The 57,671-nt window shown below is 43.0% G+C and carries 42 protein-coding genes and 1 tRNA gene (2 of these 43 cut by a window edge); 26 read left to right on the top strand and 17 right to left on the bottom strand.

Annotated elements, in window-relative coordinates; translation table 11 throughout:
* Window positions 1–1,871, top strand: partial view of an ATP-dependent zinc metalloprotease FtsH gene (gene ftsH / locus BacF7301_RS09880; RefSeq protein ID WP_167962363.1) — the 3' portion only. 265 nt of this gene lie to the left of the window's left edge; 1,871 of the gene's 2,136 nt are visible here — the last part of the coding sequence; the start codon falls outside the window, past its left edge; the stop codon is at window positions 1,869–1,871.
* A 35-nt stretch (window positions 1,872–1,906) separates the two neighbouring features.
* Complete coding sequence (locus tag BacF7301_RS09875) at window positions 1,907–2,752, top strand: phosphatidate cytidylyltransferase (protein ID WP_167962361.1); 846 nt, start codon at window positions 1,907–1,909, stop codon at window positions 2,750–2,752.
* A 90-nt stretch (window positions 2,753–2,842) separates the two neighbouring features.
* On the opposite strand, the gene BacF7301_RS09870 is transcribed toward BacF7301_RS09875, so the two are convergent.
* The 3 genes from BacF7301_RS09870 to surE all read right to left on the bottom strand — a co-directional run bounded on the left by BacF7301_RS09870 (window position 2,843) and on the right by surE (window position 5,683).
* Window positions 2,843–3,616 (bottom strand): NigD1/NigD2 family lipoprotein, encoded by a 774-nt coding sequence (locus BacF7301_RS09870; RefSeq protein ID WP_167962359.1) that lies wholly within the window; start codon window positions 3,614–3,616, stop codon window positions 2,843–2,845.
* A gap of 93 nt (window positions 3,617–3,709) precedes the next feature.
* Window positions 3,710–4,846, bottom strand: coding sequence for a lipid-A-disaccharide synthase (gene lpxB, locus BacF7301_RS09865; RefSeq protein ID WP_167962357.1), 1,137 nt, complete (start codon window positions 4,844–4,846; stop codon window positions 3,710–3,712).
* Between the two features lie 63 nt (window positions 4,847–4,909).
* Window positions 4,910–5,683 (bottom strand): 5'/3'-nucleotidase SurE, encoded by a 774-nt coding sequence (surE, locus tag BacF7301_RS09860; RefSeq protein WP_167962355.1) that lies wholly within the window; start codon window positions 5,681–5,683, stop codon window positions 4,910–4,912.
* A gap of 354 nt (window positions 5,684–6,037) precedes the next feature.
* Here surE and BacF7301_RS09855 point away from each other — a divergent pair, with 354 nt between their 5' ends.
* From BacF7301_RS09855 to BacF7301_RS09835, 5 genes are all read left to right on the top strand, one after another.
* The gene (locus tag BacF7301_RS09855) at window positions 6,038–6,802 is read left to right on the top strand and encodes a ParA family protein (protein WP_022138067.1); all 765 of its coding nucleotides are present in this window, start codon (window positions 6,038–6,040) and stop codon (window positions 6,800–6,802) included.
* 11 nt (window positions 6,803–6,813) lie between these two features.
* On the top strand, window positions 6,814–7,704 hold the full coding sequence (locus tag BacF7301_RS09850) for a ParB/RepB/Spo0J family partition protein (protein WP_167962353.1): 891 nt from the start codon (window positions 6,814–6,816) through the stop codon (window positions 7,702–7,704).
* Window positions 7,705–8,589 carry a DUF5683 domain-containing protein gene (locus tag BacF7301_RS09845; protein WP_167962351.1) on the top strand — a complete coding sequence of 295 codons (885 nt, stop codon included), beginning with the start codon at window positions 7,705–7,707 and terminating at the stop codon, window positions 8,587–8,589.
* A gap of 34 nt (window positions 8,590–8,623) precedes the next feature.
* The gene (locus BacF7301_RS09840; RefSeq protein ID WP_167962349.1) at window positions 8,624–9,919 is read left to right on the top strand and encodes a lytic transglycosylase domain-containing protein; all 1,296 of its coding nucleotides are present in this window, start codon (window positions 8,624–8,626) and stop codon (window positions 9,917–9,919) included.
* A gap of 72 nt (window positions 9,920–9,991) precedes the next feature.
* Window positions 9,992–12,235: a RelA/SpoT family protein gene (locus BacF7301_RS09835; RefSeq protein ID WP_167962347.1), complete on the top strand. Its 2,244-nt coding sequence runs from the start codon at window positions 9,992–9,994 to the stop codon at window positions 12,233–12,235.
* A gap of 98 nt (window positions 12,236–12,333) precedes the next feature.
* Here BacF7301_RS09835 and BacF7301_RS09830 read toward each other — a convergent pair whose 3' ends face one another.
* Both BacF7301_RS09830 and BacF7301_RS09825 read right to left on the bottom strand, forming a co-directional pair.
* Entirely contained in the window at window positions 12,334–12,678 is a 345-nt protein-coding gene (locus tag BacF7301_RS09830; protein WP_167962345.1) for a MerR family transcriptional regulator, read from the bottom strand.
* A 20-nt stretch (window positions 12,679–12,698) separates the two neighbouring features.
* On the bottom strand, window positions 12,699–13,667 hold the full coding sequence (locus BacF7301_RS09825) for a M23 family metallopeptidase (protein WP_167962343.1): 969 nt from the start codon (window positions 13,665–13,667) through the stop codon (window positions 12,699–12,701).
* Window positions 13,668–13,773: 106 nt separating this feature from the next.
* Between BacF7301_RS09825 and alaS the strand changes: the two genes are divergently transcribed.
* The 7 genes from alaS (at window position 13,774) to BacF7301_RS25920 (ending at window position 26,795) form a co-directional block, all read left to right on the top strand.
* Window positions 13,774–16,392, top strand: a complete 2,619-nt coding sequence (alaS, locus tag BacF7301_RS09820; protein ID WP_167962341.1) for an alanine--tRNA ligase — start codon at window positions 13,774–13,776, stop codon at window positions 16,390–16,392.
* Between the two features lie 262 nt (window positions 16,393–16,654).
* Window positions 16,655–18,892: a GH92 family glycosyl hydrolase gene (locus BacF7301_RS09815; RefSeq protein WP_167967159.1), complete on the top strand. Its 2,238-nt coding sequence runs from the start codon at window positions 16,655–16,657 to the stop codon at window positions 18,890–18,892.
* Window positions 18,893–18,919: 27 nt separating this feature from the next.
* The gene (locus tag BacF7301_RS09810; protein ID WP_049701877.1) at window positions 18,920–19,477 is read left to right on the top strand and encodes an RNA polymerase sigma-70 factor; all 558 of its coding nucleotides are present in this window, start codon (window positions 18,920–18,922) and stop codon (window positions 19,475–19,477) included.
* Between the two features lie 34 nt (window positions 19,478–19,511).
* Window positions 19,512–20,519, top strand: coding sequence for a FecR family protein (locus tag BacF7301_RS09805; protein WP_209319518.1), 1,008 nt, complete (start codon window positions 19,512–19,514; stop codon window positions 20,517–20,519).
* A gap of 39 nt (window positions 20,520–20,558) precedes the next feature.
* Window positions 20,559–22,835: a GH92 family glycosyl hydrolase gene (locus tag BacF7301_RS09800; RefSeq protein ID WP_167962339.1), complete on the top strand. Its 2,277-nt coding sequence runs from the start codon at window positions 20,559–20,561 to the stop codon at window positions 22,833–22,835.
* Between the two features lie 18 nt (window positions 22,836–22,853).
* Window positions 22,854–25,142: a GH92 family glycosyl hydrolase gene (locus BacF7301_RS09795; RefSeq protein ID WP_256380262.1), complete on the top strand. Its 2,289-nt coding sequence runs from the start codon at window positions 22,854–22,856 to the stop codon at window positions 25,140–25,142.
* A gap of 864 nt (window positions 25,143–26,006) precedes the next feature.
* Window positions 26,007–26,795: a Fic family protein gene (locus BacF7301_RS25920; protein WP_245208426.1), complete on the top strand. Its 789-nt coding sequence runs from the start codon at window positions 26,007–26,009 to the stop codon at window positions 26,793–26,795.
* A gap of 127 nt (window positions 26,796–26,922) precedes the next feature.
* Here the strand turns inward: BacF7301_RS25920 and BacF7301_RS09785 are convergent, their stop codons facing one another.
* From BacF7301_RS09785 to BacF7301_RS09760, 6 genes are read right to left on the bottom strand one after another with little or no spacing between them, the layout of a single operon-like run.
* Window positions 26,923–28,449 (bottom strand): BACON domain-containing protein, encoded by a 1,527-nt coding sequence (locus tag BacF7301_RS09785; RefSeq protein WP_167962335.1) that lies wholly within the window; start codon window positions 28,447–28,449, stop codon window positions 26,923–26,925.
* 25 nt (window positions 28,450–28,474) lie between these two features.
* Window positions 28,475–29,893, bottom strand: a complete 1,419-nt coding sequence (locus BacF7301_RS09780; RefSeq protein ID WP_167962333.1) for a BT_3987 domain-containing protein — start codon at window positions 29,891–29,893, stop codon at window positions 28,475–28,477.
* A 30-nt stretch (window positions 29,894–29,923) separates the two neighbouring features.
* A complete protein-coding gene (locus BacF7301_RS09775; protein WP_167962331.1) occupies window positions 29,924–31,120 on the bottom strand; it encodes a DUF1735 and LamG domain-containing protein in 1,197 nt (398 codons plus the stop codon).
* A gap of 6 nt (window positions 31,121–31,126) precedes the next feature.
* Window positions 31,127–32,203: a glycoside hydrolase family 18 gene (locus BacF7301_RS09770; RefSeq protein ID WP_167962329.1), complete on the bottom strand. Its 1,077-nt coding sequence runs from the start codon at window positions 32,201–32,203 to the stop codon at window positions 31,127–31,129.
* A 14-nt stretch (window positions 32,204–32,217) separates the two neighbouring features.
* Entirely contained in the window at window positions 32,218–33,792 is a 1,575-nt protein-coding gene (locus BacF7301_RS09765; protein WP_167962327.1) for a SusD/RagB family nutrient-binding outer membrane lipoprotein, read from the bottom strand.
* 11 nt (window positions 33,793–33,803) lie between these two features.
* Window positions 33,804–37,157, bottom strand: a complete 3,354-nt coding sequence (locus tag BacF7301_RS09760) for a SusC/RagA family TonB-linked outer membrane protein (protein ID WP_167962325.1) — start codon at window positions 37,155–37,157, stop codon at window positions 33,804–33,806.
* A 157-nt stretch (window positions 37,158–37,314) separates the two neighbouring features.
* Between BacF7301_RS09760 and BacF7301_RS09755 the strand changes: the two genes are divergently transcribed.
* From BacF7301_RS09755 to BacF7301_RS09745, 3 genes are read left to right on the top strand one after another with little or no spacing between them, the layout of a single operon-like run.
* A complete protein-coding gene (locus BacF7301_RS09755; protein WP_167967156.1) occupies window positions 37,315–38,208 on the top strand; it encodes a glycoside hydrolase family 18 in 894 nt (297 codons plus the stop codon).
* A gap of 9 nt (window positions 38,209–38,217) precedes the next feature.
* Window positions 38,218–39,390, top strand: coding sequence for a DUF1735 and LamG domain-containing protein (locus BacF7301_RS09750; protein ID WP_167962323.1), 1,173 nt, complete (start codon window positions 38,218–38,220; stop codon window positions 39,388–39,390).
* Window positions 39,391–39,422: 32 nt separating this feature from the next.
* Window positions 39,423–41,366 (top strand): BT_3987 domain-containing protein, encoded by a 1,944-nt coding sequence (locus tag BacF7301_RS09745; protein WP_167962321.1) that lies wholly within the window; start codon window positions 39,423–39,425, stop codon window positions 41,364–41,366.
* A gap of 171 nt (window positions 41,367–41,537) precedes the next feature.
* Here the strand turns inward: BacF7301_RS09745 and BacF7301_RS09740 are convergent, their stop codons facing one another.
* A complete protein-coding gene (locus BacF7301_RS09740; RefSeq protein WP_167962319.1) occupies window positions 41,538–42,956 on the bottom strand; it encodes an ATP-dependent DNA helicase in 1,419 nt (472 codons plus the stop codon).
* Between the two features lie 95 nt (window positions 42,957–43,051).
* Between BacF7301_RS09740 and BacF7301_RS09735 the strand changes: the two genes are divergently transcribed.
* The 3 genes from BacF7301_RS09735 to BacF7301_RS09725 are packed head-to-tail and all read left to right on the top strand — an operon-like array spanning window position 43,052 to window position 45,032.
* Entirely contained in the window at window positions 43,052–43,738 is a 687-nt protein-coding gene (locus tag BacF7301_RS09735) for a hypothetical protein (RefSeq protein WP_167962317.1), read from the top strand.
* A complete protein-coding gene (locus BacF7301_RS09730; RefSeq protein WP_167962315.1) occupies window positions 43,738–44,508 on the top strand; it encodes a DUF3822 family protein in 771 nt (256 codons plus the stop codon). The genes BacF7301_RS09735 and BacF7301_RS09730 overlap by 1 nt, the downstream gene beginning before the upstream one ends.
* Entirely contained in the window at window positions 44,499–45,032 is a 534-nt protein-coding gene (locus BacF7301_RS09725) for an RsmD family RNA methyltransferase (RefSeq protein ID WP_167962313.1), read from the top strand. The genes BacF7301_RS09730 and BacF7301_RS09725 overlap by 10 nt, the downstream gene beginning before the upstream one ends.
* 26 nt (window positions 45,033–45,058) lie before the next feature.
* Here BacF7301_RS09725 and cls read toward each other — a convergent pair whose 3' ends face one another.
* From cls to BacF7301_RS09710, 3 genes are all read right to left on the bottom strand, one after another.
* On the bottom strand, window positions 45,059–46,498 hold the full coding sequence (gene cls / locus BacF7301_RS09720; protein WP_167962311.1) for a cardiolipin synthase: 1,440 nt from the start codon (window positions 46,496–46,498) through the stop codon (window positions 45,059–45,061).
* 128 nt (window positions 46,499–46,626) lie between these two features.
* Window positions 46,627–49,548: a TonB-dependent receptor gene (locus tag BacF7301_RS09715; RefSeq protein ID WP_167962309.1), complete on the bottom strand. Its 2,922-nt coding sequence runs from the start codon at window positions 49,546–49,548 to the stop codon at window positions 46,627–46,629.
* An 83-nt stretch (window positions 49,549–49,631) separates the two neighbouring features.
* Complete coding sequence (locus tag BacF7301_RS09710) at window positions 49,632–50,036, bottom strand: hypothetical protein (protein ID WP_167962307.1); 405 nt, start codon at window positions 50,034–50,036, stop codon at window positions 49,632–49,634.
* Between the two features lie 89 nt (window positions 50,037–50,125).
* On the opposite strand from BacF7301_RS09710, the gene aroB reads away from it, so the two are divergent.
* Window positions 50,126–51,187, top strand: a complete 1,062-nt coding sequence (gene aroB, locus BacF7301_RS09705) for a 3-dehydroquinate synthase (RefSeq protein ID WP_167962305.1) — start codon at window positions 50,126–50,128, stop codon at window positions 51,185–51,187.
* Window positions 51,188–51,225: 38 nt separating this feature from the next.
* Here the strand turns inward: aroB and BacF7301_RS09700 are convergent, their stop codons facing one another.
* Window positions 51,226–52,092, bottom strand: coding sequence for a helix-turn-helix domain-containing protein (locus BacF7301_RS09700; protein WP_167962303.1), 867 nt, complete (start codon window positions 52,090–52,092; stop codon window positions 51,226–51,228).
* Between the two features lie 409 nt (window positions 52,093–52,501).
* On the opposite strand from BacF7301_RS09700, the gene BacF7301_RS09695 reads away from it, so the two are divergent.
* The 3 genes from BacF7301_RS09695 to BacF7301_RS09685 all read left to right on the top strand — a co-directional run bounded on the left by BacF7301_RS09695 (window position 52,502) and on the right by BacF7301_RS09685 (window position 54,483).
* Window positions 52,502–52,575 (top strand) — tRNA-Pro (locus BacF7301_RS09695).
* Window positions 52,576–52,673: 98 nt separating this feature from the next.
* Entirely contained in the window at window positions 52,674–53,894 is a 1,221-nt protein-coding gene (locus BacF7301_RS09690) for an S-adenosylmethionine:tRNA ribosyltransferase-isomerase (protein WP_167962301.1), read from the top strand.
* Window positions 53,895–53,964: 70 nt separating this feature from the next.
* The gene (locus tag BacF7301_RS09685; RefSeq protein WP_167967155.1) at window positions 53,965–54,483 is read left to right on the top strand and encodes an NUDIX hydrolase; all 519 of its coding nucleotides are present in this window, start codon (window positions 53,965–53,967) and stop codon (window positions 54,481–54,483) included.
* Here BacF7301_RS09685 and BacF7301_RS09680 read toward each other — a convergent pair.
* Window positions 54,461–55,003 carry a glutathione peroxidase gene (locus BacF7301_RS09680; RefSeq protein WP_167962299.1) on the bottom strand — a complete coding sequence of 181 codons (543 nt, stop codon included), beginning with the start codon at window positions 55,001–55,003 and terminating at the stop codon, window positions 54,461–54,463. The two genes, BacF7301_RS09685 and BacF7301_RS09680, sit on opposite strands and share 23 nt — an antisense overlap.
* Before the next feature lie 251 nt (window positions 55,004–55,254).
* Here BacF7301_RS09680 and BacF7301_RS09675 point away from each other — a divergent pair, with 251 nt between their 5' ends.
* Window positions 55,255–55,941 carry a hypothetical protein gene (locus tag BacF7301_RS09675; RefSeq protein ID WP_167962297.1) on the top strand — a complete coding sequence of 229 codons (687 nt, stop codon included), beginning with the start codon at window positions 55,255–55,257 and terminating at the stop codon, window positions 55,939–55,941.
* A 140-nt stretch (window positions 55,942–56,081) separates the two neighbouring features.
* Window positions 56,082–57,671, top strand: partial view of a CusA/CzcA family heavy metal efflux RND transporter gene (locus BacF7301_RS09670; protein WP_167962295.1) — the beginning only. The gene runs 2,736 nt beyond the window's last position; the window shows 1,590 of its 4,326 coding nt (coding positions 1–1,590); it begins with the start codon at window positions 56,082–56,084; the stop codon falls past the right edge of the window.

Here is a 57,671-nt window from a genome sequence, read left to right as displayed (position 1 = left end):
CAGTGTTTGGCGCAGACTCTACGAAGGTAGGACGCAACCCCATCATTACGAGTAGGGCGCCATCTACCGATAAGCTGGAAGAATTCTTGCAGGCAGAAAAAGAAGCCGGACACTTTGACGGTACATCGGATTATCCGCCCAAATCGGATATATTCCCTGCTATCCTGATTCAGATACTTCCTCTTGTATTGCTGGTTGCCTTATGGATATTCTTCATGCGCCGCATGAGCGGTGGCGGCAGCGGTGGCCCCGGCGGTGTGTTCAACGTAGGAAAATCAAAAGCACAACTTTTTGAAAAAGGTGGTTCTATCAAAATCACATTCAAGGATGTGGCAGGTTTGGCAGAAGCCAAGCAGGAAGTGGAAGAAATTGTAGAGTTCCTGAAAGAACCGCAGAAATATACAGACCTGGGTGGTAAAATTCCTAAGGGCGCATTGCTGGTAGGCCCTCCGGGAACCGGTAAGACGTTGCTTGCCAAAGCTGTTGCCGGCGAAGCGAATGTGCCTTTCTTCTCTTTGGCGGGTTCTGACTTCGTGGAAATGTTCGTGGGTGTAGGTGCATCCCGTGTCCGCGACTTGTTCAAGCAGGCAAAGGAAAAGGCTCCCTGTATCGTCTTTATTGATGAGATTGATGCCGTGGGACGTGCACGTGGAAAGAATCCTGCAATGGGTGGAAATGACGAACGTGAGAACACGTTGAACCAGTTGCTGACAGAGATGGACGGTTTCGGTTCCAACAGTGGTGTTATCATTCTGGCAGCGACCAACCGTGTAGACGTATTGGATAAGGCGTTGCTTCGTGCCGGACGTTTCGACCGTCAGATACATGTAGACCTGCCCGACCTGAACGAACGTAAAGAAGTATTTGGCGTACATTTGCGCCCGATTAAGATAGATGATACAGTGGACGTAGATTTACTGTCACGCCAAACTCCGGGATTCTCCGGTGCGGATATTGCCAATGTCTGCAACGAAGCGGCATTGATTGCAGCCCGCCACGGTAAGAAGTTCGTAGGTAAGCAGGATTTCCTTGACGCTGTCGACCGTATCATCGGTGGTCTGGAAAAGAAAACTAAGATTACGACGGAAGCCGAAAGACGTTCTATTGCCCTGCATGAAGCTGGCCACGCTTCTATCTCCTGGTTGTTGGAATATGCCAATCCGCTGATTAAGGTAACGATCGTTCCTCGCGGACGTGCGCTGGGCGCTGCCTGGTATCTGCCGGAAGAGCGTCAGATTACAACTAAGGAACAGATGCTTGACGAGATGTGCGCGACTCTTGGCGGACGTGCGGCTGAAGATTTATTTATGGGCCGTATCTCTACGGGTGCCATGAACGACTTGGAGAGAGTGACGAAACAGGCATATGGCATGATTGCTTATTTAGGTATGAGCGACAAGTTGCCGAACCTGTGTTATTATAATAATGAAGAATATTCTTTCAACCGTCCATATAGCGAAAAGACCGCCGAACTCATTGACGAAGAAGTCAAGAAGATGGTGAACGAGCAGTATGAACGTGCCAAGCAAATTTTGTCCGAACATAAGGAAGGTCACAGCGAACTGACACAGTTACTGATTGACAAAGAAGTTATTTTTGCGGAAGACGTTGAACGTATCTTCGGAAAACGCCCGTGGGCATCGCGTTCGGAAGAAATCATGGCTGCGAAAGAAAGCCAGGATGCTGCTAAGGCCGAAAGGGAGTTAGCTGAAAAGCTGAAGGGAGAAGAAAAAGAAATCAAAGAAGAGGAAGCTGAAAATACCGCAGAAGAAAAAGCTGCTGCTACGGGAACGAAAGTAACCGCAGAAGGAACAAAAGTGACTGTAGAGAGACATTCATCTACGGAAACAGAAACGAATGAGGAAAAATAAGCTGCCAAAATCCAACTAATTAAAACACGCTGATTTTGATTAACAATTTTATAAAACGAGCTATTACGGGTGTACTCTTCGTTGCCATCCTGGTGGGGTGCATCCTTTACGATTCATTCAGCTTTGGTATTCTGTTCACTATCATCAGTGCACTGACTATATATGAGTTCGGGCAGTTGGTTAATATGAGGGTAGAAGGAGTCAAGATAAACAAGACAATCACAATGCTAGGCGGAGCCTATTTATTCCTTGCAATAATGGGATTCTGCATCGACGCAGCCGATTCGAAAATTTTCATTCCGTATGTACTTTTACTACTCTATATGATGATTAGTGAATTGTATCTGAAGAAAGAAAATCCGGTACTCAACTGGGCTTATTCCATGCTTAGCCAATTGTATATCGGCCTGCCTTTTGCCATGTTGAATATATTAGCATTCAATTACAACAAGGAATATAATAGTGTAAGCTATGTTTCGATTTTACCATTATCCGTCTTTATATTCATTTGGCTGAATGATACAGGTGCATATTGCATCGGTTCGCTTATCGGCAAACACAGACTCTTTGAACGTATCTCACCAAAGAAATCCTGGGAAGGCTCTATCGGTGGCGGAGTGGTAGCTATCGGTGTTTCTTTTCTACTGGCTCACTACTTCCCGTTCATGTCCATGTGGGAATGGGCAGGATTGGCATTGGTGGTTGTCATATTCGGTACATGGGGTGACCTGACGGAATCATTGCTTAAACGCCAATTACACGTTAAGGATTCGGGAACAATTCTTCCGGGACACGGCGGAATGCTTGACCGGTTTGACAGTGCCTTGATGGCTATCCCTGCGGCAGTCGTCTATATGTATTTTATCCAGTCTCTCTCTTAAAGGAATAGAATTGCAATAAAATAGTAAAGGTCGGGAACTTCTTTGGAAGCATCCCGACCTTTTTCACACACAGTAAATCATAGTTAGAGGTTATCGGATTGAAGAAGTAGAATGTACATCCTTCGCTTTTTCCGGTACACCCACCGGATGCTCGAAGTCGAGTACGATAACTTTTCCTTCTCCATTTTCTTTTGAGTTTATTGTAACCTTAAAGCCTTTCATCGGTATTGTTTCGCCCTCTTTCGCTGTCGGATAGAATTCCTCCAAATTATAGGAAACTCGTCCCCATCCCCAATAACCGGTCTTATCATCATAGGTATTATAGCGCAGTTCCAAGTGTACATAGCCATCTTCTGCCACTTTTAGAGGCGTCGGTTCTTCCACACCAATCAGGTTCTGTACCAGACTGATACGATGTTTTTCAGAATGGGGAATATTCTGGCGGAAGATAATGTTCAAGAACTTTCCTCCCAACCACATATCACCCTGATAAATCACGATAGGGTCATTCCCGAACTCTTTGGAGTCTTCTTCAGTTTTCATCTCTTCCACTTCTTTGGTCAACACATCCTGAACGCCTTCCATCTTTACCTGTACACCACCTTCTACATCAACCAAAGGATTAAAGAACGCAACTACACGCTCACCGTCCACAGGTTTATACCAAGGAATGGAAGTGCTGACCGGGTCAATTGTTCCCCAACGGTCACCTTCCAAATAATATCCGCCACCACCAGTTGTATGAACTGTCGCCCAGTCCCAACTGAAATCTCCTATCGAATAACCGTCATAATCATCACATGACTGCAACATCGGCACTAATGCCAGCAATAAAATACCTAAAAGCCACTTAAATTTTTTCATATCGTTTTTCCTTTCTTTTTTAACCTTCTGTACTATAAATAAAAAAGCCGTGCAAATATTGCATCGGCTTTACGTTTATTCAGAAAAAGAAAGTTATTTTTTCAACAAGGCCAGCATTTCACGTGCTGCATGACGGGGAGCACCGGCAGGTCCCAACCGCTCTGCCATATACTCATATTCTTTAAGCATCAGCTTTCTATACTTCTCATTTTCAAGTATATTCTTTAATTCCTGCTGCATATTCTTCACGGTCATCGTATCCGCCACCAGTTCTTTCACCACTTCGCGGTCGGCAATCAGATTGACCAATGAAATAAATCTCACCGTCAGAATATGACGCCGCAAGAAAGAAATGACTTTCCCGATGGGAGTATGATAACAAACGACCTGGGGAACGCGAAACAAAGCTGTCTCAAGAGTAGCTGTACCCGAAGTGACCAAAGCCGCATCTGCGTGCTGCAAAAGCCTATATGTCTGGTCAAAAATGATTTTCACTTTCGCATCGCCCACGTATTGCTTATAGTATTCGGGAGCAATGGCAGGAGCTCCAGCCAAAACAAGTTGATAATCAGGAAAAGCGGAAGCCGCCTTCAGCATATCCGGCAGATTATCCTTTATCTCCTGCTTCCGGCTTCCCGCCAAAAGCGCGATTATCGGTTTATCCTCCAGTTGATTCGCTGCCACAAATGCTTCAAAGTCTTTCGGATGTGTTTCCTGATACGCAGTAACTTCATCTACCGTAGGATTGCCTACGTAATGAATGGGGTACTGGTGCTTTCCTTCGAAAAATTCCACTTCGAAAGGAAGGATAGAGAAAAGCTCGTCCACATCACGCTTTATATTCTTGATACGGTACTCTTTCCATGCCCATATCTTCGGAGAAATATAATAGTAAACCGGAATCTGCGTCTTGGCATGCACGAATTTGGCAATATCGAGGTTGAATCCCGGATAGTCCACCAAGATTACTACATCAGGATTCCAGGAAACAATATCTTCCTTGCAACGTTTCATGTTTGCAAAGATGGTGCGCAGGTGGAGCAACACAGGAATAAAGCCCATATAGGCCAATTCCTTATAATGCTTTACCATCGTTCCGCCGACAGCAGCCATCAGGTCGCCCCCGAAAAAACGAAAATCAGCCTGCGGGTCTTCCGCTTTCAGGGCAGCCATCAGATGGGATGCGTGCAAGTCGCCGGATGCTTCGCCGACAATCAGATAATACTTCATATTTAATAGATTACTGATTATGAAGAATGAGGAATGAAGAAAAGAATGTCATTCATTCCCTTCTTATTTATCCATTATCCATTTGTTCAATTCGTCGATAAAGTCATAAGCCGTCACATCAACGGTAGTTGGAGTGATAGCCACATAGCCATTTGCCAGTGCCCAGTGGTCGTTCTTCTCATTTTCGGGTTCGTGGTCGGTAAATTCACCGGCCAGCCAAAAATAATTTGGGTCGGTGAGACGGGGACAAGCAGCCCATTCGTTGGTCCAGCGCCCTTTTGCCTGTTCACAGATCTTTATTCCTTTTATATCAGTTGTATTCGGGAAGTTCACATTAAGACAAGTCAGAGGGGGAAGTCCTTTTTCCAATATCATCGCGGCGATACTACGAATATAAGGTCCGGCAGCTTCAAATTCAGCATCAGGTTCATGATTGCATAAAGAGAAGCCGATAGAAGGAATTCCATTCACACAACCTTCAATCACCCCCCCCATCGTACCGGAATAATGCACATTTGTAGCCGAATTATCCCCATGATTAATACCGCCGACCACCAAATCCGGTGTCCGGTCGAGCACCGTATTACGTGCCAATTTGATACAGTCGGTCGGTGTACCCGTACATTTATAGACTGTCAGTCCAACCTCCTTCCTGACCAGTTGATAATGAACAGGCTGAGTCACCGTCAGCGCACAACCGCTGCCCGAACGCGGGGAATCAGGCGCCATTACTACTATTTCCCCCAAAGGGCGAAGAAACTTCACCAGTTCATTAATGCCTTTAGCCATCACGCCATCGTCATTCGATACGAGTATCAACGGCTTTTCATTTTCCATATATTCAATCCTTTCCTTTTTAATATTCGCACAAAAGTAGCAAAAAGAAGCCGTACCACCAAACCCTCTTTCCTTCAGATGAAAAGTATCTTCCATCCCCCACTCTCACCCGTTTACAAATCTTAATCTTCTGCAAGCGAGCAAAAAAAGAAATAAATATCCAATATAAATATGTATATTTGCAAGCTCACAAAGAGAAAGGTAGATGGAGAACCTGTCTTGGTTTTGTAACCGTTTCGTCCGACAGTTATTAACAAAACAGGCGACTTATCAACAGAAATTGCAAAGTTTCTCTTTTTTCGTAGGCGCTCTAAGGATTTATCACTTATTTCGCTGCCAATAAATTTAGAGAATATGGGAAAAATTATTGCTTTGGCCAATCAAAAAGGCGGTGTAGGAAAGACTACGACTACGATTAACCTCGCAGCCTCACTTGCTACACTCGAAAAGAAGGTACTCGTGATAGATGCCGACCCGCAAGCTAATGCCTCTTCCGGACTGGGAGTAGACATCAAGCAGTCGGAATGCACTATCTATGAATGCATTATTGACAGAGCCAACGTACAGGACGCTATCCTCGACACAGAAATTGATTCTTTAAAAGTAATCTCTTCGCACATCAATCTTGTAGGAGCAGAGATTGAAATGCTGAACCTCCCAAACCGCGAAAAGATTCTGAAAGAAGTGCTTACACCTTTGAAGAAAGAATATGACTATATTCTGATAGACTGTTCGCCTTCATTAGGTCTTATTACGATTAATGCCCTTACAGCGGCGGACTCGGTGATTATCCCCGTGCAAGCCGAATATTTCGCTCTCGAGGGTATCAGCAAACTGCTGAACACCATCAAAATCATCAAATCAAAACTGAATCCGGCTCTTGAAATCGAAGGGTTCCTGCTCACGATGTACGACTCACGTCTGCGCCAGGCCAACCAAATCTACGATGAAGTAAAACGACACTTCCAGGAACTGGTATTCAACACAGTCGTTCAACGAAATGTCAAATTGAGCGAGGCTCCCAGCTACGGTATCCCGACCATCCTTTACGATGCGGACTCTACCGGCGCCAAGAACCACCTGGCTCTTGCTAAAGAGATTATCAACCGAAATAAATAAAAGAAGAAGATATGGCAACACCAAAAAGAAATGCATTAGGACGCGGACTTGACGCCTTGCTCTCAATGGATGACGTGAAAACCGAAGGTTCTTCTTCCATTAATGAAATAGAGTTAGCGAAGATTGCCGTCAATCCCAACCAGCCGCGCCGTGAGTTTGACGAAACGGCTTTGCAGGAACTGGCTGACTCGATTGCCGAAATCGGTATTATCCAACCTATTACCTTGCGTAAAGTCTCGGACGATGAATATCAAATTATCGCCGGAGAACGCCGTTATCGTGCTTCGCAAAAAGCAGGGCTAAAAACAATCCCCGCTTACATCCGCACCGCCGACGACGAGAACATGATGGAAATGGCGCTGATTGAAAATATACAGCGTGAAGACCTGAATGCCGTAGAAATCGCACTTGCCTACCAGCATCTGCTCGACCAGTACGAACTGACACAGGAGCGCTTGAGCGAACGTATCGGCAAGAACCGTACGACAATCGCCAACTACCTGCGCCTGCTGAAACTGCCGGCTCCCATACAGATGGCATTGCAAAACAAACAGTTGGACATGGGGCATGCACGTGCGCTCATTTCACTGGGCGACCCTAAACTACAAGTTAAAATATTCGAAGAGATACAAGAGCACGGATATTCCGTCCGTAAAGTAGAAGAAATTGTTAAATCATTAAGCGAAGGAGAAGCTGTGAAAAGCGGTACGCGGAAAATAACCCCGAAACGTGCCAAACTTCCGGAAGAATTCAACTTACTGAAGCAACAGCTCACAGGCTTTTTCAATACCAAGGTACAACTCACTTGCTCCGAAAAGGGGAAAGGAAAAATCAGTATTCCTTTCGGCAACGAAGAGGAACTGGAACGTATCATGGAAATCTTCGATACGTTAAAGAAGTAAATGACTAGAATAAGTAAGAAATATCAGTTACCCGTCATCGCCCTGCTTCTCTGTTTTCTACAGGTGGCAGGGATTGATGTGTATGCACAATCCACTGTCACTCCGGTGCAGAAAGACACAACTATCATACAGCGGGAAGCGCCGAAAGCCCGTGCCAGAAGGCATCGTGAACCGACGGTACAGGATTCGCTGAAGAAAGATTCCATCCGGATTATACCGTCCAAGGAACTTCCTTCTGTCGATAGCCTGTCGGCTGCCAAGATACAAATAGCAGACAGTCTGGACGCAGTGAACAAGAAGGAGTTGAAAAAGATAGAGCAGCCGGCGTCTATCGTTGTCAAGACAGACAGTGTTCCACCTGCACAGGATATTAACAAGAAGATATTTATCCCGAATCCGACCAAAGCGACCTGGCTTGCTGTCGTATTCCCCGGCGGCGGACAGATTTACAACCGTAAATATTGGAAACTACCTATTATATACGGTGGATTTGCTGGTTGTGCGTATGCATTGAGCTGGAACGGCAAGATGTACAAAGACTACTCACAAGCCTACCTGGACATCATGGACAGCAACCCGAACACCAAAAGTTACGAAGACTTGCTGCCCCCCAACGCTACTTACAACGAGGAGCAGTTGAAAAATACATTAAAACGAAGAAAAGATATGTTCCGGCGTTACCGGGATCTTAGTATATTTGCATTTATCGGAGTTTATCTTATCTCTATCATCGACGCGTATGTGGATGCAGAGTTGTCCAATTTCGATATAACTCCCGACCTGAGCATGAAAGTAGAACCGGCTGTTATCGACAATAACAATCAGTTCCGCTCGAATAGTTTTAAGAACAAGTCGGTTGGCTTGCAATGCGTATTACGATTTTAAAAAACACAATTTAGATTGATCTTATTATTGAAGCATGAAGAAATTAGTAAACTATTGTTCGATTATTTTCCTTTTACTGGTAGCAACGTCTCAAGTAAAGGCGCAAAGTGTAGATGTAGTGATTCGTGAAAATGGAACTGAACGCAAAGAAAGCATCGACCTGCCTAAAAGTATGACATATCCTCTTGACAGTCTGTTGAATGACTGGAAAGCTAAAAACTATATTGATTTAGGCAAAGATTGCAGCACAGCGGATATCAATCCTCTGTTCAGCGACTCTGTGTACATCGACCGTTTGTCACGCATCCCGGCTGTCATGGAAATGCCTTACAATGATATTATTCGCAAATTCATTGATATGTATGCAGGGCGTCTGCGCAATCAGGTTTCGTTCATGTTGAGTGCCTGCAACTTCTATATGCCTATTTTTGAAGAAGCGTTGGACGCATACGGGCTTCCGTTGGAGCTGAGATACCTTCCTATTATCGAGTCTGCGCTGAATCCTTCGGCCGTATCCCGTGCGGGAGCTTCAGGCTTATGGCAGTTTATGATTGGTACAGGAAAAATCTACGGTCTGGAATCCAACAGCCTGGTTGATGACCGCCGCGACCCAATCAAGGCGACTTGGGCTGCTGCCCGTTACCTCAAGGAGATGTATGCCATTTACGGAGACTGGAATCTTGTGATTGCTGCTTACAACTGCGGCCCCGGTACTATCAACAAAGCTATCCGCCGTGCCAATGGTGAAACAGATTATTGGAAAATCTACAATTACCTGCCTAAAGAGACACGTGGATACGTACCTGCCTTTATCGCAGCCAACTACGTGATGACTTACTACTGCGACCATAACATCTGCCCGATGGAAACAAACATCCCGGCAAGTACGGATACTGTGCAAATCAACAAGAACCTGCACTTCGAACAGATTGCCGACCTTTGCAATGTTCCGCTGGATCAGGTTAAGAGTTTGAATCCGCAATATAAAAAGTCTATAATTCCGGGTGACAGCAAGCCTTACACACTCCGTCTGCCTATCGAAGCAATCAGCACTTTCATCGACAGACAAGATACGATTTATGCGCATCGTGCCGACGAGTTGTTCCGCAACCGTAAGACTGTGGCTGTGAAAGACATTACGCCTGCAACACGCAAAGCGACAACAGCCGTTGCCGGTAAAGGCAAACTGACCTATCATACAATAAAAAGTGGTGACACTTTGTCATCTATTGCGGGAAGATACGGTGTCAGTGTCAAAGATATACAGCGGTGGAACGGAATGTCTAATACAAAGATTGCAGCAGGAAAACGATTGAAAATATACAAATAACCGGCATCCCGCTTGCACCGTTCGGAAATTTGCTTATTTTTGCAAAACTAAGCAAGTGAAAGGATAACAATTATGGATAATCTGACCCCCAAAGAAATAGCTGACGAAGAGATGATCAATCAGGCGTTCCACGAACTACTGAATGATTATCTCAGCACAAAACATCGCAAGAAAGTCGAAATCATAACGAAGGCTTTCAACTTCGCCAATCAAGCGCATAAAGGTATCAAACGCCGTTCCGGCGAACCTTATATTATGCATCCGATTGCCGTCGCGAGTATCGTATGCAATGAAATCGGTCTTGGTTCCACCTCTATCTGTGCAGCTTTACTGCATGATGTAGTGGAAGATACTGACTATACGGTAGAAGACATCGAGAATATCTTTGGACCGAAGATTGCCCAAATTGTAGACGGGTTGACTAAAATATCCGGTGGTATCTTCGGCGACCGTGCTTCGGCACAGGCAGAGAACTTCAAGAAGTTACTGCTCACGATGTCCAACGACATCCGGGTAATCCTTATCAAGATAGCCGACCGCTTGCACAACATGCGTACCCTCGGTTCCATGTTGCCCAACAAGCAATATAAGATTGCAGGAGAAACTCTTTATATCTATGCTCCATTGGCCAACCGCCTGGGACTCTACAAAATCAAGACTGAACTTGAGAACCTGAGTTTCAAGTATGAACATCCCGAAGAATATGCGGAAATAGAAGAGAAACTGAACGCCACAGCCGCCGAGCGCGACAAGGTTTTCAATGACTTCACAGCTCCTATCCGTACACAGCTTGATAAGATGGGATTGAAATACCGGATACTTGCCCGTGTTAAATCAATCTACTCTATCTGGAATAAGATGCAGACCAAGCATGTTCCTTTCGAAGAGATCTATGACTTGCTGGCTGTCCGAATCATCTTCGAACCACGCAACGATGAAGAAGAGCTCAACGATTGTTTCGATATTTACGTTTCTATCTCCAAGATATACAAGCCGCATCCCGACCGTCTGCGCGACTGGGTAAGTCATCCCAAAGCAAATGGTTATCAAGCTTTACACGTCACTTTGATGGGTAATAACGGTCAGTGGATTGAAGTCCAGATTCGTAGTGAACGAATGAATGACGTTGCCGAACAAGGTTTTGCCGCACATTGGAAATACAAAGAAGGGGGCGGCAGCGAAGATGAAGGCGAATTGGAGAAATGGTTGAAAACCATCAAGGAAATATTAGATGACCCGCAACCGGATGCCATCGACTTCCTGGATACCATCAAGCTGAATTTATTTGCTTCCGAAATATTTGTATTCACACCAAAAGGGGAACTGAAGACCATGCCGCAGAACTCAACGGCACTCGACTTTGCTTTTTCCCTGCACACAGATATCGGCAGCCATTGTATCGGTGCCAAAGTGAATCATAAATTAGTGCCGCTAAGCCACAAGTTACAAAGTGGCGACCAAGTAGAAATCCTTACATCCAAATCGCAGCGTGTGCAACCGCAATGGGAAGTATTCGCAACTACTGCCCGCGCCCGTGCCAAGATAGCGGCGATTCTCCGCAAAGAGCGGAAGGCTAATCAGAAAATCGGAGAAGAGATTCTTAGCGAATTCTTGAAGAAAGAAGAAATCCGCCCGGAAGAAACCGTTACCGAAAAGCTCCGTAAGCTACACAATGCCAAGAATGAAGAAGAATTACTGGCTGCTATCGGCAGTAAAGCTATCATCTTGGGAGAAGCGGACAAAAATGAACTGAAAGAAAAACAAACCAGTAACTGGAAGAAATACCTTACGTTCTCTTTCGGCAACAGCAAAGAGAAACAACAGGAAGAAAAAGAGCCGCAGGAAAAAGAAAAAATCAATCCGAAACAGGTACTCAAACTAACGGAAGAAAGCCTGCAAAAGAAATATATCATGGCAGAATGCTGCCACCCCATTCCGGGTGACGACGTGCTAGGTTACGTGGACGAGAACGACCGGATTATTATTCATAAACGCCAGTGCCCTGTTGCTGCCAAACTGAAGAGCAGTTACGGTAACCGTATATTGGCTACGGAGTGGGATACGCATAAAGAGCTTTCTTTCCTTGTCTATATATATATAAAAGGTATAGACAGTATGGGACTTCTGAACGAAGTGACTCAAGTCATCTCTAGACAGCTCAATGTAAATATCCGCAAGTTGACCATCGAAACTGAGGATGGCATCTTTGAAGGTAAAATACAGCTATGGGTGCATGATGTGGAAGACGTGAAAACAATCTGCAACAACTTGAAGAAGATTCAAAATATCAAGCAGGTGAGTCGTGTAGAAGAATAAAACAACAGGCACGGATTACACGGATTTCACGGTTTTAAGAGCTTGATTAGCTGAAACCGTGTATTCCGTGTAATCCGTGCCTGAAAAATCATAGAACTCTACTCACGTCCGTCCAACTCCCGTTTGATAGCCAAAAGTTCGTCTTTTATCGCTTTCAGTTTATTCACGATTTCATAATTACGAATCGTAGCTTCCTTATTATCTTTCAGACGTTGCCGGGCTCCCGGAAGAGTCATACCTTTCTCTTTCACCAAATGATAAATAAGCCCGATTGTCTCCACGTCCTCTTTGCGGTACTGGCGTATTCCTCTTCCTATTGTCCTGGGCGAGATTTGCGGAAACTCCTTTTCCCAAAAACGAAGCAGGGATTGATTGACACCGAACATATCTGCCACCTCTCCTATTGAATAATATAACTTCAGTTCTTTATCCGTATTAAGCATAACATTCCTTTTTTAGAAGATTAATCGAACACCTTACCGTGGTTGGCAGCCAACTGAATCATCTTCTCGTAATCTTCCGCACTCAAATCCATGAAATAGTAATTCACCGGATTCACAACCTGCCCTTTCACATGCACTTCATAATGAAGATGCGGGCCAGTACTCTTTCCCGTACTGCCTACCTTTCCGATAATCTCACCACGCACCACCTTCTTTCCTACTTTCGTATTAAATCCCTGCAAGTGTGCATAACGGGTCATATAACCAAAGCCGTGGTCGATTTCAATCGTGTTGCCATATCCGGTTTCCCATCCGACTTTCACCACCGTTCCGTTACCGGTAGCATACACATCCGTCCCCGGATGAGCGGAGAAGTCCATCCCCGCATGGAACTTCGTCGTACCATAAATCGGGTCGATACGCGTGCCGTAACCGGAAGCCGTCTGCCGAAGGTCTTTATTTGAAATAGGCTGAATGGCAGGAACACATTTCAACATCTCATCGTGATTCTTGCACATATCTATCACGTCGTCAAAAGACTTGGATTGGATATACAACCGTTTGGAGAGCACATCCAGTTTCTGAGTCGTATTCACGACCAACTTGGAGTTCGCCAAATCCATCAGTTCCTCGTAACGGTTCGTGCCACCGTAACCCGCCTGACGGATAGCCGGAGAAACCGGGTCTGCCTGAAGGATAACCCGATAGAGGTTGTCGTCACGTTGCTGAATATCCTGAAGCACTCCCATTGCATCGTCCAGACGACGGGAAAGCACATTATACTGTGCCAGAAGGCGGCTGTTTTCGATTCTTAATTCCTTCTCCGACGGAGAGCCGAAGATAAGGAGCAACACGATGAAACACCCCGCTCCCAGTCCCATTCCATAGAAAAGCCGGCGCAAAATGCTGAGTGCACGCTGCCGCACGGTAGGGTAGATTCGGTCGTAAGTCTGGGTCTGTGGATTATAGATGTAATATACTTTGCGCATCTTTTTGGAAATATTTCGCTTGTTAATACGGCAAAAGTAATAAAAACAAGCTATCTTTGCACAGTTTTTTGAGAATATTAACCTCAACGATAGATATATAGAAGATATGTTGACTGCAAAAGAAATCAGAGATTCATTCAAGAATTTCTTTGAGTCGAAAGGACACCACATCGTTCCGTCGGCTCCCATGGTGATAAAAGACGACCCTACCCTGATGTTTACCAACGCGGGTATGAACCAGTTTAAAGATATTATTTTGGGTAACCACCCGGCGAAATACCAAAGAGTCGCGGACTCTCAGAAATGCTTGCGCGTAAGCGGAAAGCACAATGACCTGGAAGAAGTAGGACACGACACATACCACCACACCATGTTCGAGATGCTCGGCAACTGGTCGTTCGGTGACTACTTCAAGAAAGAAGCCATCAACTGGGCATGGGAGTATCTGGTAGACGTACTGAAACTGAATCCGGAACATCTCTACGCCACCGTATTCGAAGGAAGCCCCGAAGAAGGACTGAGCCGCGACGACGAAGCCGCTTCTTACTGGGAACAATTCCTGCCGAAAGACCATATCATCAACGGTAACAAGCACGACAATTTCTGGGAAATGGGTGATACAGGACCTTGCGGACCCTGTTCCGAAATCCATATCGACCTTCGTCCGGCAGAAGAACGTGCCAAAATCTCCGGTCGCGACCTCGTCAACCACGACCATCCGCAAGTGATTGAAATCTGGAACCTCGTGTTCATGCAATATAACCGCAAAGCAGACGGCAGTCTCGAACCGCTTCCGGCTAAAGTTATCGACACCGGTATGGGATTCGAACGCTTGTGCATGGCTTTGCAAGGCAAGATTTCCAATTACGATACAGACGTATTCCAGCCGATGTTGAAAGCCATCGCAGCCATGTCCAACACAGAATACGGAAAAGACAAGCAGCAGGACATCGCCATGCGCGTGATTGCCGACCATATCCGTACGATTGCTTTCTCCATCACAGACGGCCAGTTGCCGTCCAACGCCAAAGCAGGTTACGTAATCCGTCGTATCCTCCGTCGTGCTGTCCGTTACGGATACACATTCCTCGGACAGAAGCAGGCATTCATGTACAAACTGCTGCCCGTGCTTATCGACAACATGGGAGACGCTTATCCCGAACTGATTGCACAAAAGACACTGATTGAAAAAGTAATCAAGGAAGAAGAAGAATCATTCCTGCGCACACTGGAGACAGGTATCCGCTTGCTCGACAAGACCATGGAAGATACGAAAGCAGCAGGAAAAACAGAAATCAGCGGTAAAGACGCCTTTACCTTATATGATACGTTCGGTTTCCCGCTCGACCTGACAGAACTGATTCTCCGCGAAAACGGAATGACTGTCAATATCGAAGAGTTCAACGAAGAGATGCAGCAGCAGAAACAGCGTGCCCGCAACGCCGCCGCCATCGAAACCGGTGACTGGATTACGCTGAAAGAGGGAACGACTGAATTTGTAGGTTACGACTATACCGAATACGAAGCATCTATCCTTCGCTATCGTCAAATCAAACAGAAGAACCAGACATTGTATCAGATTGTGCTTGACCGTACCCCGTTCTATGCAGAAAGCGGTGGTCAGGTAGGCGATACCGGTGTATTGGTAAGCGAGTTCGAGACGATTGAAGTGGTAGACACCAAGAAAGAAAACAACCTTCCGATACATATTACCAAAAAGTTGCCCGAACATCCGGAAGCTCCGATGATGGCTTGTGTAGACACTGACAAACGTGCTGCCTGTGCAGCCAACCACTCGGCTACCCACTTGCTGGACGCTGCCCTGCGCGAAGTTTTGGGCGAGCATATCGAACAGAAAGGTTCGCTGGTGACTCCGGACTCATTGCGTTTCGACTTCTCACACTTCCAGAAAGTGACCGACGAAGAAATCCGCAAAGTGGAACACATCGTCAATGAAAGAATCCGTGCCAACATACCTTTGAAGGAATACCGCAATATTCCTATCGAAGAAGCTAAGGAATTGGGAGCTATCGCCCTCTTCGGTGAAAAGTATGGTGACAAAGTACGTGTTATCCAGTTCGGTTCTTCTATCGAATTCTGTGGCGGTACGCACGTAGCCGCAACCGGAAACATCGGTATGGTGAAAATCATGTCGGAAAGTTCTGTCGCTGCCGGCGTTCGTCGTATCGAAGCATATACCGGAGCACGCGTAGAGGAATTGCTGGACACTATTCAGGATACCCTCAGCGATTTGAAGGCACTCTTCAACAATGCTCCCGACTTGAGCATCGCTATCCGCAAATATATTGACGAAAACGCAGGACTGAAGAAACAGGTGGAAGACTTCATGAAAGAAAAAGAAGCCAGCCTGAAAGAAAGACTGTTGAAGAACATACAGGAAGTTCACGGTGTCAAAGTTATCAAGTTCTGTTCTCCGCTACCGGCAGAAGTAGTGAAGAATATCGCTTTCCAACTTCGTGGCGAGATTACAGAGAACTTGTTCTTCGTAGCCGGAAGCACGGACAACGGCAAACCGATGCTGACAGTGATGCTGAGCGACAATCTGGTAGCAACAGGTCTGAAAGCAGGTAATCTAGTGAAAGAAGCTGCCAAACTGATTCAAGGCGGCGGCGGCGGTCAGCCTCACTTCGCAACTGCCGGCGGTAAGAATACCGACGGATTGAATGCGGCAGTCGAAAAGGTACTGGAACTCGCAGGAATCTAAGAGTAAGATAAAAATAAATAAAGATAGGAGCTGTTTCTCTCAACAGCTCCTATTTTTTTAGGCACGGATTCCGCCACCGGGGAACACACCGTCCGGCACCGGGGAACAAGAACACAACAACAGCACCCATCTCCCTCATTAAAAAAATATTAAGTCCATACAGTAGGCTTGTTACAGTTTTTTTCTACCTTTGCAAACAGATTAATTATTTTTCTTATCCTTCAAATAAATAAAATAAGTAATCACTAATACCTGAAGAATGATGAGAATACCGACTTATCTATGCCTGCTGTTAACCTGCATGCTCATTTCTTGTACCCCTACGCAAGAAAAACACGAAACAGATTACACATCTTATGTAAATCCATTTATCGGAACCGACTTTACCGGAAACACCTACCCGGGTGCGCAAGCCCCTTTCGGCATGGTGCAACTCAGCCCCGACAACGGACTCCCCGGATGGGACCGCATCTCCGGCTATTTCTATCCGGACAGCACAATCGCCGGATTCAGCCACACGCACCTCTCCGGCACCGGAGCAGGAGATTTGTACGACATCTCCTTCATGCCCGTCACTCTGCCTTATAAAGAAGCCGAAGCTCCGCTAGGCATCCACTCCAAATTCTCCCATGAAGACGAGAGTGCCTACGCCGGCTACTACCAAGTGCGCCTGAAAGACTACAATATCAATGTCGAACTGACCGCAACCGAACGCTGCGGCATCCAGCGCTACACCTTTCCCGAAGCCCAATCCGCCATCTTCCTAAACTTGAAGAAAGCCATGAACTGGGATTTCACCAACGACTCACATATCGAAGTAGTAGACTCCGTCACCATCCAAGGCTACCGCTTCTCCGACGGTTGGGCACGCGACCAGCATATCTACTTCCGCACCCGCTTCTCCCGTCCTTTTGAGAAAATGGAGTTGGACACGACAGCCATCATCAAGGAAAACAAGCGCATCGGCACAGCCGTCATCGCCCGTTTCGACTTCAACACCAAGGAAGGCGAACAGATTCTCGTAAACACAGCCATTTCCGGCACAAGCATGGAAGGCGCAGCCAAGAACCTGCAAGCCGAAGTGCCCGAAAACGACTTCGACAAATACCTCGCCGAAATGAAAGCAAACTGGAACCGGCAACTCGGAAAGATTGAAATAAAAGGCGACAACGAGAACGACAAAGTCAATTTCTACACCGCCCTCTATCATTCAATGATTGCCCCCACCATTTACAGCGACGTAGACGGAGCCTACTACGGCCCCGACAAAAAAGTACACCAATCCGACGGCTGGGTGAATTATAGCACCTTCTCCCTGTGGGATACCTACCGTGCCGCCCATCCGCTCTTCACCTACACCGAACCGGAACGTGTCAACGACATGGTGAAATCCTTCATCGCCTTCTACGAACAGAACGGACGCCTGCCCGTATGGAACTTCTACGGAAGCGAGACAGACATGATGATTGGCTACCACGCCGTCCCTGTCATCGTAGACGCCTACTTGAAAGGCATCGGCGACTTTGACGCGGAAAAAGCATTGAACGCCTGTGTAGCAACCGCCAACCTTGACAACTACCGCGGCATCGGACTCTACAAGGAACTGGGATACATCCCCTACAACGTGACCGACCACTACAACGCCGAAAACTGGTCGTTATCCAAGACACTGGAATATGCCTTCGACGATTACTGCATCGCCGAAATGGCAAAGAAGATGGGCAAGCAGGACATCGCCGACACGTTCTACAAACGTTCGCAGAACTACAAGAACGTCTACAACCCCGCCACCTCTTTCATGCAGCCACGTGACGACAAGGGAGCCTTTATCAAGGACTTCAAAGCCGACGACTACACCCCGCACATCTGCGAAAGCAACGGATGGCAATATTTCTGGTCGGTACAACACGACGTTGACGGACTGATAGACCTTGTAGGCGGTAAAAACAGATTTGCCGAGAAACTGGACAGCATGTTCACCTACCATCCGGCAGCGGATGCCGAACTTCCGCTTTTCAGCACGGGAATGATAGGCCAGTACGCGCACGGCAACGAACCGAGCCATCACGTCATCTACCTGTTCAACTCGATAGGCTTTAGCGACCGGACTCAATATTACGTAGCAAAAGTAATGAACGAGCTTTATAAAAACGAGCCTGCCGGACTTTGCGGCAACGAAGACTGCGGACAGATGTCGGCATGGTACGTATTCAGCGCCATGGGATTCTACCCCGTAAACCCCGTCAGCGGAAAGTATGAAATAGGTACTCCCCTCTTCCCGGAAATGCAGTTGCACCTGGCGAACGGCAAGACTTTCACCGTACTTGCCCCCAACGTAAACAAAAAGAATATCTATATTCAGTCCATCAAAGTGAACGGACACCCCTACGACAAGACCTACCTCACCCATGAGCAAATCATGAGCGGAGCTACCGTCGAGTTCGAAATGGGTGAGACTCCCAAGGCAATAGGAGTCATCTTTGAAGAAAAGAATCCATAAATAAAACCGAACTAAACTATCGAGAGAATGAATGAAAACTTCGATGTAACCTACCAAACGTTATTCCGCAGGTACTACCCCAGCCTCATCTTCTATGCCACCCGCCTGGTGGGCGAGGAAGATGCGGAAGATGTGGTACAGGATGTGTTTGTGGAGCTATGGAGACGGAAAGACAGCATAGAAATAGGCGACCAGATTCAAGCCTTTCTCTATCGTGCCGTCTATACCCGTGCCCTCAACGTTCTGAAACACCGGAACGTGGAAGACGGTTACTGTGCCGCCATGGAAGAAATCAACCAGAGGCGTGCAGAGTTCTATCAACCGGACAACAACGAAGTGATTCAGCGGATTGAAGACAGGGAGCTTCGCAAAGAAATCTACGACGCGATTAACGAACTGCCGGACAAATGCAAGGAAGTTTTCAAACTCAGCTATCTTCACGACATGAAAAACAAGGAGATAGCCGACGCTCTCGGAGTTTCACTCCGCACGGTAGAAGCACATATGTACAAGGCTTTGAAGTACTTGCGCAGTCGTCTCAATCCACTTTGGATTATTCTTTTCTTATTTTTATGGCAAGATTGATAAGTGTTTTTGTGTTCTGAATTGTATTATTAATATGAAGGAGAAGAAAATGAGTAATCTGAGTGAAGATATAATCAACAAATATCTGACAGGACAATGCACTGAAGAGGAACTCGTCGAAGTAAATACTTGGATGAAAGAATCGGAAGAAAATGCCCGGCAGTTATTCCGCATGGAAGAGGTTTATCATTTGGGTAAATTCAATCAATATGCCGACGGGCAACGGATGGCACGTGCGGAAAAACAGCTCTACAAGAAGCTGGACGAAGAAAAAGGAAAACAGAACAAAATACTGCGTATGCATCGCTGGATGAGATACGCGGCTGCCATTGCTGCCATATTGGTCATCGGTGGCGGAGCCGGATACTGGTTCTATCAGAGCGGAACCGACCAGCAAATGATGGTTGCCGTCGCCAACGAAGGCATCGTGAAGGAAGTTGTCCTGCCGGACGGTACCAAAGTCTGGTTGAACAACTCGGCAATATTAAAATACCCGCGCGAGTTTTCCGAGAAAGAGCGCAACGTGCATCTGGAAGGAGAAGCCTATTTCGAAGTAACCAAGAACCGTCACAAGCCGTTCACCATACAGAGCGACGCCATGCGTGTACGTGTACTGGGGACAAGGTTCAACTTCAAATGCGACAAACGTTGCCGGATAGCGGAAGCGACACTGATTGAAGGTGAAATTGAAGTGAAAGGCAACAAGGAAGAAGGACAAATCATCCTCGCCCCCGGACAGCGTGCGGAACTGAACAAGAACAACGGACGGCTGACTGTGAAGCAAGTGGATGCCAAGATGGACGCCGTATGGCACGACAACCTGATTCCGTTCCAGAAAGCCGATATCTTCACCATCACCAAGGCTTTGGAACGTTTCTATGACGTGAAGATTATCTTGTCTCCCGACATTCAGTCGAACAAGACCTACTCCGGTGTACTGAAACGGAAAGCGGATATCGAATCTGTATTGAAATCATTGCAGAACTCTATCCCTATTGATTATAAAATTGTCGGAAGCAACATCTTTATTTCTCCCAAATAAGAGAGAAGGGTCCGACGGAACTAAAAAGCTATTAACACCATGAAATTGAGAACATTCCTAATAGTAGGATGTTTAGGAGGAATATTCACACTTAGCTCCTGCACAGCCCCCACTAGCGTAAAAGACTATAGTGCTTATGTCAACCCTTTCATCGGGACAGGCGGACATGGACACACTTTCCCCGGAGCAGTAGTTCCACACGGCATGATTCAGCCCAGTCCGGACACACGGATTGATGGTTGGGATGCCTGTTCGGGATATTATCATGCGGACTCCACCATCAATGGTTTCTCTCATACGCACGTCAGCGGTACAGGCTGTTGCGACTACGGAGACGTACTGCTCATGCCCACCGTCGGCAAACAGCAATATCTGACTACCGACCCTCAAAGCCAGACACTAGCCTATGCCTCTGCCTTCTCGCACGAGAATGAAACGGCAGAACCGGGCTATTATTCCGTATTTCTGGATACTTATCAGGTAAAAGCTGAAATATCAGCCACCAGCCGCGGCGCTATCCACCGCTACACTTTCCCCGAAAGCACCGAATCCGGTTTTATCATCGACCTCGATTACAGCCTGCAACGCCAGACGAACTCGGAAATGGAAATCGAAGTGATTAGCGACACGGAAATCTGCGGACACAAGAAAACTACTTATTGGGCGTTCGACCAGTACATTAACTTTTACGCCAAGTTCTCCAAACCGTTCTCTTACACGCTCGTCACCGATTCTGTCACTATGGACGACGGCAAGCGGCTTCCCGTCTGCAAAGCGTTACTGCATTTCAACACGAAGAAAGATGAACAGGTGCTTGTGAAAGTCGGTGTTTCTGCTGTCGATATAGCAGGGGCACGCAAGAATGTGGAATCGGAAATCCCCGCATGGGACTTCGATAAGGTACGCAAAGACGCACGCACTGCCTGGAATCAATATTTGTCGAAAATTGACATCACTACTTCCGACAAGGAAGATAAAACCATCTTCTACTCCGCCCTCTACCACACGGGCATCAGTCCGAACCTGTTCACCGATGTAGACGGACGTTATTTAGGGATGGATCTCGAAGTGCATCAGGGAGATACAGTCAACCCTATATATACTGTATTCTCATTGTGGGACACCTTCCGCGCACTGCACCCGTTAATGACAATCATCGACCCCGATTTGAACAATCAATTCATCAACTCGCTGATAAAGAAACATCAGGAAGGCGGAATATACCCGATGTGGGATTTGGCTTCCAACTATACCGGTACGATGATCGGTTACCATGCCGTCCCCGTCATCGTGGATGCGTATATGAAAGGCTACCGCAATTTTGACGCGAAAGAGGCGTACAAAGCCTGCCTGCGTGCAGCCGAATATGATACTACCGGCATCAAATGTCCGGATTTGGTATTGCCGCATCTCATGCCGAAAGCCAAGTATTACAAGAACGCCATCGGCTATATCCCCTGCGACCGCGAAAACGAATCGGTAGCCAAAGCGCTGGAATATGCGTACGACGACTGGTGCATCTCTATCTTCGCGGAAGCTATGAACGATTTTGAATCCAAGGCCAAATACGAACGTTTTGCCAAAGCATACGAATTCTACTTCGACAAGTCAACCCGCTTCATGCGCGGACTCGACTCGAAAGGTGAATGGCGCACACCGTTCAACCCGCGTGCTTCGACCCACCGCAACGATGATTATTGCGAAGGAACAGCGTGGCAGTGGACTTGGTTTGTGCCGCATGATGTAGAGGGATTAGTCAATCTGATGGGTGGCGAGGACGCGTTTGTACAGAAACTCGATTCTCTGTTCACTGTTGATTCATCGCTCGAAGGCGAAACGACCTCATCGGACATCAGCGGTCTTATCGGACAATATGCGCATGGCAACGAGCCGAGCCATCATGTTATCCACTTGTATAACTACGTAAACCGCCCGTGGAGAACTCAGGAGTTGGTAGACAGCGTATACCGGAGCCAGTATGCCAACAGCATAGACGGGTTGTCGGGCAATGAAGACTGCGGTCAGATGTCTGCATGGTACGTTCTTAACTCTATGGGATTCTATCAGGTATGTCCGGGCAAACCGGTATATTCCATCGGTCGCCCTGCTTTCGATAAAGCGGTAGTCAATCTGCCCGACGGAAAGAAATTCAGCATTGTAGTTAAGAACAATACGAAAAAGAATAAATACATCGAAAGCGTAACGCTGAACGGCAAACCGCTGGATACTCCATTCTTCAACCATCAGGACATCGTGAGCGGTGGAACGATAGAAATCAAGATGACCGCCCAGCCCACAGAATGGGGAGTAAAATAATACGTTTGATTGCTAACTATTAAAACACATTATGCCATGAAAAGACTATTACTAATAGCTTGTGTACTCAGTTGCACAGTCTTTGCCAAAGCCAAAGACTGGACACAGTATGTCAACCCGTTGATGGGTTCCCAATCTACTTTCGAGTTATCAACAGGGAATACGTATCCCGCCATCGCCCGCCCCTGGGGAATGAACTTCTGGACTCCGCAGACCGGAAAAATGGGAGACGGATGGCAATATACCTATACCGCCAATAAGATTCGCGGATTCAAGCAGACCCATCAGCCCAGTCCGTGGATTAACGATTACGGGCAATTTTCTATCATGCCGATAGTAGGCAAGCCTGTGTTTGACGAGGAAAAGCGTGCCAGTTGGTTTGCGCATAAGGGCGAGACTGCCACTCCTTATTATTATAAAGTATATCTTGCCGAGCATGATGTAGTGACAGAAATGGTTCCGACGGAACGTGCCGTTCTTTTCCGCTTCACTTTCCCCGAAAACGACCATTCTTATGTCGTGGTGGATGCTTTCGACAAGGGTTCTTATATTAAAGTAATCCCGGAAGAGAACAAGATTATCGGCTACACTACACGCAACAGCGGCGGAGTTCCCGAAAACTTCAAGAATTACTTCATCATTGAATTCGACAAGCCTTTCACTTACAAAGCTACGGTAGCCAACGGCAATCTGCAAGAAAACGTTGCCGAACAGACAACCGACCATGCGGGAGCTATCATCGGCTTCCGGACACACAAAGGCGAACAGGTACATGCCCGAATCGCTTCTTCTTTCATCAGCTTCGAGCAAGCGGCTGTCAACATGAAGGAGCTGGGCAAAGATAATATCGAGCAACTGGCCAAGAAAGGAAAAGAAGCCTGGAATCAGGAATTAGGCAAGATAGAAGTAGAGGGTGGCAATCTCGACCAATACCGTACATTCTATTCCTGTCTGTATCGTTCGCTGCTTTTTCCACGCAAGTTCTACGAACTGGATGCTGCCGGACAACCGGTTCACTACAGCCCGTACAACGGTCAGGTTCTGCCGGGATATATGTACACCGACACTGGTTTCTGGGATACTTTCCGTTGCTTGTTCCCGTTGTTGAATCTGATGTATCCGTCGGTCAACAAGGAAATGCAGGAAGGGCTTATCAACACGTATAAAGAAAGCGGATTCTTCCCCGAATGGGCAAGTCCGGGTCACAGAGGTTGCATGGTCGGTAATAATTCCGCCTCAATTCTAGTAGACGCTTATATGAAAGGCGTGAAAGTTGACGACATAAAGACATTGTACGAAGGATTGATTCACGGAACGGAAAGCGTGCATCCCGAAGTCTCTTCCACAGGACGCTTGGGATATGAGTACTACAACAAACTGGGTTATGTCCCTTACGATGTGAAAATCAACGAGAACGCTGCCCGTACACTGGAATATGCATACAACGACTGGTGTATCTACAAACTCGCCAAAGAACTGAAACGTCCGAAGAAAGAGATTAACCTCTTCGCCAAACGTGCCATGAATTACAAGAATCTTTTCGACAAAGAATCCAAACTGATGCGCGGACGCAACGAAGACGGTACATTCCAGTCTCCATTCTCTCCGCTGAAATGGGGGGATGCTTTCACGGAAGGAAATAGCTGGCACTACACTTGGTCTGTATTCCACGACCCTCAGGGACTTATCGACCTGATGGGTGGAAAGGATATGTTTATCACAATGATGGACTCCGTATTTGCCGTACCGCCTGTCTTTGACGACAGCTACTACGGACAGGTGATTCACGAAATACGTGAAATGACTGTTATGAACATGGGGAACTATGCACATGGCAACCAGCCTATCCAGCACATGATTTACTTGTATGACTATGCCGGTCAGCCATGGAAAGCCCAATACTGGCTGCGTCAGGTTATGGACAGAATGTACACTCCGGGGCCGGACGGTTATTGCGGAGACGAAGACAACGGGCAGACTTCCGCCTGGTATGTATTTTCGGCACTGGGATTCTACCCTGTTTGCCCGGGAACGGACGAGTATATTATAGGTGCTCCGTTATTCAAGAAAGCTACGCTCCATTTTGAAAACGGCAACAGTTTAGTGATTGACGCTCCGAACAACAGCAAAAAGAATTTCTATGTCAACTCACTGAATGTTAATGGTACTGATTACACCAAGAATTATCTCCGTCACGAAGACTTATTCAAAGGTGGCACTATCAAAGTGGATATGGGTAACCAACCGAATAAGAAAAGAGGAACGAAAGAAGAGGATATGCCTTATTCTTTCTCTAAAGAGCAATAATCCTTTCTCTATAAAATTGTCGCCATCCCGGTTTCAACCTTCAGCTTCTTTCTGAAAGTAGCTAATCATCGGGATTCCGGCTGAAAGCAATAGCCTGAAAGCAAAGAAGTCTGCTTTCAGGCTATTGTTTTTGATTACTTTCCACTACTTTTTGAGATCAAGTACCATAAATGCCACTATAAGACCATTGCTATTCATCGATTTCACCAGATTCTCGAAATGCCTATGAATAAGGAGATAGCGGGTGAAAGCAAGTGGCAAATTCCGGTAAAACAGAACATTATCGGTTTCACCTTGTTTTTTCAAAAATATCCCTTGAGCTAAAAACAATATCATTATAGCTAATCCGGATATGATTATAGCTAATAAGAATATGCTTATAGCAAATCCGCTGTTAGGTATTAATAGATAATCCATCAGGTATTAACAGCCTGAACACAAGGTATTAACACCTTAGTTTTCAGCCACTAATACTTGAGTTGATGTATCTATATATTCAGCATATTGTATCTATATACTTACCATATTGAATCTATATATTCAGTACGGTGGCTCTATATGCCCAGCAACCGGTATAAATAAATTTGAAAGGTGAAAGCAATAACGGGAGATTTCACCTTGATTTCTTCTACGCTTTCACCCGCTATCTCCTTATTCATCGATGTTTCAGAGATAAGGTGAAACTGGTGGAATTTATGAGTTAAAAGTTCATGTTATACTTATGAGAATCAGTAATTGAAAACAAATTCTCATTCATTTCCGTGCAGAATGAAATCATTTTTGTTGTAGTTATCCTGATATCCCCCTGTCAGCATCTTTTTCCTCAATAATTTGTTTATATTTGCAGTGCTAATCTATAACAATATGTCCATACAACCATTACTAGAGCAATTTTATGAATTGAAACTGAAAGATGCTGTGAATTTCGAGCTAATGAATGAAATCTTCATTTCCCATCACTCCACAGCAATAGAAGGCTCTTCACTCACCGAAGAAGAATGCCGCCTGTTGATTGTAGACGGTATCACCGCCAAGGGAAAACCGCTATATGATCATAATATGGTAAAGGATCATTTCGAAACTTTGCGTTTTATAGTGGAAGAGGCTAGAAAGAAACGTGAAATTACTCCTGTTTTTATACAGGAAATTTCAGCTCACGTAATGCGTACTACGGGAAGTATAATCCATTCCAGTGCAGGAGATTATGATTCTTCCAAAGGAGATTGGCGCAAATCTTCCGTGCATGTAGGTGACCGTTATTTCGTAAACTATCAGAAAATAGAACGTGAAGTAACCCGTCTATGCGAAATACTAAATCAGCGTATCAAACAAGTTCAGACGCCCGACTCTATCTATCAGTTAGCTTTCGACGCCCATTTTTATTTAGTCAGCATCCATCCGTTTGCCGATGGAAACGGGAGAACTTCACGCTTATTGATGAACTATATTCTCTCTTATCATCAACTCCCCCTAGCCACTATATTCAAAGAGGATAAACTGGAATATTATCAGGCATTGGAAGCATCACGTCCTCAAGATGATGAAGAACCGGACTTATGCCCTATCCGTGATTTCATGTTTGCTCAACAAATGAAGTATCTTTCAATGGAGATTAAGAAATACAAGCAGGCGGAGAAAAAGGGGGGGGGATGAGGTTTGTATTCTAAGCAAAGATATTAAAAACATGTCCTATTTTCAAAAAATGAGTTTGATATAATTTCTAACAAATTCAGTTAGAATTATATCAAACTCACTTTACAATATCAAACCAAACGGTGTTCTATTCTCTTATAACTTCCGCACCAGCCGGTAATCCATTAGGAGTGCCCGAGAAAGAACGGTTTACGTGAATTTTCATTCCCTGTTTACAGCCCGAAACTGCTATATAGAAACAACTAGAGCACTGGACAGTATTCAAATGTCCTAAATTGGAATTTCCGACAACCTGTACCATTTGTACATTACTACCTGAAACTGTAAATGTTGTGGATGCATTTCCATCAGGATCAATCAATCCCTTTAAATTCGAATATGACGAAACCGAAAGATTCACATTCGAAACAGGCGCAGAACCACAAATCATTGTTTCTAAAGCATTTCCATCAGCAATAAGAGTGCTTATATTCATTCCGTCAATATCAATTGTTTTCAGATAATTACTCTTGCAAGTCAAAGACTTCAAGTTCTTAAACACTTTGATTCCTTCTAACGAATGAATACCTTGTTTGCTAACATCAAGAGAAGTCAAGCTAGCTCCCAAGTCTGTCATTTCACAAGTAGCACTCTCTGTTTCATTCAATATATAAGAATTATTAGTCAGATATTCACGGAAGTTCTCGTCCGGTATCTCTATCATTTGTGGATTAGAACCTTTTTGTTTAAAAGTCAAAGTTGTATTTAGGGAACCGTCCAATGACTGCAATTCTATTTTACACGCACGAGTCATTTCTCCTTGTATGCTTATGGCAAACTGCTCATTAAAAGTAGTCAAATCTTCAGGTTCCTGCATTTCTTCAGAAGGAGCTTTATAGGTTACCCATGATTTCGCATATTCCGGTACAACAACCTTATAAGCTAAATTAGTAGATATTTGTACATTCACAGAACCGCCATTTGCCGGAATTTCATAAATCAATTTTTCTGGGTTCAAATCAATCCGTCTATCCTGTTGGATAGTAACATTCTTGCTTATGCCTCCTGCTGAATGTAGAATAATATTCCCCGTACGATTTTTGTATATATCATTCGCGTTAACTTTGAAACGAAATAATGATGTTGCCAAACTTCTAGTGTTTTGCTCTTGCTCATCAGACTCAGGAATCAAAGAAATCCACTCCTTCGAATTATCCGGTATCTCATAATTGACCTCATTGCTAGCATTCACACGTACCGTTATTTCCTCACCGTGACGGCTAACTTCAAAATTGTCTTTATAGATATCAATCAAATCATCCTGAGATTGTGTTACTACAACTTTAGCAACTTGATTACCACAAATAAAAGAGAATGTAGTACTACGGGCGTCTGTTTCAGGATTAGGGTCTACTTCAAAAGTAACGGTTTCACCATTTTTCCCTTCAGTAACAGAAGGTCTACACCAAGTCTTTTTACCCGATAAACGCCAATCACCATCACTTTCTATTTTTACAGAGTTGTTTCCGCCTACAGCTTCACCCGTATTCTGAAAAGCGAGCGCTTCACTACTCACAGATATTTTATTGCCAATCTCCTCTATTGCTTTCTCGTTATCATCACTACATGCGAAAAACAATAAGGATAAGCATAATATAGATATTATCTTTTTCATAAATCTTTCTTTTTATAGTTCTTGATTACCAATCTATACCATAATTAATACCAGAATGAACCGCATCTTCGCCATATAGTCCTCTAGCAACAGTTTTTATTAGCGACTCTCCCGAATTCGGTCGCAGATCATACAGAATCTGAACTCCGTATCCGCCTTTTACTGTCTGTTCCATCATATATGGCCAACTTTCCTGGATATCCAAGGAGTACGGCCCCCACTGACTTTTCTTCATTCCTTTTATCGTATTCCACCCCTCGCTCCATGAGCCATATTGGGCATAATAAGAATAATCAATAAAATCTCCCGGGTCCATTCCTTCAATTTGCATATCAAAACCGTTAGCGTCCATTGCAGGATCTGGAGTACAAGCCCCTATATAGTACACAGTACAAAGTTTATCAGGCATAGCCCTCTTCGTTTCATAACATAAACGAGCATAAGGGTAAGGACCACGTTTAGGAAATCCCGGTAATGGATATTTATCATATTCAGACCATTCGTCATCAAAATCCACACCATCCAAACCATAAGCATCTACAACAGCTTTTAATTCCGCAGCAAAACAGCGCGCATCTTCATCGCTAAGATTGGCAACACCAGAACCGTCATGGTCGCCTAGTATTGTAAGACAAACTTTCATTCCTTTGTCTTGTAAGGGTTTAATGTATTTATCACGATGGGTAAGAATATATTGCAGGTTCTTATTCAGCTTAACATATACTCTTCCGGTTTCTTTATTAAAATTGATATTAGCGGCAAAAAGATGAACGATGTCAATTAACTGTTTTCCACTATTTCTTAATGTCCATTCTCCTGCATTCAATGGATTATATTTGTTACATTCCACATAGCAAATCGTTACGATACCTTTTCCCTTATCTGTAGAAGGAATATCTCCCATCGCTTTAACCACAAACATCAGATGATCCTCTTCTGTTGACAACTTGATACCACCTGTTTTCATCTTCAAACGAAGGGGAAGTAGATAAGTACCTTTTTCTAAGGCTTCCGAAGGAGTAATACGTATTTCCATCTCATATGATTTCACATCTCCCGGTGCTATGAGAATATTACCATCCTCCTCTAAACTTATTACCGATGCAGGAAGTCGTTCCCAATCAGTTTCATGTTCTGTATTATAGGCAGTTATAAGACTCTCATCTACTTCCAATACAGCTTCTACCGCCTGATTCACAGGACGAGTCAGCCCGACAGTTACTTTCAGTGTCTGGTTCTCTTTATAAACATTTACAGCTTTCATAACCGGATTATCAACGCTTTGTAGAAATCCATAAACTTCATTCGCCGTGTTCAAATGACTTGTATCAACTCCTGTGTCAATCATGACCTCTTCTTCACAAGAGGATAATGCAAATCCTCCCAATAAAGCTATCAGCAGAACCAACAGGTTCCATTTATTCATTGTATATATAGTATTCATATTACATCTATTTGTTATTAACAGACTAAATTATTCAACGGCAGCAGGTAGCGCAACCGGAGTCCACGCAATCACAGAAGCTGCCACACCATCATTTCCGTTACCCGTATGATCGCGAACAATCTTTCCCTCTCCTTCGTCAAACTTCCAATAAGCAACTAATCCTTCTGACTCAGGATCTACTTCATATACGTTATTCACTATTTCGTCTTGTGTCTTGGCAACATTCCAGATACGACATTCACTAAACTCTCCGTCCAATTCGCGACCGGCAGAATAAGAATAGCCGATATAGAAAGGTCTTGACTCTGGTTCCCATGAATTTTGTTTCATTGGTTTTCCTAAACTTATATCCTGCCATGCTCCGGTAGCAGCTTTCGTTATCATCAATTGTCCATCAATATACAACCTGAGTTCTCCTGCTTCAGCATCACCCACCAAGGCAATATGAGTCCATTTATTAGCTGTCAACAAGCATGTTGCCGGATCTGTTAAACTTCCGAAAGCTCCCGTTGAAACTTGTAATTGATTAGGTTGCAATCCATTATCACTAATACGAATCAAGAAATAACCTTCAATCCCCATCACAGTCTGGATTCCCGGACTGAACTCATGAACCCGAATCAATGCTTCAAGAGTATAATTATGCAGATTATTACATACTTCACCACTAGCTTTACTTTCCATAAACGTCGGAAAACTGATATAATTTTCTTTCTTCATATCCGCAACTACATTAATCAACGCACCACCTTCAAAAACGAAATAATTGGTACGGGCAGATGACAAGATGTCGATGTTAGTGGCTTCCGAAATCGTTACAGGCAGCACATAGACTTGTTCCGTTGATAATAGATTTAAATCTTTAAAGTCTACGACGACTTCAGTAGACGCCACACTCCCTTTATTAATAACTGCATCCACTCCACTTAGCTCATAATATTCTTGTGGCAGCAGAACCGCTCCGGCGTAATAAGCTTGATTATAGGTACTGACTAATGATGGATCTGCCTTATAAGTCAAATGGATATCCGAGTCTGCCGGTTTAGCAACTGAAGCCCGAATAGTCTTCGTCGCACTTTTCACACTGGGTTTCAACACAAACTTACTAATAGGATCAGAAGTTGAGTAGACCTTATTATCAAAGTTTTCCATATCATCTTGACAAGCAGCAAACATTCCTATTGCCATCACTGCCATTAATAGATATATTTTTCTAATTTTCATAGCTTATCAATTATTAGGTGAAGGATTCATTATATTAATAGCGATTCTTACATTAGGATATACAAAGGCAGGATTATAATAATCGTTTTTCACGTGATAGACACCTATTCCAGCTTTTCCCAGTCCCTTTTCCGGAGTCAGAGCCCAGTAAGCAGTTGCTTGAATAGCAGAAACAGAACTGCCTTGAGCGTTGATAAAGTAACCGGTTTCCAGATCATTAGAATCCAAAGAATATGTTGGCACACATACAATAAAGCGTTCTGTTGGAATATCCTCTATTATCATCATTCTGACAACCGAAGTCAAGCCTTCTACTGTTATTACATCTGAAGCGTCTGCAATGAAGTAGTTACAACCCTTCAAAATCGTTTTATCTTTCAAGAAAACTAAATTACCTTCAAATAAAAGCATTGCATTCATATGATTACTTCTCCAGTCTGAAATCTTTTTCATGAATGTATTTTGACGATTCTGTTCTATCAATTGCTTCTGTCCTTCCATATGCGCTGCATTCTTCGGAGAATAACAGATATTTATCCCATCATATCCGTATTGGTCACACAATGCCAAAGTTTTATCCATATAATCATTCATAAAGCTAAGGAACTGACTGTCTGAGATATCGTCACCTTCCTCTGATATAGCTATACTATTTTCAGAGTCTTCATCTGTCCCCGGATATTTAGCAATATATGCAGCTTCCAAATCTGTATATTTAATGGTATAGATTACTCTAGTTCCTTTATCATTGCGAATCTGATTCATTTCTTTAGCTTCATCTGAAGTTAACTCCGGAGATACTAAAGAAACAATATCAATACTATCAGGCAAATCTGTCAAATGGTCAGCTCTGCTCTGATAACCTTTCCGAGTGTTATCGAATTGTACATAGGCAATTTTATGCTCCGAACTCTTATATTGACGTAAGTTCTCTAAGTACTTGGTATATAGTTCAGGATTTTGTTCCTCAATACCGGGTTGTTTGATGTCGATACTTTCTACATCTGTCCAGTCATCACATGAAACAAAAGCACAACTTGCTGCAAAAAGCAATGTTACTATTATATTTGTTTTATTATTCATAATTTACTAGATTTTTATTCTTGAGTTAATCTTGGATTACAATCCCACCATACATGAGTAGACATTTTGTCTGCTCCCTTTAGATATTCCAATGCTTTCGGCATGTTATCCCCATTATTTCTATACTCATCCTGTGGATAAGACAAACGACGTGCGAACTTTCCTTTGATTATATCAGTCCCTAGATTTTTGTCTACTTCCATTAACTTTGGATATCCTGTACGGCGAAACTCAGCCCACGACTCCATACCTAACGGGAAGTTGGCAATCCATTTTTGGGTAATAATACGTTCTAGATTTTCTTCATCAAATCCACCGATTTCTTTCCATTTTACTGTAATATCTGAAGCAGAACCTGTATAACTGAACGTTTCAGCAGGATCTTTGTATATCTGTGGTACTCTTTGCGAAGTGAGATAACTATCCGTAATACTAGCACCCCATTGTTCAAAAGACAATGTAATGCCCTTTTGATAGTATGATTTAGCATCTCCGCCTTTCATGTCCCAACCTCTCAAAGCTCCTTCAGCTTCTAGAAATGCAACTTCAGCAGCATTCATCCACATTAGTTTTGAGTTCAGAGTTGTTTGCATATTAGAATACGAGTGACTCATTTCTGAATCCGTCAAGACACCTGTACCAATACGAATACCATGATAGTCTTTATCTGCAAAAGTGGATTTAGTGAAATATTTCTCCATACGGGGATCTTGATAGCCTTTCATATAAGACATTATATCGGCAGCAACCCGATAATCACTGTATTCATAATTAGTTTTATAAAAAGGATTCTCGTTGGGTGTAAACATTGCATTATCATCGTTTGAAGTCATAACCCCTATTTCATGTTTTACGGCTTCTTCAGCTATTGTTTGGGGCGTTTTTCCATCCACGTTATAATTAGTATATACCATACGCATTGCCAAACGTAATTTCAGAGAATTAGCAAACTTTATCCATTTCACCACATTACCGCCATATACTTTATCCGCATCAGGATTAAAAGTATTTGTTTGTTTAGCTGTAAGAATGTTAATAGCATTATCCAAATCTTTAATCATATTGGTGTAAACATCTTGCTGCGAATCAAACGGAGCAGCTAATTTTCCATCAGCACCTAATTGAGAATAAGGAATGGGACCGTATGTATCAGTGATCCTATGCAAAGCTGCAACTTTTACAACTTGTGCTACCGCTAAAGGAACTTCATCTGTTGTATTGACTTCTATTTGGCTTAAGCTGGGTAATACTTTGGGAACTATATCATTGTAAAGTACTCCAATCCATGCCTGTGAAGGATTGTATGTAGAAAAACGATTATTCCAGTCATTTGCTTTCGATTCTCCCAAATAACCACCGTATGTACCGCCCAATAAACAGTCAGTATATTGAAGAGTGTTAGGTTCTGCCGGAACAACATAACCTTGCATATTTACTAAAGCCGACCGCCAAATATAGCCATCTGCATTCATTTGGTCTTTGGTTGCTTCGTATGGATTAGTGTTATAATCTATATAATTATTTGTACATGCGGAAATGCCTATTGCGCCGCCGACAAGAATTAATTTTATGGTTGATTTCTTTATCATAGCTACTACTATTAAAATTTAAGTCTAACATTGAATCCTAAGTTACGTGAACTTGGCATCATGAAATTATCAATACCTTGATAATAGTTACCGGTTGTAGCCACCGCTTCCGGATCGAATGGAGCCTTGCAGTAGATCATCCATAAGTTACGTCCTACCAATGAAACTGTAATATCCGCTACACCCCATAACTTGTTTTTAGGTATTGTATAACCGATGCTGGCTTCCTGCAAACGTAAGTTTGTTGCACTATAAGTATAATATTGGGGGATACCACTTTCCGAACCTATCACAGAATACCATTTTTGTGCATCAACTATATCACCGCCATTAACAGATACACCACCACGGTCACGTGCTGCTGCACTGGCTTCTGATACTCCATAAAGATCAAGAGCAGCTTGTGTAGCAGAATAGACAATGCCACCAATACGTGCGGATAACATAAAACCGAAATTCAGATTCTTCCAACGGAAATCATTTCTCCACGCCATATTGCATTTCGGGAAAACACTGCCTAATTTAATATCTTCAGATTTAAAATTGGCTTTTACATTTCCTTCTGCGTCAACATAAATATTACCTTGGTTGTCGCGTAGTAAATCAGCGGTAGAATACATATCTCCTAATGTTCCACCTTTCTTCAGTACGAATCTAGCTTGTGCAAGTCCACCGACATCCAAACGTTCTTTTGTGATTAACTCACCTGTTTCCGGATGAATATAGTTCTCTAATAAATTAAGTATTTCATTTTTGTTGGCACTAAAAGTAAAGTTAGACGACCAACTGAATTTCTTGTTCCATTCATTCTGATATCCGAGTGATAGTTCTATACCTTTATTCCGTACACTACCTGTTTGTACGTACATCGTTGAGTATTTTGAAGATACAGAAACCTGAGGATTGAATGTTTGATTATAAGTCTTTGTTGTATATAATCCTAAGTCAAAATTAAAATGATCCAAGAATCTTGCTGTAATACCAATTTCCCAAGAGTTAGTTTTTTCCGGTTTCAATTCATATAATGGATAATGAGTCTTAGTAATCCATTGTTTGGTTGCATTATCCCATTCGTAAGTGGGACTTGCCAAGAAGCGTGGGAAAGGTAAACCTACTGATGCGAATGAGCCTCTTAATTTTAAATACTGGATCTGTTTGGGCATCGGTAATAATTCAGATAGAATGACAGAACCACCTATTGAGGGATAAAAGAATGCACTTTTTGCAGAATTAGGTCCAGCTAATTGAGAAGGCCAATCGCTACGTCCGGTTAAAGTTAAATAATATGTGCTCTTATAACCCAGTTCAACACTTGCAAAAAGGGATTTGGTTTGTTCTCTGTAGCCACTTTGATTACGTTTTGTCTTGACATCATCCAGTTGAATGATATTGAACATATTGGCAATTCCATCACTACGGATTGGGCCTTCATTAGACATAACATCTTGTTTCATATCAGAGTAAGACGCACCGATGTTGGCTTGCAAAGAAATAATTTCTTTAAATGTCTTATTGATGTTTACCATTACGTCAGCGTATGTCTGTTTGTCAAGAGTTCTTGCTAAACCAAAGAAACCATTTTTTGAACCTTCTGTCAGTACTTTATGGCTGGTTGCATATAATTTTTTTGTATAATCTGTATTTGCATTATCTACACGCACACGACCGGAAACACTCAGCCAGTCAAGAATCTGATAACTCAGATTAGCACTTAACATATAACGTTCTTTATCGTTCTCACGTAGATTTCGATATGCGATCCAATACGGGTTTTGCCCTGTATAACTGGAAAGCATTTCATTGGGCCAATATTGAGTATAGATTTTGCGATTTGTGTCATAACGTTCGTACATCTTATATTCTTCCCAGTCATTTCCACGTGGAAACAGATAAGCAGTAACCAATGGATTTGAATAAGTACCTTGGTTGACCATATTCTTATCATTCTGCTTGATATAACTAGCACTCACATCCAATATCATTTTATCTTTCAAGAAAGAAGTAGTATTGCGGAACGTGAAATTATAGCGATTATAGTCATTGTTGGGAACCATGCCTTTTGAATTCACAACACTGGAAGAAAAATAAGTCTGATTTTTATCCGTACCAGCTGATAGTGCAACACTTTCGGTCGTAACAACACCTGTTCTGAGGAAGTCACTTGCCGGATCATATCCCATGTAATTGCTGTTGTTTAATAGATGTCCCCAGCTAAGGTCACCAGTTGTTGCACCTGTTGACAGATTACCCGTGCCATAGCGGTTTTGAAATTCCGGCATTCTGAACGGACGGATAAATTCCGTATTTTGTGTAACAGTTAAATTGACACGTCCTTCTTTACCTTTCTTTGTGGTAATAACAATAGCACCATTAGCTGCCTGGCTACCATACAAAGCTGCCGCTGCTGCACCAGTCAATACGGACATGGACTCAATATCTTCTGGATTTATATCGGCAATAGCTTCTGTGGAACCTTTTGAATCGAAAACTTGTCCGCCTTCTCCGCTCAAATTGTACATTGGAATACCATCTATTACATAAAGTGCGTTGCTGGATTGCTCTATACTTTTTGCACCACGCATCACCACTTTGCTGGCACCACCTACACCTGATGAACTGGAATTGATCGTAACTCCGGCAACTTTACCGGAAAGTGCATTAATGAAGTTAGCGTCCTTGTTAGTTAGAAGGTCATCACTTTTTACTTCCTGAACATTATAACTCAGAGCTTTTGTCGCTCTTTTGATACCCAAAGCAGTGACAACCACTTCATCAATGACTTGCGTATCGTCCATTAATGTTATATTTACAGAAGATTGACCTTTCAGGGGAACTTCCTGTGTCTTATATCCAATATATGAATATACAATAACAGGATTAGCACTTTTGGTTACTATTTTATAGTTACCATCTAAATCAGTTATAGCTCCATCAGTTGTTCCTTTTACTAGAATACTGACTCCGATTAAAGGTTCGCCTTTGGAATCTATAACTTGTCCTGTTATGGTCTGTTCTTTACCAACTTGCTGTTGGTTACCACTTGATGCTTCTTTTTCTGATAGATAAATAATATTATCTTCTATCTTATAAGAAATATCTTTGTTCTTTAGAAGCGTACTCAGTACTTGTTCCAATGGAGCATCTTTTACATTTAAAGGATCAACTGTGATCGTCGATAGTTTGTCGTTATAAAAGAATTGATACTTTGATTGGGACTGAATTTGTTTAATTACACTCCCTAAAGTTGTACGGTGAGTTGATAGGGTCAACTGTGCTGTAGCCCACTGTAAGGGAACTACCATGAACAAAAGAATCAGTAAAGCTCGAAATAGATTCGACTTTCGAAGCGAATATTTGCTTTCCATACTTTTAATTTAGCGGTTATACTTTTATTAAACTCTAAAAAGGAGAGTGTCGACTTTCTTCTCCCTTTTGCTAATAAAACAACGCTAATATAATAAACACTTAGTCTAGTTTCTCTTTTTTTCTGAGAAAAATGAAAATAATTTAATACCCTCCTGAATACCTTATAATTTAGGATATACCAAGTACTTAGAGAACTTACGTCAATATAAAGCCGATACGGAACACAAAAAAGTGTATGCATGGTTTGATAATAGCGAAAAGAATCCGGCTAGTCGTGCACAGCATATAACAAGTCTGCCTGACAGCATTGATATTGTTGGGGTAATGTATCCTTCAGAGTTAGCAACTTTTGAAAAAGAAGAAATAGTAACTTTACAACAGAAAGGAACAAAAGTTGTTTATACCATCAGCTATGATGAGATAAAAGCTCAATATGAGGACCTCATTTCTACCCAAACAGAATTAGAAAATGAAAGTACATTCAATACTTTTCTAAAAAAAGAAATAGAAAAGCAACTGACATATTCTGAACCCTTTGATGGAATTATAATTAAATACATTGGCCAAAATCCTAAGTATATGAATGAAGAAGATAAAGCTATCTACACTGAAACGCAAAATATCTTCTTGAATGCTATATTTACATGGAAAAGCCAAAACAGCAATAAAATTCTGTCATTTGAAGGAAAGCCTCAAAATCTAGTTGATAAAAATATACTGAATAATTTTCTTCATATTATCATTGATGCATTTCAAGTATCAAATGAAACAGAACTCAATCTTTCCATCTTAGAATGTTTAGAAGCAGATGTCCCTACCGACCGCTTTATTATAGCAGTTTCAAGTCCTTCATCAGATGGCACGGAAGGTTTTTGGGGAACAACAGAAGCTATTATCGAAAGTGCATATTGGACAACAGCCGAGTCTAATATATATACCAAAGCTGGTATTGCTATTAATAATGTTCAATATGACTATTATCGCACAAATGGCACATACCATACTGTAAGAGAAACTATTAACATTATGAACCCAGCTCCAGTTAAATAATTTACTATTATGAAACTACAACAATTATATTTCATCTCATTAGGATTACTGACCGGATTGCTTACCGGATGTAATGAGGATATGGAAAATTTCTCCAATAACATCTATATGAATTCTATTGTTCCTGAAAATATATTGGTTAAAGCTAATATAGAATCGGAAGAGCGTTCATTCCAAATTGCCATGGCAAGACCGGAATCACAAGATGTTAGTTTTACAATCAAGGCCGATCCTAGTCTAATCTCCCAATATGAAGATATTTATTACACAAGTGGAGTAGAATCCTTACCGGAAAACTTTTACTCTTTTTCTGCAACTGAGGGAAGAATTCCTGCTGAAAGTATTATCTCCACTCCAATAACAGTAAAGTTCACAGACATCAACCAATTGGATATTGATAAAGTTTATGTACTCCCTGTTACAATTACAAATGCCAATATTAGCATTCTAAATTCCGCTCGCACATTCTATTATGTTTTCAAGGGTGCATCACTTATCAATAAAGTTGCCAACATTAACAATAACAATGTTTATGTGAAATGGACAAACCCTGATGTTGTACAAGGGATGGCACAGCTGACAGCCGAAGCTTTAATTCGTCCACATAGCTTTGATAACTCAATTAGTACATTAATGGGTATTGAGGGAAAGTTCTTATTCCGGTTCGGTGATAATTCTCCTAAAAATCAATTGCAGATTGTAACAGGAGAAGGTGCTAGCGAACATAAAACAATGATTGCTCGTGATGTACAATTGGAAGAGTGGATTCATATTGCTATCACTTATGATGCTAATGCCAAAACTATTAAAGCATATTATAACGGAGAATTAGTTGCAGAAGATAATAATGTAGCATTTGGTCCTGTTGATTGGGGAGTAGAACATTCGGACGAATCAAATGGAAAACCACGTTGCTTCTGGATTGGTTATTCATACAACAATGAACGCTGGCTGGATGCAGACATATCAGAAGTACGCATCTGGAATCGAGTATTAAGCGCAGAAGAAATTAGTGCTCCTAACCATGCTTATGAAGTAGATCCTGCGTCAAATGGATTGGCCGTCTATTGGAAGTTCAATGACGGTGCAAATACTATCAAAGATTATACAATGAATGGCAATGATGCTACTGCTTCCAATCCTTTGACATGGATAGATGTAGCCCTTCCAGCCAAAGAGTAATAAATAAACATAGATTTAATAGAATACAAGCTATGAAACATATTGATATCTTAAAATCATCCATACTCTACGTAACATTCGCATGTTTAAGTGCAATGTTTACAGCTTGCCAAGACGACATTATTATACCGTCCGGAAATCAAAATACCTTTGATAATGTAGAAGGAACATTTGGAAGTGTCAAATCAGCTGCTGGAGCCAAGGCTCTCACCACTATCAACATTAATGGTGATAAAGCAGGAGCAGGGCATCTTTATTTCGAATTAAGTAAAGCAGCAGACAAAGATATAACTGTCACTTTTAAAGTAGACGAAGCTGCACTTACTGCTTACAATGAAGCCAACGGTACCTCTTATGTAATGTACCCAACCAACAAATTAACTTTAGAAAATGATGGTATTGTAACAATTCCCGCTGGAAAAAGAAAATCTGCTTCAGTTGAATTAAATATTTTATCAGGAGGTACAGTTGGATCAACATATGCCGTAGCCGTATCTGCGACAGCCTCTGATGGAATAAATATGGCTTCTAACAATCAGTCATATATTTATTTAGTGAAACCATTAGCCGCTATTCCCGATACTCAAAAAGGAGAAGTCAAAACGCTTTGTTATATCGAAGTAAATAATGAAAACATCCTGAATGTTGGGGAATATACAATGAAAGAAAGTGGTAAACCTTTTTTTGATGTAGTCAGTGTTTTTGCTGCAAATATCCGCTTAAATGCAGAAGGAAAACCATATATTCATTGTAATCCACAAGTTACTTTTGTATTAGAGAATGCTGATAAATTAATTCGTCCATTACAAGAAAAAGGAATTAAAGTCAATCTATCTATTTTAGGAGATCACACTCCTGCAGGCATGAGAAGTTTAGGAGATGAGGCAGCAAAAGACTTTGCTAAAGAATTAAAAGCTTATGTTGACATCTATGGATTCGACGGGATTGACTTCGATGACGAATACTCTGAATATGACAAAGTTCCGGGACATCCCGGACTAGTTCCAGCTTCACAAGAACAATATAGCCGTTTAGTATATGAATGTCGGAAAATAATGCCAAATACATCCTTAGGAATATATTGGTATCAAAGTGATGACTATCCTAGAGGAGATATTGAGGGAAAAACCGTCAACGAAATAGTAGATTATGCAGTCTATGGTATGTATGGTGGATGGAATCCTCTTTCTACAGATCTTTTAGAGAAAAAGAAACAATGTCCATATGCCATAAGACTATCTAATGGGATTTCTTACAACACTAGCTATTTAAACAACATCAAAGCAGATTGGGGATACTTTGCATTTTATGATTTACAAGCTTCTAAGATTTATGATACCAAAATCAGTGAAATTGGTAAGATTCTCTATAACGACGAAGTAGTTTGGAGTGGTCAGGTTTATGGAAGAACTGACTTTACATCCTCAGAAACTACCGCCCGCATTGACTATAAATATTACCTCGGCGAATGGGAGGTTACTTCTGGGACTTCTTTCAAATGGAACAATACATCTTGGAGCTCATGGGGTGGTACTATGAAATACACCATAAGAATTGAAGAAAATGTTAAAGATGAATCTTATTATGTATATGGTTGGGCTCCTCCTTATAATCAAATCACTGATAAATATCCGTTATTAATGAATTATATTGCGGAAACAGCTAGCTTAAGTATCCCAATTCCTCAAACGATCCATAAACCAGATGCAACAGACCCGCTTTTATGGCAGTTATGTCTTGGCACACTTGGAGACTCTAAACAAATTAATTCATGGAAAAGGGAAGATAAAGAAGGAACTATTGTGAGTTCATTCGGAAATGGCGAAAGGTTATACCTAGATCACCGCCCTGCTACTAATTCTCAATCTACCATGATTCCATTTTGTTCAAATGATAATGGAACTACTTGGCTGTATATTCATACCAATTTTGGTGACCAGCATCCTAAGAATAATTTTACGCTAAAAAAGAAGTAATAGAATTATAAGATTTTATTTTATAGTATTTTCATAAATAAAGCACCCTAAGAGTTTTAATTAAAACTTTTAGGGTGTACTTCATTTACAAGAACCTTTTGATATAAAAAATATCAGAATGAAACCAATTGATTTCAAACCAACTGATTTCATACTTTATATTCCAACCATCTATTCCACCTGCTCCTTCGGATAATTCACCAAATACAAAGTCTTCGTCGCACGTGTGAACGCCGTATACAACCAACGGAAATAATCAGGAGTCAAATACTCGTCCGTCATATATCCCTGATCCAAGAACACATTCTGCCACTGTCCGCCCTGTGCTTTATGGCAAGTCACCGCATACGCATACTTCACTTGCAATGCATTATAATGTGGGTCAGCTTTCATCTTCTTCATCCGGTCACGCTTATTGGGAATATCTATATAGTCTTCCAGTACCGTATAAAACAATCGGTCATTATCCGCTTTCGGTAATGCAGGCGAATCTGAATGCAAAGTATCCAATAACAAATTAGCATCCAGTTCAAAATCATTCTGGTCAGGAAACCGAAGGGTAACTTCTGCAAAACGGAAGCCGTACATTTCACGGGTACGGCGGACACGACGGACAATAGCAATTTCACCATTGGCAATGAAATCCATTTCCTTATACTTTTCCGTCCAGTAATAGTTGTTCTTGGCAACCATCAACATATCCCCTGTATTCAATTCATCTTCACGCCAAAGAATCTGCGCACGTATTCCGTTATTATATAGGTTCGCACGTTTATTAGAACGGCAAATTACAATCGTTTCGTCCATTCCATCATGGTCATAACAATTGTTTAGTTCTTCAATCAATTCCGTACCCGGCACTACTTTTATGTCGGGAAAACCAGTTACCTTTATCTTAGGTAAAGAGTAACATTCATCTTCCGCAATCAATTGTCGCAACTGTGTAGCATTCCATAAAATACCGGACTCTTGTACTTGGCGGACTACCTGAGTTAAATCGACCTCACGTACTTCAAGACCATAGCCTCTCAATGCATCGGTAAAAAGTGCCGGACTCAACTCCTCTCCTACCGGAGGAAGCTGTGCCGTATCTCCCATCAACAAAAGACGGCATCCCTGCCCCGAATATACGAACTGTACCAAGTCATCCAACAAACGTCCTGTACCGAATACACTACCGGACAGCCCCTCATTTGAAATCATAGAAGCTTCATCGACAATAAACAATGTATTTGTAGACAAATTGTCATTGATTGAAAAGTTATTCAGTTCGTTGGAGAAGGCCTGTTGTCTGTATATTTTCTTATGGATAGTAAAAGCCGAATGTCCCGCATACGCCGAAAAGACTTTCGCCGCACGACCTGTCGGAGCCAACAAAACAGATTTTTGTTGCAACTGGTCCATCGTTTTCACCAATGCTCCTACAAGAGATGTTTTACCTGTACCGGCGTAACCTCTGAGGACAAAAACTTCGTCCGCCGAAGTAGACAGAAGAAACTCTGAAAGAGATTTTACAGCAATTTCCTGCTCTAAAGTTGGTTGGTAAGGAAAATTTTCCTTAATTTGCCTTTCTAAATAGTTATTTATCATTTTTGTACGAGAAAAAAGTTCCTTGAACTATCGTATTTAAATTTATTTATTCTATTTTTGCGATGCGAATATAACAACTAAAAACATAATTTATCATGAAAACAGTATTTAATATTGTATTGGTGCTCTGTGCTGCTGCACTGATTTACATCTGCTACAACAGCATTATGGGTCCTATCAATTTTGAAAACGCAAAAAAAGACAGAGAAAAAGCAGTCATTGCCCGTTTGATTGACATCCGTAAAGCACAGCAGGAATACCGCACGCTTCACCACGGAATGTACACAGACAAATTCGACACACTGATTGATTTCGTTAAGAATCAGAAGTTGCCGTTCGTTATGAAAATGGGACAGTTGACAGACAAGCAACTGGAAGACGGTTTGACAGAAAAGAAAGCTATGTCTATCATCGAAAAAGCGAAGAAGACAGGCAAGTATGACGAAGTTAAGAAATGGGGACTTGAAAACTTCAAACGCGACACCATGTGGGTAGCCGTTATGGACACTATTTTCCCGAAAGGATTCAATGCAGACTCTATGAGATACATTCCTTACGGAAGCGGTGCACAGTTTGAAATGAATGTTAAGAACGACACTGCTAAATCAGGAGCTCCTGTATTCTTGTTCGAAGTAAAAGCTCCATATGAAACTTATCTGGGCGGACTTGACAAACAGGAAATCATTAACTTAAAAGATGTTCAGAGCAAACTGGGTAGATACTGCGGTTTGATGGTAGGTTCTATCGACACTCCGAACAATGGTGCTGGTAACTGGGAATAATGATTGATTTTACTAAATCAAAACAATATACTTTATCCATCCGTCTTAGTACGGATGGATTTTCTTTTTCTATCTATAACCCGATTCACGACGACTCTCTGTCAATCATAGAGAAAGAGATAGAGCCCTCTCTATCCCTCACAGCCAATTTGAAAACCGTCTTTCACGAATCGGACTTCTTAAGCCATCCCTACAAACGGGTGAATATCATGATGGCGGGCAAACGTTTTACGATTGTCCCATTGGATTTGTTTGAAGAGGAGCAGGCGGAGCTTTTATTTTATCACAATCATCAGAAACGGGAGAACGAAACAGTGGCTTTCAATATTCTACAGAAGAATAATGTGGCCGTCATCTTTGGTATAGACAAAAGTGCCTGCACGTTTCTAAAGGAGCAGTATCCCGAAGCACGTTTCTATTCCCAATCCACCCCGCTCATTGACTATTTCTCTGTCAAAAGCAGATTGGGAAACAGCAAAAAGATCTACGCTTCCGTACGTCAGGAAGGAATCGACATCTATTGTTTTGAACGGGGGCATCTCCTTCTTGCCAACTCCTTTGAATGTACGCACACAGAAGACCGTATCTACTATCTGCTGTATGCCTGGAAGCAACTGGAGTTCAATCAGGAACGGGATGAACTGCACCTCACCGGAACACTCCCGGACAAAGAAATCCTGATGAACGAACTGAAAAAGTTTATCTTGCAGGTATTCATTATGAATCCTGCTACTAATATTGACATGCAAGCCTTATTAACATGCGAGTAATCAGCGGTATATACAAACGAAGAAGATTTGACGTGCCACGAACATTTAAAGCACGTCCCACAACAGATTTCGCCAAAGAGAATCTGTTTAACGTACTCAATAACTACATTGATTTTGAGGAAGGAATAACTGCACTTGACTTATTTGCCGGAACCGGAAGCATAAGCATCGAACTCGTTTCCCGGGGATGCGACCGCGTTATCAGCATTGAAAAAGAGCCTGCGCACCACTCATTCATTGCAAAAATCATGAAAGAGGTGCAGACAGACAAGTGCCTGCCGATACGGGGTGATGTATTCAAGTTTATCAAGAGTAGCCGCGAACAGTTCGACTTTATCTTTGCCGACCCGCCTTACGCTTTAAAAGAGTTGGAAACAATACCAGAACTTATTTTCCAGAACAATCTCCTCAAAGAAGGGGGATTATTTGTACTGGAACACGGGAAAGACAATAACTTCGAAGAGAATCCGCACTTCATCGAAAGAAGAATATATGGAAGTGTAAACTTCTCCCTTTTCCGGTAAAGCCGGTTAAACCTATCAAGTATTAATTAAAGTAGCGGGGCTAATAAACGTACAATAGACTCCGCTGCCTTTTGTCTCCACGAACGTCTTACCCAGTTCTTCAAGAATATCTGTGTACTCTCACGTTGGTCTTGAAGGAATATTTCTTTCATTTCGAGTGCAGTGTTTACATCATACATAAAAGCATTCACTTCAAAATTATGCTCAAAGCTACGGAAGTCTATATTAGTAGAACCGACGGTAGAGAGTAAATCATCCGAAACCATGAGTTTGGAATGCAAAAAACCTTTCTTATAGAAATAGACTTTCACACCTGCCTGCATCACATCTGCCAAATAGGAGCGTGAGCCAAGATGGGTAATCCAGTTGTCGGCACGTTCCGGCAACATCAGGCGTATATCCACCCCGGACAAAGCCGCTGTCTGCATAGCAGCCAGTATTTGCTCTGTCGGCAAGAAATAGGGGGTCTGCATATAGAAATATTTCTTTGCATTGGTAATCGCTACGGTCAGTCCCTGCATTATTTCCTTCCAAGGTCCGATAGGTTCACTGGTGACAATCTGCACCAACGAGCTACCACAAGAGTCAATCTTTGGAAAATAACGGGAAGCTGTAATCAGCGTACGGTCTACGAAGTACCAATCGAGCAGGAAGGCTGTTTGTAAACCATGCACAGCTTTGCCTTCCAGCATGATATGTGTATCACGCCAAATCCCCCAGGAGAAACCACGCATATAACGTTCCGCGAGATTCATTCCACCCACAAAGCCTACACACCCGTCAATAACGACAATCTTTCTATGATTCCGGTAATTCACCCTACTGGTAAATAAAGGAAAGCGCACCTTCAGGAAGCTGCGCACCTCAATACCTGCATTACGCATTTCTTCAAAAAAACGATTGGGAACATGCCAGCATCCTACATCGTCGTAAATCACTCGCACTTCAACTCCCTGAGAAGCCTTTTCAATCAATACATCCCTGACCAGACGTCCGATAGCATCATCCTCAAAGATATAATATTCCATGTGGATATGTTGTTTCGCTTTCTGGAGTTCACGCAATAATGATTGCAGTTTCGTATAACCTTCGGTATAGACAGCTACCCGATTTCCTTCAAAAGGAAATGCCTGATTGGTATGCTGAAACAGTTGGATAAGACGGGAATATTCATATTGGACTTCAGAACAATCCTGTGCCAGATATTCCGCCATCGGCTTCTTGAGCAAACGGTCGTAGCTCTTCTGACCGATAATACGTTCGCGACGTTGGCTTCGACCAAAGAAGAAATAGAAGACAAGGCCTACGATAGGAAGAAAGAGTAATATCAGTATCCATGCCATAGTTTTAACAGGATTCCGGTTGTCAAGAATGATAATGACAATCGTACCAATAATGGCTCCGAAATAGAGGATATCAAAAGCCACCGTTGCTATCTGGCTGAGTATATAGTTCCAATCAATCATGAGAATCTCCTTTTAAATGGATACTAAACAACAAATATAGAGTAAATTATCGGATAAACAAAAAAGTCCCGGTGACAACTATCAGTCGTTGTACCGGGACTTCTTATTTTATAATAATTTACTTACTCTTAAAAACGCATCATACGGGTTGGGCCACCACCACGCGGACCACGATGACCACCACCATCAAAACCGCCGTGCCGCATATTTCCACGCGCTTCCTTATTTCCGAAGACATTCAGACGGTAAGAGAAGCGAAGCATACAATAGCTGTTGACTCCGTTATATTCCGAAACGGAACGCATACCGTCAGTCAGTGAACGACTGATATTAGATTGCTGTCTCAAGATGTCATATACTTCAAAGCTGATTGTCGCAGCATTTCCCTTCAGGAAGTTCTGGGCAATTTGGGCATTCCAGATAAGTTCGTTTCTATTCATACTGGCATCACGGTAACCACGACGTGAATTATTCGTTATATTGGTAGACAGTGTCATGCTCCAGGGCAAAGAGACATTGGTACTTGCACCATACCCGAAAGTATAAGGTTCCTGATTAGTGTTCGGGTTCAACTTATTACGTTCAAAGTTATAGTTGATTGAACCATTGACAGAAAACTCAAACCAATCATTACGGAACGTTCCATTCAGATTCTCTGCTAAGGTCAGTGATGTGCTTGTATTCTTATCATTCACTTGGGTGTCGTCGTTATAAAGGAAAGACACATCATTTGTATAGTTGGCACGTGAAAAAGAATTGATAGTGAAACGCTTGTCTTTCAAAGCTGTATTAAACCCAAACATACCCATTGCAGTCCAGTAACCATTAATATTCTCCGGCTGTGAGATTGTTCCACCGGTAGTCTGATTATAATTGGTAGCATTAGTGATTTTATTTTGAGTCATATTAAAGTTGGCATGTGCCATCATTCCTCGCTGTTTATCAGCATTGTAGGTATTATAGAACAACCGCATAGAATGAGTGAAAGAAGGTTTCAATCCCGGATTACCTTTAGTGATTCTCAGCGGATTGGAGTCATCGGTCACATCCAACAGGTTTTCCATGCTTGGCTGACCTGCACGTCCCCGATACGTAAAGCGTAACTGGCTCACTTTAGAGAACCGATAACGGAAATCAACGTTAGGAGCAAAATTAAACACATTTCTTTTCACGACTGTATCTATTTCCGCTTTCTTATAATCCAACCTGGTGTTCTGTGGTTGCAATGACATTCCAAAGTTCAATCTATACTTCTCGCGGATAATATTAAGCCCTGCATTGATATCATGGTTGTAATATTTATACTGAGCATATTTACTCAAATTCATATCCTTATTAGCTTCGTAGCCCTCAGGCAGCTCGTCGCCAAAATTCCAGAACCAATCTTGATCTTTTTCAGTTTCAGGAATCAGGCTGTATGTACTTTTATCACTCTCACTATATTTATACTGGAATTTATAACGGAACTGCAAGAAAGTAGCTTTCGCAATCGGTTCATTATAAGTTAATTCTGCCGTATAATCGTAGCTCTTGGTCGGAGAAGTGATATACTGCTTACGTTCATCATCCTTCTTTTCTGACGCTTTATCGAAATAACGTGTCAACGACTCACTAAACGACTCACTGTCATTATCCCCATAACCAAACGTACCACGGAAAGTTATATTTCTTCCTTGATTATTCAATCTTCTGTTCACTTGTAAAGAAGCATTAGCAGACAGGTTGTCACTTTCAGATGCAGACTCACTGTTGCTGGCATTGACACGAATATCTTTTAATGGATCATCCGTACTTCCCCACTGAATCTTATTCAAGAAATCATTTGGATTGGACACCAGATTGAACGGATCACTATCAAAAGTCCCCGATTCGGAAATAGAATACCCTTTAGACTTTCCATAAGAAACATTCGGTCGGAAAATGATATTAGTCAGCGTATCCGGTTTCCATTCCAGGCGGAAATCGGCATTAAAGTTCGTATTCTTATTACGGTTTTTATTATTTGAATTAGAGAAAGAACTTCCATTCGTCAAGAAACGTTCCGAATAGTTTGTAGATATTGCATCGCGGTCGCTATAATTATAGCGGGCACTACCACCTAACTCTAACTTCTCTGTCTGAGTGGCAAAGTTAGCTCCAATCATCTTGGTAGCAGTCAGCCCATTGCTATTCCTGAAACGCGGTCCGCCGCCACCGGAAAATCCCTGGTCGTTCACGTTATTGGCCGAACCAATCAAAGAGAACTGGCTATTATCGACAAACCGGTTCAGCATCAAGTTGCTTCCATAGCGGTCTTCCGTACCACCGGCAACACTTGCATTACCAAACCAACCTTGATTCATTCCTTTTTTCACTTTCAGATCGAGAACAGTTTCCTCTTCCCCATCATCTATTCCGGTGACGCGAGCCAAGTCCGATTTCTTATCATACGTTTTCAGTTTATCAATCATATTGACTGGCAGATTCTTCAATCCTGTTTTCACGTCACCGCCAAAGAATTCCTTACCGTCCACCATAATCTTCTTCACTTCCTTACCGTTGATTTTGACATTACCGTCATCGTCAATCTCCGCTCCCGGAAGTTTCTTTACTAGTTCTTCGAGCATGGCGCCTTCGGGAGTGCGATAAGCAGCCGAGTTATATTCTAATGTATCTTCCTTCACTACCACTTGCGGAGCCTCAGCAGTAATCACCGCTTCTTTCAGCATAACAGCATCCGGTTCCAACGTGATCGTTCCCAACTTTTTGTCGGGTGCATTGGCAGCCAGTTGAACCGGTACAAGTTTAGTACGGAAGCCGATATAGGAAACCTTCAACACATATTTCCCGGCTTTCACTTTAGGGAGAGTAAACCAACCTTGATTACTGCTGGCTATACCAGCAGCATAAGCACTATCGGGCAATGACAACAATTGGACAGTAGCCTGTGCCGCGGGTTCCTTTGAGTCAGATTCCACAACACGTCCCGAAACGGTAATCACCTTATTCTGTGCGAAAATTGAGAAGGTGCATAGCAACATCAACACCAACCCTGCAGAAAATCTTTTCATTTACCTAATTTACGATTATATTAGTAGCAATAACAATGTCTCTTTGACAAATAGAACCGCAAAAGGTTTAATTGGAAAGAAAATTATCTTTTAAAGAACCGATCAACAAGCGCTTTTTTCAGACCAAACTCTACACAAAGCACATTAAATATCAAGAAAGTAAGAAAAGAGGAAGTATCCACGTTAATCACATCTCCTTGTATGACGCGCCACAACATTCCTCCGAAAACGAAGAGAAAAGTCAGGACAATGGCATTACGAACAGCCGAATTACGGATTCGTTCCGTTTCGCGGCTCTCCTCCTTGCTCAACGCAAAGATTATCAACAAGCATCCCGCCATCATCAGCAATTTTGTACATTCCTTATAAAATAACAGATTACTATCGGTCACCATCCCCCGCATCACCAGAATAAAAGGTATGAACAGAGCCAGCAACAGGATTACATATCCCAAAGGACGACAATATACAGGTAATAATGCTTTCATGATTGAATGATTGAACGTTTTAACGGGACAAAAGTAAGTATAAAAAAGATATTTTATATACATTTGCAGGGTAAAAAAGCAAAAGAATCATGAGTAAACAAGAAGTCATTCTCTGTGAAAGCTTGGAAACGAGCCTGAGTCGTGCCATCGAACAGTGTCCGCACGACAAATTATTCATCCTCACAGACGAGCATACCCGGCATCTCTGCCTGCCTTCCCTAAAGGAAACCACCTTACTGAAAGACGCCGTTGAAATCTGTATCGGAGCTGAGGATGTACATAAAACGGTGGAAACACTTGCTTCCGTATGGATGGCATTGAGTACCCAAGGAGCTACGCGCCACTCTTTACTTATCAACCTCGGCGGGGGGATGGTGACGGATCTGGGCGGTTTTGCCGCAGCTACATTCAAACGTGGCATCTCCTATATCAATATACCAACCACCTTGCTGGCGATGGTGGACGCTTCTGTTGGCGGCAAGACAGGAATCAACTTCAACGGACTGAAAAATGAAATCGGTGCATTCGCTCCGGCAAGCAGTGTGCTGATTGAAACAGAATTCCTGCGTACGCTGGACGTACACAATTTCTTTTCGGGATATGCGGAGATGCTCAAGCACGGTTTGATAAGTAATGTTGCGCATTGGGCGGAATTACTAAGTTTCAACACATCCGATATTGATTACGCGGCCCTCAAGCGATTGGTTGGCGAGTCAGTGCAAGTAAAAAAAGATATTGTGGAGCAAGACCCCTTTGAACATGGCATCCGTAAAGCGCTAAACTTGGGACATACCGTAGGACACGCATTTGAAAGCATGGCATTGGCAGAGAACCGTCCGGTTTTGCACGGATATGCAGTAGCCTGGGGAATTGTATGCGAATTGTATCTGTCTCATACTAAAGTAGGCTTCCCGAAAGAGAGAATGAGACAAACCATCCAGTTTATTAAAGACAATTACGGTGTGTTCGCATTCGACTGTAAGAAGTATGAACAGCTTTATGCATATATGACACACGATAAAAAAAATACTTCGGGAACGATTAATTTCACTTTACTGAAAGACATCGGAGATATTTGCATTAACCAGACTGCCGACAAAGACACCATTTTTGAAATGCTGGACTTCTATCGCGAATGTATGGGGATTTAATCCCCATACTTATTGGCAAATATCACATGTGCGCTGTCCTAGTCCAAGCTACTCATCCGGTACTGAGACAGTGACATTCCGGTATGCTTTCTGAAAAAACGTCCGAGAGAGGACTGATTGGCAAAGTTGGTCTTAATTGCTATCTCCTGAATATTCAAGCTGGTATTCTTCAGCAAGGCTTTAATTTCCAGTATGATATATTCTACAATCCAGTCTTTGGCAGACTTTCCGCTTGTCTCCTTGATAACCATAGTCAGGTACTTGGACGTGATACACAGTTTATCTGCATAAAAAGCTACATCTTTATTTTCTTTGAAATGCTTCATGATTAGCCCGAAGAATTTATTAGCCAATTCTTCTTTACGTGTATCTTTCCGCACAGTCATCAAAGCGGATTCCTTTTGATAAGCATTGAACAGTTCCAGATACAGATATCTCAGCAAATGGGTTATCAGTTCCCGTCTGTATACGTCTTGAGACTTGACTTTATCTTTTATCATCCCCAGATAATTGTATATACGGGGAATATCATGTTCTGTCTGCGGATACCAAAAATGGGTTCGCATATAGAAGAAGAAATGCGGGGAGAATCGTGGGACTCCACTCAACGCATCACTAAACAAGGAAGATGATATCACCATCGAAACGGTTGAAAAATCTTCACTAGGCTCACTGAATGAGACAAATTGTCCGGGTAATAATATAATAAGTTCCTCCGGTTGCACCCAGTGCACATCTTCGTGTACAGTAAGTTTCGCTCTTCCACTCAAACAATATACAATCAAAGCTGACTGAATATTAGAAGGGTAGGAAGTCAGAGGAAGATATTTCAGATTCTGATAAAATTTAAAATCGTCACCCAAGACATATATCTCTAATGTCTCTCTATTTTTAATGTCTAACATTTAACACCTTTCTATCTAAACTAAGTCTTATTACTACAAATGTATAACTTCCTGAAATACTGCGCGCCCTAAATGGAAATATAGTATCATACTAAGGAAGTCACACACTCTTTATTTGCATTAATTTATAAACAAACTCACTGATTGATAGTTCATTTCGCGATTCCCCGTTTAGCTTTATTATCTACTGCCCGATATATTATAGTGTTTTTATGCAACCATTCTGGTTTAGGGCTCCAAATGAAAAAACATCAGATTGTATGCTAATTCAAGTAAAACTACAGAGAATATCCGCAATCCATTCTACTCAAAATCAAAGGAATTATAAGAACTAACAGAAGGTATACTACAAAATTCACAGGAATTATTTGCTATTTCAAAATTAATCCGTACTTTTGCATCCGCAATTCGGGATGTAGCTCAGCCCGGTAGAGTACGCGTCTGGGGGGCGTGTGGTCGCAAGTTCGAATCTTGTCATCCCGACTACTGGAAATCAGCCATTTACAATTTAGTAAGTGGCTGATTCATTTTTTAGTGGAACACATTTGGAACATATTCACCTAGAAATATACCTGACAACAATGAAAGAAGACCCGAAACATATCCATATCAGCGAATACAACTATCCATTGCCGGATGAACGCATTGCCAAATTCCCGTTGGCTGTCCGCGACCAGTCGAAATTGTTGGTGTACCGCCGCGGTGAAGTAAGCGAAGATACTTTCACCTCTTTGCCAGAGTATCTGCCTAAAGGTGCTTTGATGGTATTCAACAACACAAAAGTTATTCAAGCAAGGCTACATTTCCGTAAGGAAACGGGGGCACTGATTGAAGTATTCTGCCTCGAACCGATTCAGCCCAATGATTATGTTCTGAACTTCCAGCAAACGGAACATGCCGCATGGCTTTGCATGATTGGCAACCTGAAGAAATGGAAAGACGGAACCTTGAAACGGGAAATGACGGTAAAAGGATTGCCAATCACACTGACCGCAACGAGAGGAGAAAGCAGAGGAACCAGCCATTGGGTAGACTTCTCATGGGATAATCCGGAAGTGACTTTCGCCGATATTCTCGAAGTATTCGGGGAGCTTCCTATTCCTCCTTATCTAAACCGGGAGACGGAAGAAAGCGATAAAGAAACTTATCAGACGGTTTATTCAAAGATTAAAGGTTCGGTAGCCGCACCTACCGCCGGACTGCATTTCACGCCCCGAGTATTGGATGCGCTGCAAGAGAAAGGAATAGAACTTGAGGAACTGACCCTGCACGTAGGTGCGGGAACTTTCAAACCTGTGAAAAGTGAAGAGATTGAAGGTCACGAGATGCATACGGAATATATATCTGTCAACCGGAGCACTATCAAGAAACTTATCGACCATGACGGTTGCGCCGTTGCCGTAGGGACTACTTCGGTACGCACACTCGAAAGCCTGTATCATATCGGAGTCACACTGGCTGATAATCCGGACGCTACGGAAGAGGAACTACACGTCAGACAATGGCAGCCTTATGAAAAGTATGACCAGATTCCCCCGGTAGTTGCGTTGCAAAAGATATTGGGGTATCTTGACAGAAATGGTCTTGAAGCTCTTCATACCAGTACACAGATCATTATTGCCCCCGGCTACCAGTATAAAATAGTAAAAGCAATGGTTACTAATTTCCATCAGCCGCAAAGCACCTTATTACTTTTGGTTTCCGCTTTTGTAAAAGGAGACTGGCGCACGATTTATGATTATGCCCTGAGCCACGATTTCCGGTTCCTGAGTTACGGAGATTCTTCCTTATTAATGCCGTAAGGATATTACAAATACCATGAGGGTATCGTAAATTGCGATAACCCTTCCTATAAAAACAGTAGAAACAATGATGTCAAGCGATAACAACCAAGAAATGTTCCCCGTCGTCGATGAACAGGGAAATATCACCGGAGCCGCCACCCGCGGAGAATGCCACAGCGGCAGCAAATTGCTTCATCCGGTCGTCCATCTGCACGTCTTCAACACGAAAGGGGATTTGTATCTGCAAAAACGTCCCGAGTGGAAAGACATCCAACCCGGGAAATGGGATACGGCCGTAGGCGGACATATCGATTTAGGCGAAAGCGTAGAGATAGCCCTTAAACGGGAAGTCCGTGAAGAACTGGGCATCACGGACTTTACTCCCGAGCTTCTGACTAATTATGTTTTCGAGTCCGACCGCGAGAAGGAACTTGTATTCGTTCATAAGACAGTCTACGACGGTGAAATCCGCCCCAGCGACGAACTGGACGGCGGACGGTTCTGGACCGTCGAAGAAATAGAAGAAAACCTGGGAAAAGGCATTTTCACTCCCAACTTTGAAGGAGAACTGAAAAAAGTATCCCTTATTCCTTCTCTATCCAAGTAATGATTTTCTCCGAGAACGGGCTCTCTTTGGGGGCTACGAACCCAATCCAGTTTCCGTTCTCGTCAATCATAAACTTCTGGAAGTTCCACTGAACGGGTGCATCTTCTTTTCCATTCAGTTTCTTCTCCGTCAGCCATTGATAAAGTGGAGCCATCTCCTTGCCTTTGACGGAAATCTTAGCCATCATCGGGAAAGTGACATCATAGTTCAATGAACAGAACTTGGCAATCTCTTCATTGCTCCCCGGTTCCTGTCCCATAAAGTTATTGGCGGGAAAGCCGATAATAACGAAGTTCTTATCCTTATACTTCTCGTACAATTCCTGCAACTTGGCATACTGAGGAGTCAAGCCACACTTTGAAGCCACATTCACCACCAGCACTTTTTTCCCTTTCAAAGACGAAAGAGGAAATTCCTTACCGTCAATCGTTTGCACAGTGAAGTCGTAGAAAGACTTATTCTGCGCTTCCAAAGATATTGCACACACCATAGCTACCACCATTAAAATAAATGATTTCATACTCAATATGTATTTAGTTCGTTTCATATTAAACGAACCGATCTGAAAAAATGTTTGCTCCACATCACATTATTCTTCGATGTTTTGTCCGGCACCGGGGAAGCATGCCTTCGGCACCGAGGAAGAGGGTGTCCGGCACCGAGGAAGGTAGCCTTCCCCACCGAGCAACATTTATTAACCTTTCAGCAATAGGGAAGTCACCGTTTTTTCCTGTCTTTACCTACAAATGGACAACTAACAGTATTTATACAATGAAACGACAAATCCTCTTAATCATCTGTCTGCTACTCGCAGCCGCTAAAGGCAAAGCCCAGGAAGAAGAAAGAACCCGTGTATGGAAAGTAGAACTTACCGGAGCGCTAAACAATTACTCAGCCTGGGAAATAGAACCGACCATCACTTATCAACCTATTCCCTACGCAGGCATCACCGTGGGGTTACTCTTCTGCAATATCATAACAGATGAAAGCTACTCGGGAATCTCCAAAGACCAGCAATGGCGATGGAGTTCCAGTGACGACACCCCGCTTTGCCATCTGTTCGCGTTCCGACCCGCCCTGCAGTTTGCCACTCCCGCCCTAATATTGGGAAAAGACAAAGACATGGCACTTTCCTTTATCGTGTCACCGGGACTGACTATCCCGCTATCCACCAACAAAAGCCTCGACATCGACTACTACCCGAATGCTTCCGGCGCATGGACAGCAATGAGATTCGACCGTATCAAGAACCGGGGCGGACGAACCGTATTCTATCATATAAAAGGTATGTTCACCCTCGACTTGGACGAGCAGTACACTCTTTCGGCAGGATACACACTCTCCGATTTCGACATGTACAGTGGCGGACGAAACATCACCGTAGAAGGCAAGAAGCTGACCATGCCCAAGTTCAACTTCATGCATTCCTTCTTTATAAGTATCGGATACAGGTTTTAAAAGAGCAGTTCCCCCGCAGAACATTCAAGCCGACATTTCGTCACTTCGCCCTGCAATCTTTCCGCTTCAAACGTTTCCGGCTATCACGAACGCAGATAGTCCGTAGTTTTGTAACATGAAATAATAACACAAAGAGAATCATGTTTACAGCCATTGTACGTTTTTCAATCAAAAAGAAGATGTTTGTAGGGCTCACTACCCTCTTCCTGCTTATCGGCGGTATCTACGCGATGTTGACATTGCCCATCGACGCCGTGCCCGATATCACCAACAACCAGGTACAGATTGTGACCGTGTCGCCCACCCTCGCACCGCAAGAGGTAGAACAGCTCATCACCATGCCTATCGAACTAGCGATGAGCAACATCATGAATGTAGAAGATATCCGTTCCGTCAGCCGCTTCGGGCTATCGGTGGTGACCGTTGTGTTCAAAGAAAGCGTCCCTACCCTCGATGCCCGGCAGCTTATCAACGAACAGATACAAACCGTCACCGGAGAGATTCCCCCCGAACTCGGAGCACCGGAAATGATGCCCATCACCACCGGACTCGGAGAAATCTACCAGTACATACTGAAAGTAGCCCCCGGCTACGAAGAGAAATACGATGCTATGGAACTCCGCACCATTCAGGACTGGATGGTGAAACGCCAGTTGTCCGGCATACCGGGTATCGTAGAAATCAACAGTTTCGGCGGCTACCTGAAACAGTATGAAGTCGCCGTCGACCCGGACGCGCTCTTCTCACTGAACATCACCATCGGAGAAGTATTCGAAGCCCTCAGCAGCAACAACCAGAACACTGGCGGAAGCTATATAGAAAAAGCGAAGAATGCCTATTATATCCGGTCGGAAGGTATGATTACCCGGACGAAGGACATCGAGCGCATCGTTGTAGCCAACCGGAACGGGATTCCGGTACATATCAGCGATGTAGGCGTAGTCCGTTTCGGCTCTCCCAAACGTTTCGGCGCCATGACAATGGACGGCGAAGGCGAGTGTGTAGGCGGAATCGCGATGATGCTGAAAGGAGCCAACGCCAACGTCGTCACCCAGGAACTTGAAAAAAGAGTAGAGAAGATACAGCACCTGCTGCCCGAAGGTGTCAGCATCGAACCTTATCTGAACCGCTCGGAACTGGTGAACCGAAATATCTCAACCGTTGTCAACAACCTGATTGAAGGTGCAATTATCGTATTCCTCGTACTTATCATCTTCCTCGGCAATGTACGTGCCGGACTGATTGTCGCGTCAGTCATTCCGCTGGCGATGCTCTTTGCCTTTATCATGATGCGCCTTTTCAATGTCACCGCCAACCTGATGAGCCTCGGCGCCATCGACTTCGGTATCGTTGTGGACGGCTCTATCGTCATACTGGAAGGCATCCTCGCCCATATCTACGGCAAGCAGTTCCGGGGACGGACATTCACCCGTGAAGAGATGGACAAAGAAGTGGAAAAAGGAGCATCCGGCGTAGTCCGCTCGGCAACTTTCGCCGTATTGATTATCCTGATAGTATTCTTCCCCATCCTCACCCTCAACGGAATTGAAGGGAAATACTTCACCCCGATGGCAAAAACACTTGTATTCTGCATCATCGGAGCCTTGATTCTTTCACTCACCTATGTCCCGATGATGGCATCGCTCTTCCTGAAACATACCATCGTGGTGAAACCGACACTTGCCGACCGTTTCTTCGAGAAACTGAACAGCGTATATCAACGCTGCCTT

It is taken from the genome of Bacteroides faecium, from assembly GCF_012113595.1.
Taxonomy (GTDB): Bacteria; Bacteroidota; Bacteroidia; order Bacteroidales; family Bacteroidaceae; genus Bacteroides; species Bacteroides faecium.
This window is presented reverse-complemented; position numbering and strand designations above follow the sequence as displayed.

What these genes read in the sequence shown, in the direction of transcription:
- BacF7301_RS09835 (WP_167962347.1), top strand. Translation starts at nt 9,992, where the DNA reads ATGGATAATCTGACCCCCAAAGAAATAGCTGACGAAGAGATGATCAAT.
- cls (WP_167962311.1), bottom strand. Translation starts at nt 46,498, where the DNA reads ATGATTGATTGGAACTATATACTCAGCCAGATAGCAACGGTGGCTTTT.
- BacF7301_RS09680 (WP_167962299.1), bottom strand. Translation starts at nt 55,003, where the DNA reads ATGAAATCATTTATTTTAATGGTGGTAGCTATGGTGTGTGCAATATCT.
- BacF7301_RS09700 (WP_167962303.1), bottom strand. Translation starts at nt 52,092, where the DNA reads ATGTTAGACATTAAAAATAGAGAGACATTAGAGATATATGTCTTGGGT.
- BacF7301_RS09745 (WP_167962321.1), top strand. Translation starts at nt 39,423, where the DNA reads ATGAAACATATTGATATCTTAAAATCATCCATACTCTACGTAACATTC.
- BacF7301_RS09840 (WP_167962349.1), top strand. Translation starts at nt 8,624, where the DNA reads ATGAAGAAATTAGTAAACTATTGTTCGATTATTTTCCTTTTACTGGTA.
- BacF7301_RS09805 (WP_209319518.1), top strand. Translation starts at nt 19,512, where the DNA reads ATGAAGGAGAAGAAAATGAGTAATCTGAGTGAAGATATAATCAACAAA.
- BacF7301_RS09785 (WP_167962335.1), bottom strand. Translation starts at nt 28,449, where the DNA reads ATGAAAAAGATAATATCTATATTATGCTTATCCTTATTGTTTTTCGCA.
- BacF7301_RS09855 (WP_022138067.1), top strand. Translation starts at nt 6,038, where the DNA reads ATGGGAAAAATTATTGCTTTGGCCAATCAAAAAGGCGGTGTAGGAAAG.
- BacF7301_RS09765 (WP_167962327.1), bottom strand. Translation starts at nt 33,792, where the DNA reads ATGATAAAGAAATCAACCATAAAATTAATTCTTGTCGGCGGCGCAATA.
- BacF7301_RS09750 (WP_167962323.1), top strand. Translation starts at nt 38,218, where the DNA reads ATGAAACTACAACAATTATATTTCATCTCATTAGGATTACTGACCGGA.
- aroB (WP_167962305.1), top strand. Translation starts at nt 50,126, where the DNA reads ATGAGTAAACAAGAAGTCATTCTCTGTGAAAGCTTGGAAACGAGCCTG.
- BacF7301_RS09770 (WP_167962329.1), bottom strand. Translation starts at nt 32,203, where the DNA reads ATGAATAATAAAACAAATATAATAGTAACATTGCTTTTTGCAGCAAGT.
- BacF7301_RS09845 (WP_167962351.1), top strand. Translation starts at nt 7,705, where the DNA reads ATGACTAGAATAAGTAAGAAATATCAGTTACCCGTCATCGCCCTGCTT.
- BacF7301_RS09810 (WP_049701877.1), top strand. Translation starts at nt 18,920, where the DNA reads ATGAATGAAAACTTCGATGTAACCTACCAAACGTTATTCCGCAGGTAC.
- alaS (WP_167962341.1), top strand. Translation starts at nt 13,774, where the DNA reads ATGTTGACTGCAAAAGAAATCAGAGATTCATTCAAGAATTTCTTTGAG.
- BacF7301_RS09780 (WP_167962333.1), bottom strand. Translation starts at nt 29,893, where the DNA reads ATGAATACTATATATACAATGAATAAATGGAACCTGTTGGTTCTGCTG.
- BacF7301_RS09725 (WP_167962313.1), top strand. Translation starts at nt 44,499, where the DNA reads ATGCGAGTAATCAGCGGTATATACAAACGAAGAAGATTTGACGTGCCA.
- BacF7301_RS09685 (WP_167967155.1), top strand. Translation starts at nt 53,965, where the DNA reads ATGTCAAGCGATAACAACCAAGAAATGTTCCCCGTCGTCGATGAACAG.
- BacF7301_RS09710 (WP_167962307.1), bottom strand. Translation starts at nt 50,036, where the DNA reads ATGAAAGCATTATTACCTGTATATTGTCGTCCTTTGGGATATGTAATC.
- BacF7301_RS09850 (WP_167962353.1), top strand. Translation starts at nt 6,814, where the DNA reads ATGGCAACACCAAAAAGAAATGCATTAGGACGCGGACTTGACGCCTTG.
- BacF7301_RS09675 (WP_167962297.1), top strand. Translation starts at nt 55,255, where the DNA reads ATGAAACGACAAATCCTCTTAATCATCTGTCTGCTACTCGCAGCCGCT.
- BacF7301_RS09715 (WP_167962309.1), bottom strand. Translation starts at nt 49,548, where the DNA reads ATGAAAAGATTTTCTGCAGGGTTGGTGTTGATGTTGCTATGCACCTTC.
- lpxB (WP_167962357.1), bottom strand. Translation starts at nt 4,846, where the DNA reads ATGAAGTATTATCTGATTGTCGGCGAAGCATCCGGCGACTTGCACGCA.
- BacF7301_RS09825 (WP_167962343.1), bottom strand. Translation starts at nt 13,667, where the DNA reads ATGCGCAAAGTATATTACATCTATAATCCACAGACCCAGACTTACGAC.
- BacF7301_RS09760 (WP_167962325.1), bottom strand. Translation starts at nt 37,157, where the DNA reads ATGGAAAGCAAATATTCGCTTCGAAAGTCGAATCTATTTCGAGCTTTA.
- BacF7301_RS09740 (WP_167962319.1), bottom strand. Translation starts at nt 42,956, where the DNA reads ATGATAAATAACTATTTAGAAAGGCAAATTAAGGAAAATTTTCCTTAC.
- BacF7301_RS09815 (WP_167967159.1), top strand. Translation starts at nt 16,655, where the DNA reads ATGAGAATACCGACTTATCTATGCCTGCTGTTAACCTGCATGCTCATT.
- surE (WP_167962355.1), bottom strand. Translation starts at nt 5,683, where the DNA reads ATGGAAAATGAAAAGCCGTTGATACTCGTATCGAATGACGATGGCGTG.
- BacF7301_RS09870 (WP_167962359.1), bottom strand. Translation starts at nt 3,616, where the DNA reads ATGAAAAAATTTAAGTGGCTTTTAGGTATTTTATTGCTGGCATTAGTG.
- BacF7301_RS09730 (WP_167962315.1), top strand. Translation starts at nt 43,738, where the DNA reads ATGATTGATTTTACTAAATCAAAACAATATACTTTATCCATCCGTCTT.
- BacF7301_RS09800 (WP_167962339.1), top strand. Translation starts at nt 20,559, where the DNA reads ATGAAATTGAGAACATTCCTAATAGTAGGATGTTTAGGAGGAATATTC.
- BacF7301_RS09830 (WP_167962345.1), bottom strand. Translation starts at nt 12,678, where the DNA reads ATGCTTAATACGGATAAAGAACTGAAGTTATATTATTCAATAGGAGAG.
- BacF7301_RS09775 (WP_167962331.1), bottom strand. Translation starts at nt 31,120, where the DNA reads ATGAAAATTAGAAAAATATATCTATTAATGGCAGTGATGGCAATAGGA.
- BacF7301_RS25920 (WP_245208426.1), top strand. Translation starts at nt 26,007, where the DNA reads ATGTCCATACAACCATTACTAGAGCAATTTTATGAATTGAAACTGAAA.
- BacF7301_RS09735 (WP_167962317.1), top strand. Translation starts at nt 43,052, where the DNA reads ATGAAAACAGTATTTAATATTGTATTGGTGCTCTGTGCTGCTGCACTG.
- BacF7301_RS09690 (WP_167962301.1), top strand. Translation starts at nt 52,674, where the DNA reads ATGAAAGAAGACCCGAAACATATCCATATCAGCGAATACAACTATCCA.